Annotated in this window: 58 protein-coding genes and 1 pseudogene (1 of these 59 cut by a window edge); 32 read left to right on the top strand and 27 right to left on the bottom strand. The window is 70.8% G+C overall.

Annotated features, from left to right (window positions below):
* The 5 genes from ACWCXB_RS04425 to ACWCXB_RS04405 all read right to left on the bottom strand — a co-directional run.
* Positions 1–1,292, bottom strand: partial view of a HAMP domain-containing sensor histidine kinase gene (locus ACWCXB_RS04425; RefSeq protein WP_450718867.1) — the 5' portion only. It extends 142 nt beyond the left edge of the window; 1,292 of the gene's 1,434 nt are visible here — the first part of the coding sequence; the start codon lies at positions 1,290–1,292; its stop codon lies beyond the left edge, outside the window.
* Entirely contained in the window at positions 1,289–2,023 is a 735-nt protein-coding gene (locus ACWCXB_RS04420) for a response regulator transcription factor (RefSeq protein WP_450718865.1), read from the bottom strand. Before ACWCXB_RS04420 ends, ACWCXB_RS04425 begins: the two co-directional genes overlap by 4 nt.
* 20 nt (positions 2,024–2,043) lie before the next feature.
* The gene (locus ACWCXB_RS04415; RefSeq protein ID WP_450718863.1) at positions 2,044–3,075 is read right to left on the bottom strand and encodes a S1C family serine protease; all 1,032 of its coding nucleotides are present in this window, start codon (positions 3,073–3,075) and stop codon (positions 2,044–2,046) included.
* Positions 3,076–3,484: 409 nt separating this feature from the next.
* Positions 3,485–4,507 (bottom strand): LacI family DNA-binding transcriptional regulator, encoded by a 1,023-nt coding sequence (locus ACWCXB_RS04410; protein WP_450718861.1) that lies wholly within the window; start codon positions 4,505–4,507, stop codon positions 3,485–3,487.
* A 24-nt stretch (positions 4,508–4,531) separates the two neighbouring features.
* Positions 4,532–5,335 carry a response regulator transcription factor gene (locus ACWCXB_RS04405; RefSeq protein ID WP_450718859.1) on the bottom strand — a complete coding sequence of 268 codons (804 nt, stop codon included), beginning with the start codon at positions 5,333–5,335 and terminating at the stop codon, positions 4,532–4,534.
* A gap of 255 nt (positions 5,336–5,590) precedes the next feature.
* Here ACWCXB_RS04405 and ACWCXB_RS04400 point away from each other — a divergent pair, with 255 nt between their 5' ends.
* The 8 genes from ACWCXB_RS04400 (at position 5,591) to ACWCXB_RS04365 (ending at position 10,894) form a co-directional block, all read left to right on the top strand.
* The gene (locus ACWCXB_RS04400; RefSeq protein ID WP_450718857.1) at positions 5,591–6,457 is read left to right on the top strand and encodes an alpha/beta hydrolase; all 867 of its coding nucleotides are present in this window, start codon (positions 5,591–5,593) and stop codon (positions 6,455–6,457) included.
* Between the two features lie 55 nt (positions 6,458–6,512).
* Entirely contained in the window at positions 6,513–6,767 is a 255-nt protein-coding gene (locus tag ACWCXB_RS04395; RefSeq protein WP_450718855.1) for a MoaD/ThiS family protein, read from the top strand.
* Between the two features lie 10 nt (positions 6,768–6,777).
* A complete protein-coding gene (locus tag ACWCXB_RS04390; protein ID WP_450718853.1) occupies positions 6,778–7,941 on the top strand; it encodes a hypothetical protein in 1,164 nt (387 codons plus the stop codon).
* Between the two features lie 94 nt (positions 7,942–8,035).
* Complete coding sequence (locus tag ACWCXB_RS04385) at positions 8,036–8,782, top strand: LmeA family phospholipid-binding protein (RefSeq protein WP_450718851.1); 747 nt, start codon at positions 8,036–8,038, stop codon at positions 8,780–8,782.
* Positions 8,783–9,042: 260 nt separating this feature from the next.
* Entirely contained in the window at positions 9,043–9,123 is an 81-nt protein-coding gene (locus ACWCXB_RS04380) for a putative leader peptide (RefSeq protein WP_350310325.1), read from the top strand.
* 155 nt (positions 9,124–9,278) lie between these two features.
* Positions 9,279–10,124, top strand: a complete 846-nt coding sequence (locus ACWCXB_RS04375; RefSeq protein WP_450718849.1) for a sulfurtransferase — start codon at positions 9,279–9,281, stop codon at positions 10,122–10,124.
* A gap of 43 nt (positions 10,125–10,167) precedes the next feature.
* The gene (locus ACWCXB_RS04370) at positions 10,168–10,455 is read left to right on the top strand and encodes a DUF1416 domain-containing protein (protein WP_017945923.1); all 288 of its coding nucleotides are present in this window, start codon (positions 10,168–10,170) and stop codon (positions 10,453–10,455) included.
* 163 nt (positions 10,456–10,618) lie between these two features.
* Complete coding sequence (locus tag ACWCXB_RS04365) at positions 10,619–10,894, top strand: DUF3099 domain-containing protein (RefSeq protein WP_450718847.1); 276 nt, start codon at positions 10,619–10,621, stop codon at positions 10,892–10,894.
* Between the two features lie 49 nt (positions 10,895–10,943).
* On the opposite strand, the gene ACWCXB_RS04360 is transcribed toward ACWCXB_RS04365, so the two are convergent.
* The gene (locus tag ACWCXB_RS04360; protein ID WP_450718846.1) at positions 10,944–11,306 is read right to left on the bottom strand and encodes a DsrE family protein; all 363 of its coding nucleotides are present in this window, start codon (positions 11,304–11,306) and stop codon (positions 10,944–10,946) included.
* 104 nt (positions 11,307–11,410) lie between these two features.
* Between ACWCXB_RS04360 and ACWCXB_RS04355 the strand changes: the two genes are divergently transcribed.
* From ACWCXB_RS04355 to ygfZ, 6 genes are all read left to right on the top strand, one after another.
* Positions 11,411–12,313 (top strand): hypothetical protein, encoded by a 903-nt coding sequence (locus tag ACWCXB_RS04355; RefSeq protein ID WP_450718844.1) that lies wholly within the window; start codon positions 11,411–11,413, stop codon positions 12,311–12,313.
* Complete coding sequence (locus ACWCXB_RS04350; RefSeq protein WP_450718842.1) at positions 12,310–13,167, top strand: hypothetical protein; 858 nt, start codon at positions 12,310–12,312, stop codon at positions 13,165–13,167. Before ACWCXB_RS04355 ends, ACWCXB_RS04350 begins: the two co-directional genes overlap by 4 nt.
* Positions 13,164–14,039, top strand: a complete 876-nt coding sequence (locus ACWCXB_RS04345) for a hypothetical protein (RefSeq protein WP_450718840.1) — start codon at positions 13,164–13,166, stop codon at positions 14,037–14,039. The genes ACWCXB_RS04350 and ACWCXB_RS04345 overlap by 4 nt, the downstream gene beginning before the upstream one ends.
* A gap of 228 nt (positions 14,040–14,267) precedes the next feature.
* On the top strand, positions 14,268–14,840 hold the full coding sequence (locus tag ACWCXB_RS04340; protein WP_450718838.1) for an FABP family protein: 573 nt from the start codon (positions 14,268–14,270) through the stop codon (positions 14,838–14,840).
* 88 nt (positions 14,841–14,928) lie between these two features.
* Positions 14,929–15,366, top strand: a complete 438-nt coding sequence (locus ACWCXB_RS04335; RefSeq protein WP_385421460.1) for a Fur family transcriptional regulator — start codon at positions 14,929–14,931, stop codon at positions 15,364–15,366.
* Positions 15,367–15,376: 10 nt separating this feature from the next.
* Positions 15,377–16,357: a CAF17-like 4Fe-4S cluster assembly/insertion protein YgfZ gene (gene ygfZ / locus ACWCXB_RS04330; RefSeq protein ID WP_450718836.1), complete on the top strand. Its 981-nt coding sequence runs from the start codon at positions 15,377–15,379 to the stop codon at positions 16,355–16,357.
* A gap of 98 nt (positions 16,358–16,455) precedes the next feature.
* Here the strand turns inward: ygfZ and dtd are convergent, their stop codons facing one another.
* Complete coding sequence (dtd, locus tag ACWCXB_RS04325) at positions 16,456–16,881, bottom strand: D-aminoacyl-tRNA deacylase (protein WP_450718834.1); 426 nt, start codon at positions 16,879–16,881, stop codon at positions 16,456–16,458.
* A 181-nt stretch (positions 16,882–17,062) separates the two neighbouring features.
* On the opposite strand from dtd, the gene ACWCXB_RS04320 reads away from it, so the two are divergent.
* From ACWCXB_RS04320 to ACWCXB_RS04310, 3 genes are all read left to right on the top strand, one after another.
* The gene (locus ACWCXB_RS04320; protein ID WP_450718832.1) at positions 17,063–17,716 is read left to right on the top strand and encodes an RsiG family protein; all 654 of its coding nucleotides are present in this window, start codon (positions 17,063–17,065) and stop codon (positions 17,714–17,716) included.
* Between the two features lie 65 nt (positions 17,717–17,781).
* Positions 17,782–18,765 (top strand): asparaginase, encoded by a 984-nt coding sequence (locus ACWCXB_RS04315; RefSeq protein WP_450718830.1) that lies wholly within the window; start codon positions 17,782–17,784, stop codon positions 18,763–18,765.
* 77 nt (positions 18,766–18,842) lie between these two features.
* The gene (locus tag ACWCXB_RS04310) at positions 18,843–20,096 is read left to right on the top strand and encodes a GNAT family N-acetyltransferase (protein WP_450718828.1); all 1,254 of its coding nucleotides are present in this window, start codon (positions 18,843–18,845) and stop codon (positions 20,094–20,096) included.
* Between the two features lie 112 nt (positions 20,097–20,208).
* Here the strand turns inward: ACWCXB_RS04310 and ACWCXB_RS04305 are convergent, their stop codons facing one another.
* On the bottom strand, positions 20,209–20,385 hold the full coding sequence (locus ACWCXB_RS04305) for a hypothetical protein (RefSeq protein WP_450718826.1): 177 nt from the start codon (positions 20,383–20,385) through the stop codon (positions 20,209–20,211).
* 217 nt (positions 20,386–20,602) lie between these two features.
* Between ACWCXB_RS04305 and ACWCXB_RS04300 the strand changes: the two genes are divergently transcribed.
* From ACWCXB_RS04300 to ACWCXB_RS04285, 4 genes are all read left to right on the top strand, one after another.
* Entirely contained in the window at positions 20,603–21,484 is an 882-nt protein-coding gene (locus tag ACWCXB_RS04300) for a winged helix-turn-helix domain-containing protein (RefSeq protein ID WP_450718824.1), read from the top strand.
* Positions 21,484–22,233 (top strand): HAD family hydrolase, encoded by a 750-nt coding sequence (locus ACWCXB_RS04295; protein ID WP_450718822.1) that lies wholly within the window; start codon positions 21,484–21,486, stop codon positions 22,231–22,233. Before ACWCXB_RS04300 ends, ACWCXB_RS04295 begins: the two co-directional genes overlap by 1 nt.
* A gap of 113 nt (positions 22,234–22,346) precedes the next feature.
* A complete protein-coding gene (locus ACWCXB_RS04290) occupies positions 22,347–23,423 on the top strand; it encodes a phosphotransferase (RefSeq protein ID WP_450718820.1) in 1,077 nt (358 codons plus the stop codon).
* Positions 23,424–23,499: 76 nt separating this feature from the next.
* Entirely contained in the window at positions 23,500–24,369 is an 870-nt protein-coding gene (locus ACWCXB_RS04285) for a winged helix-turn-helix domain-containing protein (protein ID WP_450718818.1), read from the top strand.
* 27 nt (positions 24,370–24,396) lie between these two features.
* On the opposite strand, the gene ACWCXB_RS04280 is transcribed toward ACWCXB_RS04285, so the two are convergent.
* The 5 genes from ACWCXB_RS04280 to ACWCXB_RS04260 form a co-directional block, all read right to left on the bottom strand.
* A complete protein-coding gene (locus ACWCXB_RS04280) occupies positions 24,397–25,380 on the bottom strand; it encodes a zinc-binding dehydrogenase (protein WP_450718816.1) in 984 nt (327 codons plus the stop codon).
* A gap of 79 nt (positions 25,381–25,459) precedes the next feature.
* Positions 25,460–26,092, bottom strand: coding sequence for a dihydrofolate reductase family protein (locus ACWCXB_RS04275; protein WP_450718814.1), 633 nt, complete (start codon positions 26,090–26,092; stop codon positions 25,460–25,462).
* Between the two features lie 142 nt (positions 26,093–26,234).
* Entirely contained in the window at positions 26,235–27,485 is a 1,251-nt protein-coding gene (locus ACWCXB_RS04270) for an RNA polymerase sigma factor (RefSeq protein ID WP_450718812.1), read from the bottom strand.
* Positions 27,478–27,834 carry a YciI family protein gene (locus ACWCXB_RS04265; protein WP_450718810.1) on the bottom strand — a complete coding sequence of 119 codons (357 nt, stop codon included), beginning with the start codon at positions 27,832–27,834 and terminating at the stop codon, positions 27,478–27,480. The genes ACWCXB_RS04270 and ACWCXB_RS04265 overlap by 8 nt, the downstream gene beginning before the upstream one ends.
* 75 nt (positions 27,835–27,909) lie before the next feature.
* Positions 27,910–28,950, bottom strand: coding sequence for a helix-turn-helix transcriptional regulator (locus tag ACWCXB_RS04260; RefSeq protein WP_450718808.1), 1,041 nt, complete (start codon positions 28,948–28,950; stop codon positions 27,910–27,912).
* A gap of 98 nt (positions 28,951–29,048) precedes the next feature.
* Here ACWCXB_RS04260 and ACWCXB_RS04255 point away from each other — a divergent pair, with 98 nt between their 5' ends.
* Complete coding sequence (locus ACWCXB_RS04255; RefSeq protein ID WP_450718806.1) at positions 29,049–29,930, top strand: NAD(P)H-binding protein; 882 nt, start codon at positions 29,049–29,051, stop codon at positions 29,928–29,930.
* A 16-nt stretch (positions 29,931–29,946) separates the two neighbouring features.
* Positions 29,947–30,429 (top strand): GNAT family N-acetyltransferase, encoded by a 483-nt coding sequence (locus ACWCXB_RS04250; protein ID WP_450718804.1) that lies wholly within the window; start codon positions 29,947–29,949, stop codon positions 30,427–30,429.
* A gap of 96 nt (positions 30,430–30,525) precedes the next feature.
* On the opposite strand, the gene ACWCXB_RS04245 is transcribed toward ACWCXB_RS04250, so the two are convergent.
* The 6 genes from ACWCXB_RS04245 to ACWCXB_RS04220 form a co-directional block, all read right to left on the bottom strand.
* A complete protein-coding gene (locus ACWCXB_RS04245; RefSeq protein WP_450718802.1) occupies positions 30,526–31,437 on the bottom strand; it encodes a hypothetical protein in 912 nt (303 codons plus the stop codon).
* A gap of 198 nt (positions 31,438–31,635) precedes the next feature.
* Positions 31,636–34,023, bottom strand: a complete 2,388-nt coding sequence (locus ACWCXB_RS04240; RefSeq protein ID WP_450718800.1) for an ATP-binding cassette domain-containing protein — start codon at positions 34,021–34,023, stop codon at positions 31,636–31,638.
* Between the two features lie 249 nt (positions 34,024–34,272).
* Positions 34,273–34,635, bottom strand: a complete 363-nt coding sequence (locus ACWCXB_RS04235; protein ID WP_450718798.1) for a VOC family protein — start codon at positions 34,633–34,635, stop codon at positions 34,273–34,275.
* A gap of 471 nt (positions 34,636–35,106) precedes the next feature.
* Entirely contained in the window at positions 35,107–35,898 is a 792-nt protein-coding gene (locus ACWCXB_RS04230) for an ABC transporter permease (RefSeq protein WP_450718796.1), read from the bottom strand.
* Positions 35,895–36,851: an ATP-binding cassette domain-containing protein gene (locus tag ACWCXB_RS04225; protein ID WP_450718794.1), complete on the bottom strand. Its 957-nt coding sequence runs from the start codon at positions 36,849–36,851 to the stop codon at positions 35,895–35,897. Before ACWCXB_RS04225 ends, ACWCXB_RS04230 begins: the two co-directional genes overlap by 4 nt.
* A gap of 13 nt (positions 36,852–36,864) precedes the next feature.
* Entirely contained in the window at positions 36,865–37,530 is a 666-nt protein-coding gene (locus ACWCXB_RS04220; protein WP_450718793.1) for a DUF4097 family beta strand repeat-containing protein, read from the bottom strand.
* Positions 37,531–37,966: 436 nt separating this feature from the next.
* Between ACWCXB_RS04220 and ACWCXB_RS04215 the strand changes: the two genes are divergently transcribed.
* From ACWCXB_RS04215 to ACWCXB_RS04205, 3 genes are all read left to right on the top strand, one after another.
* Positions 37,967–38,401, top strand: a complete 435-nt coding sequence (locus ACWCXB_RS04215) for a helix-turn-helix domain-containing protein (RefSeq protein WP_450718791.1) — start codon at positions 37,967–37,969, stop codon at positions 38,399–38,401.
* 39 nt (positions 38,402–38,440) lie between these two features.
* The gene (locus ACWCXB_RS04210) at positions 38,441–39,079 is read left to right on the top strand and encodes a hypothetical protein (protein WP_450718789.1); all 639 of its coding nucleotides are present in this window, start codon (positions 38,441–38,443) and stop codon (positions 39,077–39,079) included.
* A gap of 139 nt (positions 39,080–39,218) precedes the next feature.
* On the top strand, positions 39,219–39,557 hold the full coding sequence (locus tag ACWCXB_RS04205) for a DUF2516 family protein (RefSeq protein ID WP_450718961.1): 339 nt from the start codon (positions 39,219–39,221) through the stop codon (positions 39,555–39,557).
* Between the two features lie 150 nt (positions 39,558–39,707).
* On the opposite strand, the gene ACWCXB_RS04200 is transcribed toward ACWCXB_RS04205, so the two are convergent.
* From ACWCXB_RS04200 to ACWCXB_RS04190, 3 genes are all read right to left on the bottom strand, one after another.
* On the bottom strand, positions 39,708–41,003 hold the full coding sequence (locus ACWCXB_RS04200; protein WP_450718787.1) for a PP2C family protein-serine/threonine phosphatase: 1,296 nt from the start codon (positions 41,001–41,003) through the stop codon (positions 39,708–39,710).
* 330 nt (positions 41,004–41,333) lie between these two features.
* Entirely contained in the window at positions 41,334–42,431 is a 1,098-nt protein-coding gene (locus ACWCXB_RS04195; RefSeq protein ID WP_450718785.1) for an NlpC/P60 family protein, read from the bottom strand.
* Between the two features lie 176 nt (positions 42,432–42,607).
* Positions 42,608–43,429, bottom strand: coding sequence for a class I SAM-dependent methyltransferase (locus ACWCXB_RS04190; protein ID WP_450718783.1), 822 nt, complete (start codon positions 43,427–43,429; stop codon positions 42,608–42,610).
* Positions 43,430–43,632: 203 nt separating this feature from the next.
* Between ACWCXB_RS04190 and mshA the strand changes: the two genes are divergently transcribed.
* The 3 genes from mshA to ACWCXB_RS04175 all read left to right on the top strand — a co-directional run bounded on the left by mshA (position 43,633) and on the right by ACWCXB_RS04175 (position 47,251).
* Entirely contained in the window at positions 43,633–44,976 is a 1,344-nt protein-coding gene (gene mshA / locus ACWCXB_RS04185) for a D-inositol-3-phosphate glycosyltransferase (protein WP_450718781.1), read from the top strand.
* On the top strand, positions 44,969–45,460 hold the full coding sequence (locus ACWCXB_RS04180) for a YbjN domain-containing protein (protein ID WP_450718779.1): 492 nt from the start codon (positions 44,969–44,971) through the stop codon (positions 45,458–45,460). The genes mshA and ACWCXB_RS04180 overlap by 8 nt, the downstream gene beginning before the upstream one ends.
* A 111-nt stretch (positions 45,461–45,571) precedes the next feature.
* The gene (locus ACWCXB_RS04175) at positions 45,572–47,251 is read left to right on the top strand and encodes a glycosyl hydrolase family 28-related protein (protein WP_450718777.1); all 1,680 of its coding nucleotides are present in this window, start codon (positions 45,572–45,574) and stop codon (positions 47,249–47,251) included.
* 63 nt (positions 47,252–47,314) lie between these two features.
* On the opposite strand, the gene ACWCXB_RS04170 is transcribed toward ACWCXB_RS04175, so the two are convergent.
* Positions 47,315–48,598, bottom strand: a complete 1,284-nt coding sequence (locus ACWCXB_RS04170) for an MDR family MFS transporter (protein WP_450718775.1) — start codon at positions 48,596–48,598, stop codon at positions 47,315–47,317.
* Positions 48,599–48,730: 132 nt separating this feature from the next.
* On the opposite strand from ACWCXB_RS04170, the gene ACWCXB_RS04165 reads away from it, so the two are divergent.
* Positions 48,731–49,492, top strand: coding sequence for a phosphoglyceromutase (locus ACWCXB_RS04165; RefSeq protein WP_450718773.1), 762 nt, complete (start codon positions 48,731–48,733; stop codon positions 49,490–49,492).
* Between the two features lie 124 nt (positions 49,493–49,616).
* Here ACWCXB_RS04165 and ACWCXB_RS04160 read toward each other — a convergent pair.
* The 4 genes and pseudogenes from ACWCXB_RS04160 to phoU all read right to left on the bottom strand — a co-directional run.
* Positions 49,617–49,826 (bottom strand): annotated as a pseudogene (locus ACWCXB_RS04160) (site-specific integrase); the annotation flags it as partial.
* 605 nt (positions 49,827–50,431) lie between these two features.
* Positions 50,432–50,734 carry a ribosomal protein L7/L12 gene (locus tag ACWCXB_RS04155; RefSeq protein WP_450718771.1) on the bottom strand — a complete coding sequence of 101 codons (303 nt, stop codon included), beginning with the start codon at positions 50,732–50,734 and terminating at the stop codon, positions 50,432–50,434.
* A gap of 160 nt (positions 50,735–50,894) precedes the next feature.
* Positions 50,895–51,056 (bottom strand): hypothetical protein, encoded by a 162-nt coding sequence (locus ACWCXB_RS04150; protein WP_450718769.1) that lies wholly within the window; start codon positions 51,054–51,056, stop codon positions 50,895–50,897.
* A gap of 224 nt (positions 51,057–51,280) precedes the next feature.
* Positions 51,281–51,958 (bottom strand): phosphate signaling complex protein PhoU, encoded by a 678-nt coding sequence (gene phoU / locus ACWCXB_RS04145; RefSeq protein ID WP_450718767.1) that lies wholly within the window; start codon positions 51,956–51,958, stop codon positions 51,281–51,283.
* 198 nt (positions 51,959–52,156) lie between these two features.
* Between phoU and ACWCXB_RS04140 the strand changes: the two genes are divergently transcribed.
* Together ACWCXB_RS04140 and ACWCXB_RS04135 are read left to right on the top strand one after the other, a co-directional pair.
* Positions 52,157–53,539, top strand: coding sequence for a sensor histidine kinase (locus ACWCXB_RS04140; protein WP_450718766.1), 1,383 nt, complete (start codon positions 52,157–52,159; stop codon positions 53,537–53,539).
* Positions 53,536–54,216 carry a response regulator transcription factor gene (locus ACWCXB_RS04135; RefSeq protein WP_018847140.1) on the top strand — a complete coding sequence of 227 codons (681 nt, stop codon included), beginning with the start codon at positions 53,536–53,538 and terminating at the stop codon, positions 54,214–54,216. The genes ACWCXB_RS04140 and ACWCXB_RS04135 overlap by 4 nt, the downstream gene beginning before the upstream one ends.
* Positions 54,217–54,326 lie beyond the last annotated feature (110 nt).

Here is a 54,326-nt window from a genome sequence, read left to right as displayed (position 1 = left end):
GCCACGATCGACAGACCCAGGCCCGAGCCGGGCAGCGCGCGGGCGGACGGGGAGCGCCAGAACCGCTCGAAGACATGCGGGAGTTCCTCGGGCGGCACGCCGGGGCCGTGATCGCGTACGGTCAGCACGCCCCGGTCCAGCACCACCTCGACCGTCCCACCCCGCGGCGAGAACTTCACCGCGTTGTCCAGCACGTTCACCAGTGCGCGCTCGAGCCCCGCCGGCTCGGCCCGTACGTACCAGGGCCGCAGCTCGGCGGTGATCGTGAGCTCGGGACCGCGCAGCCGGGCCCGCTCCAGGGCCGTCCGCGTGATGTCGTGCAGCGCGACGACCTGGACGGGACCGGGCGTCGCGCTGTCCGGCCTGGACAGCTCCTGCAGATCGCCGATCAGCGCGGCGAGCTCGGTCATCTGCGCCTTCACGGACGCCAGCAGCGCGGCCCGGTCGTCGGGCGGGATCGCCCGGCCCGTCTGCTCGCTGCGGGCGAGCAGTTCGATGTTCGTACGGAGCGACGTCAGCGGGGTCCGCAGCTCGTGACCGGCGTCGGCGATCAGCTGCGCCTGCCGGTCACGGGAGGACGCGAGCGCGGCGGTCATCTGGTTGAAGGAGCGCGACAGCCGGGCGATCTCGTCGTCGCCCGAGACGGGGATGCGTACGGTCAGATCCTCGGTGCGGGCCACGTGCTCGACCGCGTCGGTGAGCCGGTCGACGGGCTTGAGACCGGTACGGGCGACCCACAGGCCGGCGGCACCGGCGGCGACGACACCGACGCCCGCGAGGGCGGTCAGCAGCAGGGCGAGGCGGTTCAGAGCCGTGTCGATCTCATGCAGCGGGCGGGCCACCATCACGGTGACGATCTCCCCCGGCCTGCCCCGCAGATCCATTCGCACGGTGTGCACCCTGACGTCGGCGCCGGCGTCGGTGGTGCTGCTGTGGACCGAGGAGAACTCCGAGCCCCGCGCGACGGCGAGATCTTCGGACAGCACCTTGACCGGCTGGGAGTCCGGCGCGACACAACGGGTGCCGTCGAGGCCGACGACCTGGACGTAGGCGAAGGCCGTGCGGGACCGGGCCGCCTCGCTGTCCGGCGTCCGGCATGCGGTGACGGCCTCGAGCACGGTGCTGAGGGGGGCGCCCGTGTTCCGCAGCGACGTGTCCAGCTCATTGTGGAGCTGGGCACGGGCGAGCAGCCAGCAGGCGACGGCGACCGCCGCCACGGCGGCGGCCACCGCGGTCGCCGTGAGCAGCGCGAGCCTGGAGCGCAGCGGAAGCGCCTGGAATCTGCGGATCACTCGGGCGATCCCTCCCGCAGCGCGTAGCCCACCCCGCGCACCGTGTGCACGAGGCGCGGCTCGCCCGCCGCTTCCGTCTTGCGGCGCAGATACATGACGTACACGTCCAGGGAATTGGAGCTCGGCTCGAAGTCGAAGCCCCAGACGGCCTTCAGGATCTGCTCCCGGGTCAGCACCTGCCGCGGATGCGCCAGGAACAGTTCGAGCAGGGTGAACTCGGTACGGGTCAGCTCCACGCGTCGCGTGCCCCGGGTGACCTCGCGCGTCGCCAGGTCCATGCGCAGATCGGCGAAGGAGAGCACGTCGCCCCGCTCCTCCCGGCCCGCGCCGTTCGCCGTCGTCGCGTACGAGCTGCGGCGCAGCAGCGCCCGGATCCGGGCGAACAGCTCGTCCAGCTCGAACGGCTTCACCAGATAGTCGTCCGCTCCGGCGTCGAGGCCGGTGACACGGTCGCCGACGGTGTCGCGGGCGGTGAGCATCAGGATCGGCAGCGTCGAACCGGAGGAGCGGATGCGGCGGGCCGCGGTGAGCCCGTCCATGCGCGGCATCTGGATGTCGAGGACGACGAGGTCGGGCGCGTACGACTCCAGTTTGGCGAGGGCGTCCACGCCGTCGACCGCGACCTCGGTCGCGTAGCCCTCGAACGCGAGGCTCCGCTGGAGTGCCTCGCGGACGGCGGGTTCGTCGTCGACGATGAGGATGCGCTCGCCTTCACCAGGGGTTGTCGTCATGGGGCCAGCCTCGCACGCACTCAGTCGTCGCCGCCCGAGCGCAGGCTGTCCAGGTCCGCCTTGACCGTGTTGACCGGGATGGCGAAGCCGAGGCCGACGCTGCCGGCCGTGGAGCCGCTCGCGGAGCTCGGCGAGTACATGGCCGAGTTGATGCCGATGATCTCGCCGTTCATGTTGATCAGGGCGCCGCCGGAGTTGCCGGGGTTGAGCGATGCGTCGGTCTGGATGGCCTTGTACGTCGTCTTGGAGTCGCCGGTGTCCCCGTTGAACTGCTGCCCGCCGAACTCGAAGGGCCAGCCCTGGCGCGGGTCCTGCTGCGACTGGCGGTCCTGGCCCTCGTCCTTGGCGACCGTCACATCGCGGTCGAGCGCGGAGACGATTCCGCTGGTCACCGTGCCGGTGAGGCCTTCGGGGGAGCCGATCGCGACGACCTCGTCGCCGACCTTCAGGCTGTCCGAGTCGCCGAGGGCGGCGGCCTTCAGGCCCTTCGCGCCCCGCAGTTTGATCAGGGCGAGGTCCTTGTCGGGGTCGGTGCCGACGACGTCAGCGGTGTACGACGTGCCGTCGCTGAGCCTGACCTTGACCGTGTCCGCGCCCGCGATCACATGGTTGTTGGTGACGATCTCGCCGCCCGCGGTGATGATCACGCCGGAGCCGGTGGACTCGCCGGCGCCGGTGGACGCCTTGATCTCCACGATGCTGGGGGACACGGCCTGGGCGACACCGGCGACGGTGCCCTTGCTGCTCTGCGAGACCGTGGTCCCGCTGACACCGGTGACCGTGCCGGTGCCGTTCTCCCCGGCGAACCGCTCCACCAGCGTGGCGGCCCCGCCGCCGACGGCCGCGGCGACGATCGCGACGGCCGCGATCAGTCCGACGGACCGCTTGGCCCGGCGCCGCGTCGGCCGCGCGGCGGGAGCGTACGCGGGCGGCGGCGGGTAGACGCCGCTCCCGTCCCCGCCGGTGGTCCCTTCCCCGAACCCCGCGTACGGGTACTGCTGCTGCGGGTGCGTGCCGTCGTCGTCGCCGTTGCTGCGGTAGTAGTCCGTCATGGTCACCGACTCTCGGGCGCGTACATGAGAACGCCCTGAGGACGACCTGAGAAGCCCGACAGAACCGCGTATGCCCGATATAAGGACCGGGACCCGGGGGTCCCCGACTCACCCCTTCCCGAAACCCTGACGGGACCGGGGGCTGCGCCCCCGAACCCCCGCCGTGCGACGGCTTCGCGCCGCGAGACACCACCCTGCTGTTGTGGGCAGTCGTTCCGCAGGGCGAGTGAAGCGCATGGGGGTACCCCCATGTCCGAAGGGCCATGGGGGAGGGTGGGCACAACCCACGGTGCCGGGGGTGCTGTCGCGGTGGGCGTTCACCATGGGCCGGGGCCCCACGGTGCCGGGTGCCGTTGTTCTGGGCGGAGCCGGACGGCCCCCGGGGCACGCGGCCGGTGCCCGGGCTCCGTCAGCCGCAGCCGCAGGAGCGGCGGACGATCAGGGCCGAGGGGAACTGCTTCACGCGCTCGCGCCGCGACCCGACCACCCGCAGGCCGTCGTCCAGCACCAGGTCCACCGCCGCGCGCGCCATCGCCGGGCGGTCGGAGGCAATCGTTGTCAACGGAGGATCGGTCAGCGCCGCCTCCTTGACGTCGTCGAAGCCCGCCACCGCCAGCTCGCCCGGCACATCGATCCGCAGCTCGCGCGCCGCCCGCAGCACACCGATCGCCTGGTCGTCCGTCGCGCAGAAGATCGCCGGGGGCCGGTCGGGGCCGGAGAGGATCTTCAAGGCGACGAGATACGCGTCGTAGCGGTTGTACGGGGCCTGGAACAGCCGGCCCTCCGTCGACCGCCCCGACTCCAGCATCGCCCGCCGCCAGCCCTCGACGTGGTCGGCCACCGGGTCGCCGACCGCCGGGGTCGACTCCACCCCGCCCAGACAGGCGACGTACGGATGCCCGTGCTCCAGGAGGTGCCGCGTCGCGAGCTGGGCGCCGCCGATGTCGTCGGTCACGACCGCGACGTCGTCTATCGCCTCGGGCCGCTCGTGCAGCAGCACGACCCGCGCGTCCCACGCCTCGATCTCCGCCGCCGCCCGCTCGCTCGGGCCCTGGCTGACCAGGATCAGCCCGGCGACCCGCATGCCGAGGAAGGCCCGCAGATAGTGGACCTCGCGCTCGTCCCGGTAGTCCGAGTTGCCGACGAGGACCATCTTTCCGCGGTCGGCCGCGGCCCGTTCGACCGCGTGCGCCATCTCCGCGAAGAACGGCTGCCGGGCGTCCGGCACGATCATGCCTATGAGGTCCGTGCGCCGCGAGGCCATGGCCTGCGCGACGCGGTCCGGCCGGTAGCCCAGCTCCTTGATGGCGGCGAGGACACGCTCGCGCGTGGCCGGGGCGACCGGCCGGGGTCCGTTGTTGATGACGTAGCTCACGACGGCGGTGGAAGTACCCGCCAGTCGTGCCACGTCGTCCCGCGTCACCTTGGCCACGCGCGGAAGTCTACGCGTGGTGACCTACCTCTGGGCAGGGCGTACGGCCGCTTCGTGCTGCTCGATCCCTTCCCCCGTGAGGGCGGCGGCCGCATCCTCCGGACGGGCGACCGCGGCCTGCGCCTTCGCCTTGGCCTCCTCGGCGGCGCGCTCGACCTTCTCGGGCGTGACGAAGCGGTAGCCCACGTTCCGCACGGTGCCGATCAGCGACTCGTGCTCGGGTCCGAGCTTCGCGCGCAGCCGCCGCACGTGGACGTCGACGGTCCGCGTACCTCCGAAGTAGTCGTAGCCCCAGACCTCCTGCAGGAGCTGCGCCCGGGTGAAGACCCGGCCGGGGTGCTGCGCCAGGTACTTCAGCAGCTCGAACTCCTTGAAGGTCAGGTCCAGGACCCGGCCCTTCAGCTTTGCGCTGTACGTCGCCTCGTCGACCGACAGATCGCCGTTGCGGATCTCCATCGGGGAGTCGTCGGCGGTGATCTGCTGACGGCCCATGGCCAGCCGGAGGCGGGCCTCCACCTCCGCGGGTCCCGCGGTGTCCAGCAGGACGTCGTCGATGCCCCAGTCCGCGGTGACGGCCGCGAGACCGCCCTCCGTCACGACGAGGATCAGCGGGCAGCCGGGTCCGGTGGAGCGGAGCAGCTGGCAGAGGCTGCGCACCTGCGGAAGGTCGCGCCGGCCGTCGACCAGGATCACATCGGCACCGGGGGTGTCGACGAGGGCCGGGCCCTCGGCGGGGGCGACCCGTACGTTGTGGAGCAGCAGGCCGAGGGCGGGTAGCACCTCCGTCGACGGCTGGAGGGCGTTCGTGAGGAGCAGCAGAGAACTCATCGCGCCCCACCTGCCCGGTTCGCGGTCTCTGTGCGGGTCGTCGTCTCTCGGTCGTGCACGGTTCGCTCGCCCATAACGTCGGTTCCTCCTCGGTCCCTGCGAGGACGTTTGCGGCACTGCTTTCTTGCCCCGGCCGCGGCCCCGCGCCCGGGGGTTCCGCGATCGTTTCGTTCACCTGCCTGTAACAACGGACAGGAAACACAAAAGGACCCGGGGGCTGCGTTGCCCGGATCCTCTGCCAGCAGAATAGCCCACATGAGTGCGGTGTCGGAGGGTCGGTTTCACAGTGTGGATGTTTCCTCGATCACTGAGAGACCGAAACGGGTAACCCTGCGGACCTCCGACGGTGTCCGGATCGAGGCCCGCTACGAGCCGTGCACGGCCGGATCCGGCGATACGGCGATCGTCGTCGCGCACGGATTCACCGGGTCGGTTGACCGGCCGGCGGTGCGGCGCGCCGCCGGCGTCTTCGCGGAGCACGCCGCTGTCGTCACCTTCTCCTTCCGAGGCCACGGCGGTTCCGGAGGGCGCTCCACGGTCGGCGACCGCGAGGTGCTGGATCTGGCGGCGGCGGTCGCCTGGGCGCGGTCCCTGGGCCATCGCCGGGTGGTGACGGTGGGCTTCTCGATGGGCGGATCGGTCGTCCTGCGGCATGCGGCGCTGTACGGGACGGCGGACGGGGCGGCTCCGGGGGCGCACGAGGAGCTCACGGGAGCACGTGCCGCACACGACATGCGGGACGCACATACGGACGCGGTGGCGGCGGTGAGCGCTCCGGCCCGCTGGTACTACCGCGGCACGGCCCCGATGCGGCGGCTGCACTGGGTGGTCACCCGGCCCCTCGGCCGGCTCGTCGGGCGGTACGGCTTCAGGACCCGGATCCACCACGAGGACTGGGACCCCGTCCCGCTGTCCCCGGCGGAGGCGGTCCCGCTGATCGCCCCGACCCCGCTGCTGGTCGTCCACGGCGACCGCGATCCGTATTTTCCGCTGGATCATCCGCGCATGCTGGCCGGCGCCGGGCCGTGCGAGCTCTGGCTGGAACCGGGCATGGGCCACGCCGAGAACGCGGCGGACGACGAGCTGCTGAGGCGCCTCGCGGACTGGCTCGTCCACGCATAGCTCATGATGGACAGTCGACGAGCCGAAGAGACGAGCCGCAGAGAGGAGTGCCGCCATGGCAGCGGGGACCATCCGCTACTGGGCCGCGGCCAAGGCCGCCGCCGGGGTGGCCGAGGAGCCGTACGCCGCGGAGAACCTGGCCGAGGCGCTGGACGCCGCCCGTGAGAGGCACCCGGGCGAGCTCGTCCGGGTACTCCAGCGGTGTTCGTTCCTCGTCGACGGTGACCCCGTCGGGACACGCGGACATGAGACCGTACGGCTTGCCGAGGGCGGCACGGTCGAGGTGCTCCCGCCGTTCGCAGGAGGGTGAACCGCACAGCATGAGCAGCGATCAGCAGTATCCGTACGGCTCGCAGGGCTCGCACGGGTCGTACGACCACGAGCACCACGATCCGTACGGGCAGCAGGACTACCAGCAGGACCCCAACGTCACCCAGACGTGGGAGGGCCAGACCTGGGACACGCAGTACCAGCCGACGGTCCAGCCCGTGCAGTCGGCGCAGCCCGCGCAGCCCGCTCAGCCCGCTCAGTCCGTGCGGTCGGCGGAGCCTGCTCCGTATCAGCATCAGCAGAGCTCGCCGCTCGGCTCGCAGGCGTATCCGCTGCCTCCCGAGGTCCCGGTGGCGCCCGTCGCGTACGAGCCCCAGGCGGCGGGCGCGGAGACAGCGGCCCCGGTCGTCGACGAGCCCGCGTACGGGGCTCCGACCACCGTGGGCAACGCCCGGATCACCGACGCCCAGCGTGCCCGCGCCGAAGGGCGCTCGCCGATCATCGCGCCCGGCATCCAGCCCGCGGGGCTGACCGCGGTGCTCGCACTGCTGCTCGCGGCGGCCGGGAGCACGGGTTCGCCGTACGCCCTGCTCTTCCCGCTGGTCCTGCTGCAGGCCGTGACCGCCGCCGGCTGGTTCCGGCTGAACGGCATGTGGCCCGCCCGCCAGGGCATCGCCCTTGCCTTCGCGGGCGGCATTGCCGCGGACGTCGTGCTGCTCGCCGCGGGCCGGGAGCACGCGCCCGCCGCGATCATCGGCACCCTCGGCGTCTGGGTCCTGCTCACGCTGGTGCTGCAGCTGCGTAGCCATGCGGGCGCCGACGAGCGCATGTACGGCCTCATGGCCACCGTCGCCTCCGCGGCGCTGACGATCGTGGCGGCCGGATATCTCGCCCCCGAGTCGGATGCCCTGATCATCGGCGGTGTCGCGGTCGCCGCGGCCACCGTCGCCCGTGCGCTGCCCCTGCCGGGCGCCGCATCGGTGGTCGTGGCGCTGCTGGCCGCGGCGGGTGCCGGTGTCGCGGCCGGGGGAGTCGTCGGGGTGGGCCCGGCCGGGGCGCTGCTCGGCCTCGGGGCCGGGGTGTGCGCGCTCGTCGGGCTGCGGGTGGCGAGCTACGACTACCCGTCGCGCTTCGTCCACATGACCGCGGGTGTCGCCCTGCCGCTCACTGCCGCCGCGCCCATGGTGTACCTGCTGGGCCGCGCCCTGGTCTGAACCGCGCGGGAACCATTGCGTGCCGCCGGACGTCGATCATTCGGGCCGGTCCGACCGCGGGCGGCCAGGACAGGGGTGGGGGAAACACCGAGTCATGCGCGCACTGCGAATACTGCTGATCACCGCCGTGATCCTGGGCGGGCTCTTCGCCATCGCCGACCGGCTCGCGGTCAACTTCGCCGAGAGCGAGGTCGCGGCAAAGGTCAGGAGCAGCCAGGGCCTGACCAGCGAGCCCGAGGTGTCCATCAACGGCTTCCCCTTCCTGACGCAGGTCGCGAGCTCCGAACTGGACGACGTCGAGGTGCGCCTGGGCGGTGTGAAGGCCAGCGCGGGCGGCCACTCGGTCGAGGTGACCGAGGTCGCGGCCGAGCTGAGCGGTGTGCGTCTCGACGGGTTCTCCTCGGCCGTCGCGGACCGCGCCGCGGGCTCCGCCCGGATCTCGTACGAGGACCTCGGCAAGTCGGCACCCGAGGGCGCGACCGTCTCCTACGCCGGTCCGGAGCGGGCGGCCAAGGGCCAGGTCAAGGTCACGGGCCCGGCCGTCGAGCTGCTGGAGGGCGCGGGGTTCGCGATACCGGGCTTCGCCGAGGCCCTGCTCGAGGGCCGCACGCTCACGACGTACAGCACGGTCTCGATATCCGGCGGCGACACGGTCACGCTGCGCGCCGAGGAGCTCCCGAAGCTGCCGGTCCCGGGCATGGACCGGACGCTGCGCAAGGCCGTCGACTACGACCTGAAGATCGACGGGCTGCCGAGCACCATCAAGCTCGACAAGGTCACCGCGGACGAGGGCGGGCTGCGCTTCTCGGGCGTGGGCACGGACGTGTCGCTGGCGGGCTGAGCATCGGCCGCGCACCGGCTGAGCAGCACCGGCGGGCCGGGCATCGGCCCGAACACCGGCTCGAACACCGGCCACGGGGGTACGCCGATCGGATCGTGAGACGGTGATGTCCGATCCGTAGATGCCGGGCGGCCGCACGGGCCCGCCGGAAGGGGTCGGCGCGGCCCGGGATCCCTTCACGTATCGACATGCGGACGATCGCGTCTCACCATACGACACGCCGGTGACACGGCTGCCGACTCGTCCCTACGATCGGACGCATGAAGCGACAGGCGGACCTCACGAAGCGGCGGGCAGTAGACCTGTGCCGCGTCGCCGCCATGCTCTGTCGCACCTTCTGAGCGGAAGCTCGACTTCCGTATCCCGGGCCCTTTGCGCCACCTCCCGGCCAGGGCCCCCGCGTGTGCCGTCCGCCGACCCGGCGTACCCGCACCCACCCCTCGCGCACGAATCTCCGCGCACCACCCGCCGCACACTGCCCCGGAGGAGAAACAGCATGAGCCGCAGCGACGTCCTGGTAGACGCCGACTGGGTCGAGGCCCACCTGGACGACCCCAAGGTCGTCGTCGTCGAGGTCGACGAAGACACCTCGGCGTACGACAAGAACCACATCAAGAACGCCGTCCGGATCGACTGGAAGAAGGACCTCCAGGACCCGGTCCGCCGTGACTTCGTCGACCAGGCCGGCTTCGAGAAGCTGCTGTCGGAGAAGGGCATCGCCAACGACGACACGGTCGTGCTCTACGGCGGCAACAACAACTGGTTCGCCTCCTACGCCTACTGGTACTTCAAGCTCTACGGCCACCAGGACGTGAAGCTTCTCGACGGCGGCCGCAAGAAGTGGGAGCTCGACTCCCGCGACCTGGTCGACGGCGCCGACGTCCCGCAGCGCCCGGCCACCGACTACAAGGCCAAGGCCCAGGACGCGTCCATCCGCGCCTTCCGCGACGACGTGATCGCCGCCATCGGCAACCAGAACCTGGTCGACGTGCGCTCCCCCGACGAGTTCAGCGGCAAGCTGCTCGCCCCGGCGCACCTGCCGCAGGAGCAGTCGCAGCGCCCGGGCCACGTGCCGAGCGCCCGCAACATCCCGTGGTCCAAGAACGCCAACGACGACGGCACCTTCAAGTCGGACGACGAGCTCAAGGGGCTGTACGCCGACGAGCAGGTCGACCTGGCCAAGGACACGATCGCCTACTGCCGTATCGGCGAGCGCTCCGCGCTGACGTGGTTCGTCCTGCACGAGCTGCTCGGCGTCGAGAACGTCAAGAACTACGACGGCTCCTGGACCGAGTACGGCTCCCTCGTCGGCGTGCCGATCGAGCTCGGCGCGAACAAGTAAGCCCCAGGCACTCAGCCTCCCCCCGACCGTAAGGACAGAAAGAATGTGTGGAGCGAAGGCCGGCGGCCCCGACGCCTCGACGATCAAGCCCGGTGAGACCACCATCCAGGGCCAGGTGACCCGCGACGGCGAGCCCGTCACCGGTTACGTGCGTCTGCTGGACTCGACCGGCGAGTTCACCGCCGAGGTCCCGACCTCGGCGACCGGACAGTTCCGCTTCTACGCGGCCGAGGGCACCTGGACCGTCCGGGCCCTTGTCCCGGGCGCCACGGCGGACCGTACGGTCGTCGCGCAGACCGGTGGCCTCTCCGAGGTGGCCATCGCCGTCTGACGGCACTGAATACCGGCCGAGGGGCCGCACCTCTGGGGGTTGGACGCCTTCAGCCTGAGGTGCGGCCCTTCGCGCCGTTCGCCGTGGGCCGTGGGCCGTGGGCCGATGGGCCGGCGGACCGGCACCCAGGGCGGTGGGACGCCATGGGATCTACCCTTGAGGTGTGCTCGCCCGTAGGCGCAAGGTCTACTTCTGGATGATGGGCGGATGCCTCGTCCTCTTCGTGTCCGCCTGGGCTGTCGTGCGGCTTTGGTCGGTCCCGGCCGCAGTGGCGATGTGCCTCGTCGCCATGGTCATCCCGCCCGTCGCGGCGATGGTGGCCAACCGGCGCGGGCCGGACGACCGGTGGTGGGACGACCCGTCCGGGGACCCGCAGTCCGACGAGTGGTGGGACGAACTGGACGGCAAGAAGCGCCCCGACGAGCGGGACGAGCACTGAACCGGTGGACGAGCGCTGGGGGCCAGGTGCCGCTCCGGACAGGACCTGACTAGTACACGAGCGCCTGGACGCCGTCCGCCGTCGCCTCGCTCACGAAGACCTGCGCGCCCGCGATCCGTACGCCCTCGATGACGTCCTTCTCCGTGATCTCGCGGCGCGCCGCGCACTGGGTGCAGAGCGTGATCCTGCCTGCCGCCTGGATCGATTCGATCAGGTCCGGCAGCGGTGCGGCATGCGGCAGCTCGAACTCGGCGGCCCGGCCGGGCAGCGCGAACCACGAGGATTCACCGGTCAGCCAGAGGGAGACCTCCACACCGCTGGCCACGGCGACGGCCGCGACCGTGAAGGCCTGCGAGCAGCGTTCGGGGGCATCGGCCCCGGCGGTCACCTTGATCACGAGCTTCTTCGCCATATGCCGAACTGTAATGCGCCGCGCCACAACCCCACCCGTCCCCTGCGTGTCAGCTGTGTGCGCGGATAACGGAATCCGCGCCTCAGGTCTCGTGGGGGGACCCTTTGGAAACGCAGGACACACAGGCGCAGGAGCCCGTGCCGCAGTCGGCGCCGGACCCCGTGCCGCAGCCGGTTCCGGCGCCGACAGCGGCCCCGGCACAGGCGGCCCAGGCCCAGGCCCCGGTCCCGGCTCCGACCCCGGAGCTCGAGCCGGAAGCGCAGGCGCAGACGGAGACCGTGAACCGGCCCGTCCGCCGCCGCGGCCGCACCACGCTGATCGTCGTGGCCGCCGCCGTCATCGGCCTCGTCGGCGGTACGGCCGTCGGCTACGGAGTGCAGGCCGACCGCGAGCCGACACCGCTGCCCGCGCTGAGCCAGCCCAATCTGGTGTACCCGGCGAAGCCGCTCCCGGAGGACAAGCGCCCGGCGCCGCTGTCGGCGGCGGAGGACCACCAGGTCAAGACCGATGGTGATCTGCGCAAGCTGTTGCTGCCGAAGCCCTCGGGTGCCCGCAAGACCGATGTGCCGGGCGGCGGCTGGATGGACACTGCGTCCTACGCGCTCGAGTTCGAGAGCGAGGACTTCATGTTCGAGACGCTCGTGGAGTCGGACATCCGGCGGGTCGCCGCGACCTCCTGGGAGCAGGGCGAGTACAAGGAGACGCTCATTCGTCTCGTGCAGTTCCGCTCGGGCCAGGAAGCCGCGGAGCACGCAGGCGATCAGCGGAACTACATGCCGTACGACGACGAGGGCGCCGGTAACGAGGGCGACCCGCTGAAGGGCAGCGGTAAGGGCCGCTACTACCTCTACGAGGTGCACAAGGAAGCGGGCTATCTGCCCCTGTACCAGGCACGGGCCGTGTTCCATCGCGGCGACATCATGGTCGACATCAGCATCTTCGATACCAAGCGCATCAGCAAGAACGAGATCCGTACCCTGGCCGAGCGACAGCTGGAGCGCCTGTGACCGAGGACCAGACATCCCAGGAGCCGCTCGCGGAGCCCGTGGTCCAGTCTGTGGCCGAGCCCGTGACCGAGCCCGTGGCTGAGCCTGTACACAAGCCCGCTCGCGCCCGCCGGATCCTCGCCACTGTGCTTCCTTCCGTGCTCGTCCTCGCTGCCGTCGGCGGCGGACTCACCTACACCGGGCTCGCCATCGATCGCGCCGACCGCACAGCACCGACCACCGTGTGGGGCGAGTCCGTGGGCACCTCGGCCGAGGACCCGGCGGGCGACGTCGCGCGCGGCCGCGCCTCGACACCGCTCAGCAAGCTGCTGCTGCCGGTGCCGTCCGGCTACCGCCTCGGCCCGGACATCGACTCGTACGGAAACGACGTCGAGATCGGCGACAAGGAGGCAACCGCCCTCCTCAAGGACGAGGGCGCGAGCCTGTCCGGCAAGAAGCGCCGCGACTTCGAGAAGCGGATCGACAGACTGGGCGTCCAGGGCATCGCCATGCGTTCCTTTGCCTCGGACGCGAACGACCTCGTCGTCGAGGTGCAGATCGCCCGGATGAAGAACAAGAAGCAGATCCACGATCTGTACGAGCTCAAGACGGAGCTGGCCGAACTTCTGGAGTTCCCCAAGGGCCCGAAGATCAAGGACCACAAGAACTCCGCCTGCTTCCTGATGCCTCAGCTGAACGAGGACGCGGAGGGCAAGGACAAATCCGAGCTGGACGCGATGGCGTGCACGGCGTTCGACTCCGAGCTGCTGGTGAGCGTCACCGCGTACGGCACCAAGCCGTTCGACAAGTCCGCCGTCGCGGAGCTGGTGAAGAAGCAACTCGACCACATCGCGTCTCCCGGGGAGTACGTATGACCGAGCCGACCGCGGAGAGCGTGCCGAGCGGGCCCCCGATGCCGGAAGCACCGCCGATCGTTCCTGATGCCCCTGCCCCTGCCCCTGCCCCTGCCCCTGCCCCTGCCACGCCTCCCGTGCGCGACCGGCGGGTCCTGCGCGCCGTGGCCCGCTGGACCGTGGCCGTGCTCGTCTGTGGCGGTCTCGGCACCGGGACCGCCTTCGGTATCGCGTCCATGGAGCGCACGGACGTCCCTGGACTCGCCACCGAGAGCGACGGGCGATGGGACTATCCGAAGTTGTCGCTGCCCGCGCTCCCGAAGGACACCCCGCGCCCGTTCAACCAGGGGAATGTGCGGGAGATCCACTACGCGGACCTGCGGAAGCTGCTGCTGCCCGCGCCAGCGGGTGCGGCCGCGGACAAGAAGCTGACCGGAGGCTGGGTGACGGCGAAGCAGTTCGCGGCCGAATACACGGCAGAGGAGCGGGCCGAGCTTGAGCTTGAGCTCAAGGACTACGGCGTACGGCACATTGCCGCCCGCGGCTGGACCATGCCGGACGGCACGGCGTCTCGTGTCTACCTGCTTCAGTTCGGCTCTGCCGACTCGGCGGAGGGGTTCAAGGGCCAGATCGCCGCCGGTACAGCCCCCCATGTGCCGTTGGCCGGCACGGCCGAGGTCAAGCTGGACCCGGACTGGAGCTACTCGGGCAACGATCTGCCGACCGCGGCGTACGTCTACCGCGAGAACGCGCCTGTCGGCGCGGAGCAGACCCGACAGGCCTACGTCATCGCGGGCGACACCCTCGCCCTGATCGTCCAGTCCAGGAAGGGCGAGGCCGCCGCCGTGCCGTTCCACCAGACGGTCGTGCTGCAGGACCAGCTGCTGGGCTGAGACCGCGGAGAGGGCCTCGCGGAGAGGGCCGGACGCCAGCCCACTAAGCTGGGGTCCGGCCCTTCTGCCTTCACCGCTCGTTCGAGGGAGCACCCGTGATCGTTTTCTTCGAGGTTCTGCTGGTTCTCGTCTGCGTCGGCGTGCTCGCCTTCACCGGCCTGGCCGTGAAGAAGCTGTACCAGGGTCAGCGCTAATCCCCCCGTATCCCACAGATCGACAGAGCTGCTCATGATCGAGATCCCGTCCGACCTGAACCCTGACCTGGTTCCGCTCGCGTTCCTCCTCGGTACGTGGGAGGGCGCGGGCGTGTCCGACTTCCCCGGTGCCGACAAGTGCAACTTCGGCCAGTCGGTGACGTTCAGCCACGACGGCCGTGACTTCATCGAGTACGTCTCGCACACCTGGGTGCTGGACTCCGAGGGCAAGAAGGTCAGGCCCCTGGAGAGCGAGTCCGGCTATTGGCGGATCGACAAGGACCGCAAGGTCGAGGTCGTCATGGTCCGCGACCAGGGCGTCGTGGAGATCTGGTACGGCGACCTCGCCGACCAGAAGCCGCAGATCGACCTGGTGACCGACGCCGTCGCGCGTACCGTGAGCTCCGGCCCGTACAGCGGTGGCAAGCGGCTGTACGGGTACGTGAAGGGCGACCTGATGTGGGTCGGCGAGAAGGCCACCCCCGAGGTGCCGCTGCGGCCGTACATGTCGGCGCACCTGAAGAAGGTCGTCACGCCGCAGGACGTCGAGGCGTGGGCGAAGGACCTGGGCGACCTGCCGGACGACGGCATCGCCTTCTTCAAGTAGTCGAGTGGTCGAGTAGTCGGTGGTCGAGCAGGAACGTAGGCCCGCCGACGGCCCGGGCCCGGACTCACCACGCGCCTACACTGGTCGCGTGGTGAGCACCGACTGGAAGAGCGACCTGCGGCAGCGCGGCTACCGGCTGACCCCGCAGCGCCAGCTTGTCCTCGAAGCCGTCGACACCCTGGAGCACGCGACCCCGGACGACATCCTCGTCGAGGTGCGCAAGACCGCGTCCGGGATCAACATCTCCACGGTGTACCGGACCCTGGAGCTCCTGGAGGAGCTCGGTCTCGTCTCGCACGCCCATCTGGGCCATGGTGCGCCGACGTACCACCTCGCGGACCGCCACCACCATCTGCACCTCGTCTGCCGGGACTGCACGGACGTCATCGAGGCGGATGTCGCGGTCGCCGCCGACTTCACCGCCAAGCTCCGCGAGACGTTCGGGTTCGAGACCGACATGAAGCACTTCGCGATCTTCGGCCGGTGCCGCAAGTGCGCCACGAAGGCCGCTTCTGACCAGTCGTAGGCTTGGGCCCATGCAGCGACATTCAACGATCAGCCCTCTGCTGTCCCTGCCCGGCGCCGTCCCCGCCGAGGGGTGTGACGAAGGTGTCGCCGCGCACTACGGCGATCTCTTCCGCGAGCAGCGCGCTCTCGCGGACGGCACCGGTCTCGTCGACCTCTCGCACCGCGGTGTCGTCACCGTCTCCGGCCCCGACCGGCTCAGCTGGCTGCATCTGCTGCTGACCCAGCACGTCAGCGACCTCCCGGCCGGGCAGGCCACCGAGGCGCTGATCCTCTCCGCGCACGGCCACATCGAGCACGCGCTCTATCTCGTGGACGACGGCGAGACGGTGTGGGCACACGTCGAGCCCGGTACGCAGGAAGCGCTCATCGCGTACCTGGAGTCGATGAAGTTCTTCTACCGGGTGGAAGTCGCCGACCGGACCGACGAGTTCGCTGTCGTGTATCTGCCGGCCGGTTCGATCGCGGAGGTCCCGGACGGCGTTGCCGTACGGGAGACTCCGCAGGGCCGCGACCTGTTCCTGCCGCGCCGGGACCTGGAGTCGTACGCCGCGGCCAACGGCCCCGCCATCGGGGTGCTGGCCTACGAGGCCCTGCGCGTCGAGGCGCACCGCCCGCGCCTCGGCTTCGAGACCGACCACCGGACGATCCCGCACGAGATCGGGCTGATCGGCACCGCCGTGCATCTGCAGAAGGGCTGCTACCGCGGTCAGGAGACGGTGGCACGCGTCCACAACCTGGGGAAGCCGCCGCGCCGGCTGGTCTTCCTGCACCTGGACGGCAGCGAGGTGCATCTGCCGGGCCACGGGACGCCGGTGCGGCTGGCCGCCGACGGGGAGGAGGGCCGCCAGCTGGGCTTCATCACGACGTCGGCCCGCCACCACGAGCTGGGGCCGATCGCGCTGGCGCTGGTGAAGCGGAACGTGCCGGTGGACGCGGCGCTGCTGGCGGGGAGCACGGCGGCGGCCCAGGAGACGATCGTCGAGCCGTAGCCGTAGCCGTAGCCGTAGCCGTAGCCGTAGCCGTAGCCCGTGCCCGTGACCCTAGTCGTGGTCGTCGCCGTAGCCGGTACGTACGGCTACGGCGCCCCTCAGACCTCGATCAGCACCGTGAACGGGCCGTGATTCGTGAGCGACACCCTCATCTGCGCTCCGAACCGGCCCGTCTCCACATGCGCGCCCAGTGCCCGCAGCTGCGCCACCACCTCGTCGACGAGCGGCTCTGCGATCTCGCCGGGCGCCGCCGCGTTCCAGGTGGGGCGGCGGCCCTTGCGGGCGTCCCCGTAGAGAGTGAACTGCGAAATCACGAGCAAGGGCGCATTCACGTCCGAGCAGGACTTCTCGCCCTCCAGGATCCGCACCGACCAGAGCTTGCGCGCCAGCTGCGCCGCCTTCTCCACCGTGTCACCGTGGGTGACCCCCACCAGCACACACAGCCCTTCACCGACGATCTCGCCCACCGTCTCGCCGGCCACCACGACCTTCGCGCCGTCGACGCGCTGCACCACTGCTCGCATACGGACCAACCTATCCGGGACCTCTGCCCGGGACCGGCCCTGCCGCCATCCGGGGCTGAACGGGTGCAGAGCGCCTGCGTTCGAACCGTCCGTAATGGCACGATGCACGAAGGCGGTGCAGCCCCTCGGCCCTCCGGGCCCGGGGAGACCCCATGCACCGGTCGAGGGGACTGATTCACGCATGAGCACACCTGGAGCCGGGCAGTCGCCCGGTCCCGCACCGATGACCACTCGTAGCAGCTCGGGCGCCATGCGTCCGCCCCACCAGCGCACCTCGGACCCGGAACCCCTGTCCGAGCCGCGCACCCACGATCTCGCCGCCCTGCGGCTGCCCGAGCTGCGGGCGCTGCGCCGCGACTCGCAGCGTGACGAGGCGGACCTGAGCTATGTGCGGCGGCTGCTGCAGGGCCGTATCGACATTCTCCGGGCGGAGCTGGCCCGGCGTACGGATCCGCCGGTGCGCCCCGTACAGCCCGCGGTGCCGGGGGGCGCCGGCCGGCTGGGGCCCGACGCCGCGGTCGTCGACCGGCTCTCGGCGATCCTCGCGGACCCGCCGTCGCGGCGCGGCAGCTCGGCCCGCCATGTGACGTTGTCCACGCCACGGGGGGAGGAGTACCGGCGGCTGGCCGCGGAGATGCTGGCCGAGGTCGAGCTGTCCGACCTGGACGCGCGTACGGACGAGGAGCTGCACGCGGCGATGGGGCGGCTCGCGCGGTACGAGCAGCAGGTGTCGCGGCAGCGCGCGCAGCTGCAGCGGACCGCCGACGACTGCAGTGCAGAAATCGCCCGCAGGTACCGTGAAGGGGAAGCACAAGTAGACGACCTGCTCACCTGAGGCGATCCTTCCGTCTTCCGGGGCGGCCTTCCGGGCGGGTCCACCGTCCGGAAGGCCGCCGCCCGATGAGCTCCACCGTCTCCGCCTCCTCCGCCGCGCCCGCGTCCGCGATACGGCCGGTCCTCGCCGAAGTCGTACGTTCCGGCTTCGTCGAGGGCCATCACCGGGGTTCGCTGGTGGTCCTGGCGGCGGACGGCAGCGTGGAGCTGGCGCTGGGCGATCCCGCGGCACCGGTCTTCCCTCGCTCGTCGAACAAGCCGATGCAGGCCGCGGCCGTGCTGCGGGCCGGCCTCGACCTCGCGGGGGAGCGGCTGGCGCTGGCCGCCGCGAGCCACTCCGGCGAGTCCTTCCATCTCGATCTGGCCCGCAAGATGCTGGCCGAGCACGGGCTGACGCCCGACGATCTGCAGACCCCGCCCGATCTGCCGCTGGACCCGGCCGAGGCGGAGACGTATCTCGCGACCGGACAGGTCCGGGACAAGGTCACCATGAACTGCTCGGGCAAGCACACGGCGATGCTGGCGGCGTGCGCGCTGAACGGCTGGTCGCTCCAGACGTATCTCGACCCGTCCCACCCGCTGCAGCGGCTGGTGCACACCGTGGTGGAGGACGCGGCGGGCGAGGAGGTCGCCGCCGTCGGTACGGACGGCTGCGGGGCGCCGCTGATGGCGATCAGCCTGACGGGCCTTGCGCGGGCGTACCGCTCCTTCGTGCTGGCGCCCGAGGGCTCGGCGGAGCGGCGCGTCGCGGACGCGATGACGGCCCACCCCGAGTACGTGGCGGGCTCGCGCCGCCCCGACACCTGGTTGATGCGGGCGGTGCCGGGTGCGCTGTCGAAGATGGGCGCCGAGGCGGTCCAGGCGGTGGCGCTGCCGGACGGCCGCGCCCTCGCCTTCAAGATCGACGACGGTGCGGCACGGGCGCTGGGGCCGGTGCTGGCCCGCTGCCTGGAGCGCATGGGTGTGGCCGACCCGGTGCTGACGCGCCTCGCCGAGGCGCCGCTGCTGGGCGGCGGACGGCCGGTCGGGGAGATCCGCGCGGCGTTCTGAGGCGGGGCGCGCCTCCCGCAGTGACGAGGGGGCGGCGGGGACGGCGTTCCCCCGCGGAAGTGTCTAGCGTGGACGGTATGAGCCGTGAGGACCTTGAGGTGCGTACCGTCACCGAGGCCGAGGGGCCGGGCTGGCTGCGGGCCATGTTCACCGGCTTTTTGATGTCCCCGGTCGTCGGGGAGGCCGAGGCGGCCGAGCGCCTCGCGCACATGGACCTCTCGAGGACGCGGGGCGCCTTCGACGGTGGGCGGTGCGTGGGGACGTACCGCTCCTTCGACCAGCAGCTCACGGTGGTCGGCGGCGCCTTCGTCACGGCGAACGCCGTCACACAGGTCACCGTCGCGCCCACGCACCGCCGCCGGGGCGTCCTCAGCCGGATGATCACCGAGGACCTGGGCGAGGCGAAGGAGCGCGGTGACACGGTCTCGACGCTGATCGCGGCCGAGCACCGGATCTACGGGCGGTACGGCTTCGGCCCGGCCGCCTGGCTCACGGAGTGGGAGATCGACGTCCAGCGCAGCGGCCTCGACCCGCGGTGGTCGGCCCCGGCGGACGGGGGCCGGGTGGACCTGGCCGAGCCCGAGGACGTACGCAAGCTCGGGCCGGAGCTGCATGAGCGGTTCCGCGCCCGCCGGCACGGTGCGGTCGACCGGGACGCGTACTGGTGGAGCGTGAACACGGGGGCGGTGCGGCTGCCGTCGCAGCCGTGGACGGAGCCGTACTTCGCGGCGTACCGCTCGCCGGCGGGCGAGGTCGAGGGACTGCTCACGTACACGGCGGAATCCCGCTGGACCGACGGCAGCCAGCCGGCGAACACGGCGAAGGTCCAGGGCCTGATCGCGGTGTCCGCGGCCGCGGAGCGTGCGCTGTGGGAGTACGTCTGCTCGATCGACTGGATCACGACGGTCCGGTCCGGCGGGCGTGCCCCGGACGATCTGCTGCCCCTCTTCCTCCCGGACCCGCGCGCCGCGCGGATCGTGACGCAGGCGGACTTTCTGTGGGTGCGGCTGCTGGATGTCGTACGGGCGCTCCAGTCGCGTACGTACGCGGCTTCGGGCTCACTGGTGCTGGACGTGCACGACGATACGGGGCTGGCGGGCGGCCGCTTCCGGCTGGACGCCACACCGGAGGGCGCGTGGTGCGTGCCGACGACGGAGACGGCCGATCTGTCGCTGGGTGTCGCGGAGTTGGGGACGCTGTACCTCGGCGACGAGTCGGTGCTGCGGCTGGTGGACCTGGGCCGGGTCGACGAGGAAAGTCCGGGCGCGGCGGCACAGGCGGACGCGGTGTTCCGCGCGAGGCGCCGCCCTTGGTGCCCGGACATGTTCTGAACGGGGAGTGCTCTGACGGGGAGGGGCTCTGAGGGGCGTGCTCCGAGGCGGCTCTGACGAGGCGGCCCGACGGCGGGGTGCCGACGCCGGGGTGCCGACGCCGGGGTCCGCCTCAGACCGATGCGGAGTGGAGCAGCAGGGCCAGCATGATGCTGCCGGCGCCTGCTGCCGTGGCGTTCTTGGCGCGCAGGCCGAAGCTCAGCAGCCCGAGGCTGATGACGCCCACGACGCCGAAGCGCCACTGGATGAACTCTTCGATGGCGAAGGTGGCGAAGGTGAGGAGCGGCATGGCAGGTCCCTCCTTGGGGCGGGGGAGGAGCGTGCGAACCCGTTGGCTGATCGGCCAACTGGGGTTAGCATCGGCCTACTTCGGCCAAGTCTCGAAAGTTGGTGCCAACTCAATTGGAGTTGTCCCCACTTGGCGGCCACCAATAACCCTCTTCCGATAACTCCCCACAAATGGAAGAGAGTTGTAGCGTCGACCTGTGAACCAGGAGAACGGCACCATGAACGGACGAGATACCGAACAAAAGCTTGGCTACCAGGACATTGCCGACATCCTGCGGGGGCGTATCCGCAGCGGTGAGCTGAAGGCCGGCGATCCCATGCCTACGCAGTTGCATCTGGTCGCGGAGTTCGGCGCCGGCCGGGGCGCCGTCCGCGACGCCCTGAAGGTCCTGCAGGACGAGGGCCTGCTCACCCACGTCACGCGCGGCGCGCCCGCGCGTGTCGCCGGCCATGTGGCCCGGCCCGCGCACGACGCCGACAACCCGCAGCCGACGATGGTGGCGCTCGGCCCGCGCATGGCCGAGGCGTTCTCCGCCGCTCATGTCCGGATCGACGCACTCAGCCTCACCGCCGAGACCCTGATGCTGGCCCTGGGTGAGCCGCTGCGCCTCATCCACGAGGGCAGCATCAGGCCGGACACCATCGAGGCCCGCATCCTGCTCCCCGGTCGCGACATCAACCTCGCCTTCCCGACACCGGTCGAGACCGAGCAGGCCGTCACCGACGACAACCCCGTCCACCAGCGCTGGCTCACCCAGCGCAACGCCCAGGGGCAGGTCCTTCGTCACAACCTCCAGGAACTGCATCGCTCCCACGACATCGACGTCAAGGTCACCTTCCGTGCGCTGCCCCTCACCCCGCCCGTCAAGCTGTATGTCCTGAACGGCTCCGAGGCCCTCTTCGCGTACTACGAGGTCACCAAGCGCGAGGAGGAGATCGACGAGAGGCCCGTCGAGATGTACGACGCCTTCGGGATGCAGTCGCTGCTCTTCCCGTTCGACGCCGCGAACGGGCCGCGCGACGCCGCCTTCGTGGGGCAGTCACAGATGTGGTTCGACGCACTCTGGAACACCATCGCCTCGAACCTGACACTCTCCTAGTGAATACCGACGCTGCACCACAGACGGAACAGGCGGCACGCGGCGTGGCCGAGACCATCGAGGATCTGATCACCGGCGCGAACTACGTCCTTTTTGACTTCGATGGCCCTATTTGTCACCTATTCGCCGGCCACAGCGCCCACAGCATTGCGGAGAGTCTGGTCGACTGGCTGGAGGAGCGGGGCAGCCATGTGCTGCTGACGGACGACGAACGCGCCTCCGTCGATCCGCAAGCCGTACTGCGTGCGGTGAGCCGACTGCACCCGGGCAGCGAACTGGTCAAGGCGCTGGAGGCGGAGCTGACCGGCGAGGAGCTCCACGCCACCGCGACCGCCTTGCCCACCCCCTACGTGGACCCGCTGATACGCACGTGGAGCGCGGTCGGCGTGCGCCTGGCCATCGCCACCAACAACTCCCCGCGCGTGGCGGAGGAGTACCTCACCGGGCGCGGGCTGCGCGAGTGCTTCGCTCCCCACATCCACGGCCGCACCACCGACCTCCACCTCCTCAAGCCCGATCCGGACTGTGTCCATCGCGCCCTGGCCTCCCTCGGCGCGGACCCGGCAGCCTCACTCATGATCGGTGACACCCCCTCCGATCTGTACGCGGCCCGTGACGCGGGCGTCCGCTTCCTCGGCTACGCCCGCGACCCGAAGCGCGCCGAGCGGCTGCACCGGGCGGGAGCGACGGCGCTCGTGGACTCGCTGGAGCCGGTGCTGGAGGTCGTGCGGAGGGCGGGACGGCCGTGAGGCCCGTCGCGGCCCCGCACGTATGGACCCGGATACCCCCGGAAGTGTCGGATCTGCAACTGTCCGCGTCACCTGACCCGGCGCGGGTGCGGGAAGCCCTACCATCCACCTCCATGGCCGCCGAACCGGTCTCCGCGACTCGTCGCCGTGCCGCCGAGTTCTGCGGTGACGAAGCGCTGCTCGTGGGGCCTCTCCACGGCTACCACCACGAGACCTATGTCCTTCCGCTGCACTCCGATGCGGGCCGGACGCTCCGGGTCAAGTGCCGAGAGCCCAGGGCCGGGCTCCTCTGGTTCGACCGCAGATGCTTCGCCTCGGAGGACGAGCTGGTCCGGGCGCTGCAGGGACGGATCAGCAGTCTCCCCGGGATCCACCCGGCCGGGGACGTGTCGCTGCAGCGCTTCATCGAGGGCGAGACCCTCGGGGAGGTGTACGGGGAGCGGGGCGAGGTGCCCTCGGACATTGTCCGGCAACTGATGGAGCTCGTCCGCGAGTTGGCGGCAATCCGCATCAAGGACCTGGCTCTCGACCGCAGATGCGAGCCGGCCGATCGGCCTGAAGACGGTGATACGCGGGGGTTCCTGGAGCGGCTGATCCGCTTCGTCGAGGTACGCGTCCACGGGGCGCATCTCGCCGAGTACGGCGAGCTGTTCGCGGAGCTCGGTGTCACGGCCGACTCCCTGAACCGGCTGAGGGAGCGGGTCGCCGGGCCGACGTCGCGGCCGTTCTGTCTGCTCCACGGAGACCTGCACCGGGAGAACTTCATCCTGGACCACCGGGGCGGACTGTGGACGATCGACTGGGAACTGGCCATGTTCGGCGATCCGCTCTACGACCTGGCCACCCATCTGCATCTGATGGGTTACCCCGATGAGCAGGCCGCGGCGGTCGCCCGGGCGTGGGCGGAGGCCGTGGAGGAGGTCCTCCCGGGCGGCTCCGCGGGGTGGGAGGAGGACCTGGACCGGCTGCTCGCCTTCAAGCGGGCGCAGTCCGTCTTCACCGACGTCATTCGTGGGGCACTCACCCTGGCCGCCGGTGCGGAACTGGACTGGCCCCAGCTGGAGCGTACGGCGGAGCGGCTGAACGGTGTGCTGGCCCTGGCCGCCGAGCCGCTGGCCTTGGCGGACGTACCCAGCGCGGGGCGGATCCGCGACGCGCTGCTCGCCTGGTACAAGCAGTCGCGTCCGTAAGCCAAGCCCTGTGCAGGAGAGTTGTGGCGATGGCTGACTGTGGTGTGCCGTCCGCTCGGAACCGTATGGTCGTCATGTGGAAGGCCGGCACAGCGCCGACGACGGCGGCAGGGAGTTCCGGCGCGTGGCGGGCGCGCTGCGCACCGCCATGACCGACGGCACGTACGCAAAGGGCGTCCGGCTGCCGGCCCAGCGCGACCTCGCCACGCAGTTCGGTGTCTCCCGGGACACGATTCAGCGTGTACTGAAGGACCTGGCCGACGAAGGCTGGATCGAATCCCGTCAGGGCAGCGGCTCGGTGGTGAGGAAGACCCAGCAGGTCCACTCCCCGGTCGGCAACGGAGCTCACCTCGGACGGCGTATCACCCTGGGGCCGTTGGTCGCCGCGGCGTTCACCGCGCCCGAGGTCACGCTCGACGTCTTCACCCTCACTTCGGAGTCGCTCGACGCGCACATACGGCTCCAGGCGGAGCGGGTGATCAACGAGGAGATCAAGCCCCGCCGCATCGCCCTGCGTCTGCTGCTCCCCGCGGAGACCTCCCGCCTCGGGTACCCGAGGAGTCGGCAGCGGCACGAGGACCCCCGTCCCCGTGAGTGGCTCAACGAGACCAGCCGTCGTCGTACGGAGTCACTCAGGTCGGCCCTGGAGACGCTGAGCGACGGGTACGTGCCAGAGGTCTCGGTGGAGATCAGGCATGCCCCGCTGACTCCGAACACCAAGCTGTATCTCCTCAACGGGGTCGAGGCGCTGCACGGGTTCTACGAGTTGATCGAGCGCCGGGCGACGCTCGCCGGGGATCGGGAGGAGACCGTCCTCGACGTCGTGGGCCTGGGGGCGACGCTGTTCCACTTCGTGAAGGACGAGGACCCCGAGTCCCAGGGCTCACTCTTCGTCGATGCTGCTCAGGCCTGGTTCAACTCGCAGTGGGAGCTGCTCGCCGAGTGAGAGTCCGCGTGCCCGCGGGCGCGGACGTCAGACCGTGAGCACCACCTTGCCCACCAGCCGCCGCGACTCGATGGCCGCATGAGCCTCCGCCGCCCGGGCGAGGGGGAAGGTCGCGCCGATCACCGGGTGGAGGGTGCCCGAGGCCGCGGCGGTGAGGACGTGGGTGGCCAGTTCGGCGTGGACCGGGGCCGGGAGCTGGAGGTCCGCGATGCCCAGCAGGCGCACTCCGCGGTGCTCGGCCTCGCGCGGGTCCACGGCGGTGAAGCCGCCCGTCGGGGCGCCGTGGGCCGAGAAGCGGCCGCCGTCGGCGGTGAGGTCGAAGGCGGCGAGGCCCAGGTCGCCGCCCACCCCGTCGAGGACGACATCGGCGCCCGCGCCCGCAACCGCGCCGCCGAGGGCCTCACGGGCCCGCGCCGGCCAGTCCGGTGCGGTCGCGTCCACGACGGCGTCGGCGCCGAGTTCCCGTACGAGCGCGGTCTTCCGCCCGCCCCGGGCGACGCCGACGACGTACGCGCCCCTCGCCTTGGCCAGCTGGACCAGGAGCGTGCCCATGCCACCCGAGGCGCCGGTGATCAGTACGCGCTCGCCCGGCTTGAGCTCCGTCGTGTCGAGGAGCACGGTCGCGGTGACGCCGTCGTGGATCAGGGCTGCCGCGTCCGTGAAGGGCAGACCGTCCGGTACGGGCGCCAGGGACTCGGCGGCCGCAACGGCCCGTTCCGCGTAGCCGCCGGTGAAGCCGAGGGGCGCGACGACGCGGCGTCCCCGCCAGGACTCGTCCACGCCGGGCCCGACGGCCCGTACCGTGCCGGCGATGCCGCCCCCGGGTACGTACGGCGGCCGCACCGGGAAGTGGTCCTGCCCCCAGCCCGATCGGATCTGCGTCTCCACGAAGATCGTGTCGACCGCGGAGACGTCCACGACCACCTGGCCGGGGCCCGCCTCCGGTTCGGGTGCCTCCGCCGGGACCAGTACCTCGGGACCGCCGAAGTCGATCACCTGTGCCACGCGCATGCTGTCCACACTCCTCTGCCTCTGCAGAATCTGCCGGGCCGTCCTGTGTGGAAGTCTGGAACCTGAACCTAGGTTGAGGTCAAGTCTTCTTGATGATCCGGTACTTGAGGTGCGTGGCGTTCGGGGTGTGGACCACGCGGAGGGGTTCGAGCTCCTGGTGCAGCGCGCCCAGCCTGTCGAACAGCCGTAGACCTTCCCCGAACAGCACCGGAAGCACATGGAGCTGGATCTCGTCGATCAGCCCTGCCCTCAGGAACTGCTGGACCGTGTCCGCGCCGCCCGCGATGTCGACGTTCCGGCCGCCGGACACGGCCCTGGCCTGCTCCAGGGCGCTGTGGATGCCGTCGGTGACGAAGGTGTAACTGGTGCCGCCCTCCTTGACCTCGGGCTGCCGCAGGCGGTGGGTCAGGACGAACACGGGGACCCGGAAGGGCGGGTTGTCGCCCCATGGCTTCTCCCCGGTGTCGAACATCATCCGGCCCATCACCACCGCGCCCGTCGCGTCGAACCACTCGCCGACGATCTCCGAGTCGCGGTTGTGCTCGCCGCCGGTCAGGCCCTGGCGCTCCCGCCAACTGGCAAGGCCGGCCATCCACTCGTGCAGGCGCAGTCCGCCGTCGCCGCCGGGGTTGTCGATGCCGGTGTTGGGCCCGGCGATGCAGCCGTCGAGCGACATCATCAGATCTGCGGTCACTGTCACGTTCGTCGCCATGGTGCCTCCTTGAGGGGACCGTGTGTGCTGTGCTCTCACCCAAGGCGTCGATCGGGAGTATGCGTTCTCGACACGCGAAGGCGTCGGCGGGTTCCCGCGGGGTGCGACCCGCGCACTCTCCTCGGTCACCGCGATCGCGCACTCAGGTGAGCGCCTCGCGGCTGCGCCGCAGGAAGTCCTGCTCGGCCGCGTTCTTCGTGCGGGCGCCCGCCGCCTCGTACGCCTCGGCGGCTTCGTCCTTACGGCCCAGGCGGCGCAGCAGGTCCGCCCGTACGGCGTGGAACACGTGATAGCCGTCGAGTGCGGCGCCGAGGCCTTCCACGAGGGCGAGCGCAGCCTCCGGGCCCTCGACCTCGGCCACCGCGACCGCGCGGTTGAGCGCGACGACCGGGTTCGGAGCGATCGCGTACAGCTGGTCGTACAGCTGCAGGATCTGCGACCAGTCGGTCGCGGCCGCGGTCGGAGCGTCGCTGTGGACGGCGTTGATCGCCGCCTGGATCTGGTACGGGCCGGGCCGGTCGCGGCGCAGGCACCGTCGCACGAGGGCCTGGCCCTCGTCGATCAGGCCGCGGTCCCAGCGGCCGCGGTCCTGGTCCGCCAGCAGCACGAGGCCGCCGTCCGGGGTCGTGCGTGTCGCCCGGCGCGACTCGACGAGCAGCATGAGGGCCAGCAGGCCCATGACCTCGGGCTCGTCGGGCATGAGCTCCGCCAGGAGCCGGCCGAGGCGGATGGCCTCCGCACACAGGTCCTCCCGGACGAGCCGCTCGCCCGAACTCGCGGCGTAGCCCTCGCTGAAGATGAGGTAGACGACGGCCAGCACGGCCCGGACGCGGTCCGGGAGGTCCGCATCGGCAGGGACGCGGTAGGGGATCCGTGCGTCGCGGATCTTGCCCTTGGCGCGGACCAGCCGCTGGGCCATCGTCGGCTCGCTCACGAGGAAGGCGTGGGCGATCTCCGCCGTGCTGAGCCCGCCGAGCAGGCGGAGGGTCAGGGCGACCTGGGCGGCGGGGGCGAGTGCGGGGTGGCAGCAGGTGAAGATCAGGCGCAGCCGGTCGTCGCGCACGGGTCCCTCCTCGGCCGATTCGTCGGGGGCGCCGAGGCCGTCGCGCTCATGGCCGGCGTACAGCAGGGCGGCCTCGGCGTGCCGGTCCTCGCGGGACGCCTCGCGGCGGAGGCGGTCGATCGCCCGGTTGCGGGCGGTGGTGATGATCCAGCCGGCCGGGCTCGGCGGCGGCCCGGCCTTCGGCCATCGCTCGACCGCCGTGGTGAACGCGTCCTGGACCGCCTCTTCGGCGATGTCGATGTCGCCGAAGACGCGGACCAGGACGGCGACCGCGCGCCCGTACTCCTTCCGGAACACGCGCTCGATCGCCGACGGCGTCACGTCAGGCAAGGGTCCCGTGCTCCAGGGGCCTGAGCTCGATCGACAGGGGGGCGAGCACGCGGGCGTACCTGCGGCCCCATTCGAGCGCGGCGTCGAGATCGGGGGCCTGGATGACCGTGAACCCGCCGATGTGCTCCTTGCCCTCGACGAACGGGCCGTCGGTCATCAGCACCTCGTCGTCCTTCAGCCGCAGCACGGTGGCGGTGCTCGGCGGGTGCAGACCCCCGGCGAACACCCAGGCGCCGGCCGCCCTGATCTCGGTGTTCAGGGCCTCGAGTTCCCGCATGATCGGCTCCAGGAACTCGGGCGGCGGGGTGGGTCCGTCGGGCTGGTAGATGCTGAGCATGTACTGCTTCATGGTGTTCCTCCTTGAGGCCGGTCACCCTCTGTACGAACGGCCCCGGCCCGGATCGACACATCGGCGCGACCGTCTTCAGGATTTCCCGTCGGGGTTGATCGCGGCGGGTTTCTTCCTGGCGCGTCTTCCGGCGGGCTCGGGCTCGTCCGCGGGGCGCGCCGGAGCCCCGTACGTGGCGGCGAGCTCGGCCGCCAGTCGGGCCAGCCGTGCCCGGGCCGCCGGCGGGTCCAGGACCTCGACGCGTGCACCGAGACCGGCCAGCTGTGCCGCCACGATCTCCGGCGAAGGCCCGTCGATCTCCACCTCGAGCCGGCCGTCTCCGTCCGCCGGCGTCGCCGCGTCGACGATCCGCAGCCGGCCGCCGAACAGCCCCTCCAGCACGGCCTGGGTGTCACGTTCCGCCCGGACCCGCACGGTCGTCGCGAGCATGCGGTCCTCCATGCGCGCGGCGAGCGAGCGCCAGGCGGTGGCGAGGTCGAAGCCGTCCGGGCGTACGACGGGATCGCCGGTCGCCTCGACGGACGTGATGCGGCTGAGCCGGAACGTCCGCAGCCCGCGGTCGGTGTCCGCGACGAGATACGGCACACCGGCCTTGGAGGCGAGGCCGAGCGGGTGCACCGTCCGCTCGTACGCGGGCCTGCCGGGACCGGCGTACCCGAGCCGGATCTGCGTGCCGTCCACCACCGCACGCCGGAGCGCGTCGAGCTGGGGCGTCGCGGCCGTGACGGGGGAGCGCGACCAGTCGGTGTCGTCGGTGACGCCGGCCCCCGCCGCGGCCTCGGCGCCGGGGCGGAGCGTGGCCGGCAGGGCCCGCACCAGCTTGCGTAGCGCGGTACGCGACTCGGGCGTCGTCGACAAAGGCCCTGCCACCAGGAACAGCGCGCGGATCTCGGCGGCGGTCAGCCCGGTGAGGTCCGTCCGGGCACCACCGACCAGCGACCAGCCGCCGCCTCGTCCGCGCTGCGAGTAGACGGGGACACCAGCGGTTGCCAGGGCCTCGAGGTCGCGGCGCGCGGTGCGCACGGACACTTCGAGTTCCGCGGCGACCTCCGCCACGGTCACCCGTCCGCGCGACTGCAGGAACAGCAGCGTCGCCACCAGACGATCGGCTCTCATACTGATGCATTCTGCTCCGGAAAGTGGCCAGAAGATGGCCACTTCAGCTTCCAGGATGGTGTCGGCAACCACCGAGAACCCTTGAACGGAGCTGAATCATGATCGTGGTGACCGGAGCCAACGGGAACGTCGGACGCCCGCTCGTCCAGGCACTCGCCGCGGCCGGCGAGCAGGTGACGGCGGTGTCGAGACGGCGCGCGGAGGCGCGGGACGCGGAGACGCAGGACGCGGAGACGCAGGACGGCGTACGACCCGGGGCCCGAACCCGGCACCGGCAGGCCGACCTGGCCGTACCCGAGAGCCTCGCGCCCGTGCTCGACGGGGCCGACGCGCTCCACCTCCTCGTCGCCGGCGGCGGCGAGGGCCTGAACCCCCACGCCCTCCTCGACGTCGCCAAGTCCGCCGGCGTCCGACGGGTCGTCCTGCAGTCCTCGCAGATCACCGGGACGCGGCCGGACGCCCCTTCCCACGCCCACCTCCGTGCCTTCGAGGACGCCGTCCGGCAGTCGGGCCTGGACTGGACCGTCCTGCGACCGAGCGGCTTCGCCTCCAACGCGTACATGTGGGCGGAATCGGTCCGCTCACGGCGTGCGGTCGCCGCGCCCTTCGGCGACATCGCCCTGCCCGTCATCGACCCGGCGGACATCGCCGAGGTCGCGGCCGCGGCCCTGCGCGACGGGCGTCATGCGGGCCGTACGTACGAACTCACCGGCCCGGCACCGGTCTCCCCACGCGAACAGGCCCGGGCCATCGGCGACGCACTGGGCGCACCGGTCCGCTTCACCGAACTCACCCGCGCCGAGGCCCGCTCGGCCATGCTCCGGTTCATGCCCGAACCGGTGGTGGACGGCACCCTCTCCATCCTGGGCGAACCGACGCCCGCCGAAGCGCGGGTGAGCCCCGATGTGGAGCGGGTCCTGGGCCGGCGGGCCCGTACGTTCGCCGAGTGGGCGGTGCGCAACGTCGCGGCCTTCCGCTGATGCGTACCGTTCTCCCATGCCCGAACTCCAGCGCCTCCGCCTCGACCACGCCCCGGCCCTGCTCGCGTTCGAGCAGGAGAACCGGGCCTACTTCGCCGCGTCCATCCCGGACCGTGGCGACGACTACTTCACCGAATTCGACGCCCGCCACAGCGACCTGCTCGACGAACAGGCCGCCGGACTGCACTACTTCCATGTGCTGGTGGGCAGCGGCGGCGACGTCCTGGGGCGGGTCAACCTGGTCGACGTGGCGGAGGGTTCCGCCGAACTCGGCTACCGGATCGCCGAAAAGGCCGCGGGCCAGGGCCTGGCCACGAGCGCGGTCCGCCAGGTGTGCCTCCTCGCCGCTGCGGAGTACGGTCTGACCGCGCTCCGGGCGGTGACGACGCTCGACAACGCGGCGTCGCGAGCCGTGCTGGCCCGTACGGGATTCGTACCGACCGACGAGATCGTGCTGTGCGGCCGTCGGGGGATGAGCTACGTACGGGACTTGCGCTGACGACGGTGACCGGGGCGTCCCGCCAATAGGCTGCGGGCGGCAACGTCTCTTGCGTCGTCTCTGCCGCCCGGCCGCGAGCTCACGGCATGGACGAGTTCACGGCGTGGTCGACCCGGCAATCAGGCGTACCGTGCTGAGGATCCGGCGCACCGTCGCATCCGGCACCTCGTCCTCCACGCCCTTCGCGCCGAGGAAGGTCCACGATACGAAGTCGCCCTTGGGGTCCTTGAAGGCGAAGGTCGTGGCCTTGCCGTCGGTGTCGCACTTGCCCTTCTTCTTCACCCCCGAGGACTCGGCCGACGCCAGACTGCCGGTGATGCCGGACGTGGTGGTGTACGGCTCCACCGCGCCCGCCCGCACCGTCGCTCTGTCCGGCTGGGTGTAGGCGCCGTAGACCCACAGAGACGCGCTGTTGCGGGCCGCCTCGTCGAGGGTCCTGGCGCCCCGCTCATGCCTGGAGCCGACGCTGGCCAGGGGCGTGTCCTCCGGACTGCCGTCCTTGTTGTCGTCGGACGTGCACCACTTCTCCTTGAGCATCGCCGGGGCCGAGAAGCCGATCAAGGGCTTCTCCTCCGGGTCCTTCTCGTCCGAGACATAGCTGGCCCAGGTGGGCGACTTGAGTCCCCATTGCGGTGGCACGTCGAAGGCGACGCCGCTCTTGGGGTTCACCACGACCTTCCAGCCGGGCACGAGCGGCTTCGGACTGTCGACGCCGCGCGGGTTGTCGCTGGTCGGGTCGGTCGACGGGGCGTCGGAGGTGGACTTTGCCGGGCCAGGGTCCGCCGTGTCGTCCTTGTCGCCGCCCAGGACCAGGAAGCCGGTGACACCCGCGGCGATGACGACCGCAGTGGCAGCGGCGACTGCGACGAGGGCCGTTCTCCTGCGGCCGCCGGGTGGAGTTGGCGGCGTACCCATCGGGGCGGTCGGGACACCCCAAGGCGCCTGCCCCTGCTGCTGGTACGGATTGACATGCTGTCCGCCCCCCGGCGGCTGCTCTCCTGGCCACATGGGAGGCAACCCTAGAGGAGGCGCTGAAAAGGCCCCCCGGGAAGGTCCGCTCGCGCAACCACACCACGCTGAGCGGGCCCCCCGTGCTCCACTCCCTCCGGGCCCGTGACCTCCACCCAGAAGCCTTCCGCCCCATCCGCCATGCTCAGTCCTCGGGCCCTTGCTTCCATCAGCCACGAAGACCGTAAGGGGCCTCGGTCAGATGCCGACGTAGGCCGCGAGGTGCTCGCCGGTGAGGGTGGAGCGGGCGGCGACGAGGTCGGCGGGTGTGCCCTCGAAGACGATCTTTCCGCCGTCGTGGCCGGCGCCCGGGCCGAGGTCGATGATCCAGTCGGCGTGCGCCATGACCGCCGGGTGGTGCTCGACGACGACGACCGACTTGCCGGAGTCGACGAGCCGGTCGAGCAGGCCGAGCAGCTGCTCGACGTCGGCGAGGTGGAGGCCGGTGGTCGGCTCGTCGAGGACGTAGACGCCGCCCTTGTCGGCCATGTGGGTGGCCAGCTTGAGCCGCTGCCGCTCGCCGCCGGACAGCGTGGTGAGCGGCTGGCCGAGGCTGAGGTAGCCGAGCCCGACATCGGCGAGCCGGTCGAGGATGCGGTGCGCGGCCGGCGTGTGCGCCTCGCCGCCGCCGAAGAACTCCTCGGCCTCGGCCACCGACATCGCGAGCACCTCGCTGATGTCCTTGCCGCCGAAGGTGTACTCGAGCACCTCGGCCTGGAACCGCTTGCCCTCGCACTCCTCGCAGGGGGCGGCGACGCCGGCCATCATCGCCAGGTCGGTGTAGATGACGCCGGCGCCGTTGCAGGTGGGGCAGGCGCCCTCGGAGTTGGCGCTGAACAGCGCCGGTTTCACACCGTTGGCCTTCGCGAACGCCTTGCGGATCGGGTCGAGCAGTCCGGTGTACGTCGCCGGGTTGCTCCGCCGCGAGCCCTTGATGGCTCCCTGGTCGACCGACACCACGCCCGCGCCGGCCGGGATCGAGCCGTGGACGAGGGAGCTCTTGCCGGAGCCCGCCACGCCGGTGACCACGCAGAGCACCCCGAGCGGTATGTCGACGTCGACGTCCTGCAGGTTGTGCGCCGCCGCGCCGCGGATCTCCAGCGTGCCGGTGGGCTTCCGCACCGTCTCCTTGAGGGCGGCCCGGTCGCCGAGATGGCGGCCGGTGACGGTGCCGCCGCCCCGCAGTCCCTCGACGGTGCCCTCGAAGCAGACGGTGCCGCCCGCCGTACCGGCGCCGGGGCCGAGGTCGACGACGTGGTCGGCGATCGCGATCGTCTGCGGCTTGTGCTCCACGACGAGCACCGTGTTGCCCTTGTCCCGCAGCCGCAGCAGCAGGTCGTTCATCCGCTGGATGTCGTGGGGGTGCAGGCCGATGGTGGGCTCGTCGAAGACGTAGGTGACGTCGGTGAGCGAGGAGCCGAGGTGGCGGATCATCTTGACGCGCTGCGCCTCGCCGCCCGACAGCGTGCCCGACGGCCGGTCGAGCGCGAGGTAGCCGAGGCCGATCTCCCCGAACGAGTCGAGGGTCTGCTGCAGCGCGGTGAGCAGCGGCGCCACCGACGGCTCGTCGAGGCCGCGGACCCATTCGGCCAGGTCGCTGATCTGCATCGCGCAGGCGTCGGCGATGTTGACCCCCTTGATCTTCGACGACCGGGCCGCCTCGCCGAGCCGGGTGCCATCGCACTCGGGGCAGACGGTGAACGTCATCGCCCGCTCCACGAACGCGCGGATGTGCGGCTGCAGCGCGTCGATGTCCTTGGACAGCATCGACTTCTGGATCTTCGGGATCAGGCCCTCGTACGTCAGGTTGATGCCGTCGACCTTGATCTTGGTCGGCTCCTTGTGGAGGAGGTCGTTCAGCTCCCTCTTGGTGTACTTGCGGATCGGCTTGTCCGGGTCGAAGAAGCCGCAGCCGGTGAAGATGCGGCCGTACCAGCCGTCCATGCTGTAGCCGGGGATCGTGAGCGCACCCTCGCTGAGCGACTTGCTGTCGTCGTAGAGCTGGGTGAGGTCGATGTCGGAGACCGTGCCCCGGCCTTCGCAGCGCGGACACATGCCGCCGGTGCGGGTGAAGGTCGCCTTCACCGTCTTCTTCGCGCCGCGCTCGACGGTGATCGCACCGCTCGCCCGGACCGAGGGGACGTTGAAGGCGTACGCGCTGGGCGGGCCGATGTGCGGCGTGCCGAGCCGGCTGAAGAGGATGCGCAGCATGGCGTTGGCGTCGGTGGCGGTGCCGACCGTGGAGCGGGGGTCGGCACCCAACCGCTGCTGGTCGACGATGATCGCGGTCGTCAGCCCTTCGAGTACGTCGACCTCGGGCCGCGCCAGCGTCGGCATGAAGCCCTGCACGAAGGCGCTGTAGGTCTCGTTGATCAGCCGCTGCGACTCCGCGGCGATCGTGTCGAACACCAGCGAGCTCTTGCCCGAGCCGGAGACACCGGTGAACACCGTCAGCCGGCGCTTCGGGATCTCGATGCTGACGTCCTTGAGGTTGTTCACGCGCGCGCCGTGCACGCGGATCACATCGTGGCTGTCGGCACCGTGCAGCGCAGGCGACTGCGTGTCCGTCCTCGTGGCCATGCTCATCGTGTCTCCATCTGTTGGGCGGGGCCGCGTTCGCGGTCTCCGTCGGCGTCGCCTGGCTCGATCTGACCGGCTTCGAGCGTACGTCTGGTTCTCCTTCGCTTCGGCCCGTGGAGCCTGTGGCCCCGGCCACGCGGCGTGCCTGCCGAGGGGGTCAGACCAACCAGCGGCCGTCGCGCATCAGCTCGCGGTCGGGCAGCTCGTTCACCTCGCGGCAGGCCTGGATGCGGCGCGGGGAGATGGGTTCGGCACTCATCGGTCCTGAAGCAGGCCGAGGACGTTGCCGTCGGGGTCGGTGACGGTGGCCACCAGGCGGCCGCCACCGACGTCGTGCGCGGGCTCCTTCACGGTGGCACCCGCGGCGGTCACCTCGGCCAGCTTCGCCTCGAGGTCCGGCACGTGCCAGTAGGCCACCGGTGAGGTCATGCCCTGCGGTCCACCGCCCGGCACCAGCCCGATGTGCTGGCCCGCGACCTCGAAGCCGACGTAGTAGGACTCGTCGGTCTGCGGGGGTACGCCGAGCAGGGCTGCATACACCGCCTTGGCCGTCGCCAGGTCGGAAACGGGATGCAGCACGGTCTTGATCCCCTGGTTGGAAGAGCCGGTCGCGGTCATGGTCACTCCTGAAGTCGTGGTCCGGTCGGGATTGTCTGGCTGGAGACGAACGGGAAGTCCGGAAATCGATGTCCCGACGGTCACGCTAGGTGCGGCGCGGGGGTCCGCGCTTCTCGATTCCTGATCGGTCTGGTCGGTCTGGTCTGGTCGGTCTGGTCACCTGTTTCGCGACGCACGACGGGATCCCCGCCGTCGCGCGCGTCGCGTGGCGCCGCGTCAAGCCTCAGCGGCTGAGACCGAGCACGACAGGTATCGTCCCCCTGCTGCACCGGCCTGGTTTTTCTGAGGCGCTGAGCCCGCCGGCCGAACGGCTCGGCGTGCTACGGGAGTTCCAGCCGACCATGTCCGCCCGCCGGGCCCGCGAGGCCGCCCTGCATACGAACGCGGCGGCGTACACCGACGCGGTGTCGGAGTACGCCGCCCTCGGGGGGACTGACGAGTTGCGGGAGGCAGCCCGCGCTGTCATGGCGGCTACTTCGGGTCGCGGTTGAACAACGCCATCGACCAGCGGTGGCCGAGCGCGGACAGGCCGACGCACCAGGCGATCGCGATCCACCAGTTGTTGCCGATCTCGCTGCCGAGCAGCAGGCCGCGCAGGGTCTCGATGGCGGGCGTGAACGGCTGGTACTCGGCGATCGGCTGGAACCAGCCCGGCATCGTGTCGGCCGGGATGAAGGCGCTGGAGATGAGCGGGAGGAGGATCAGCGGCATGGCCATGTTGCTGGCCGCCTCGGCGTTCGGGCTGGCCATGCCCATCCCGACCGCGATCCAGGTGAGCGCCAGGGCGAACAGCGCGAGCAGCCCGAACGCCGCCAGCCACTCCAGGGCCGTGGCGTCCGTGGACCTGAAGCCGATGGCCACGGCGACGGCACCGACGAGGACCAGGCTGGCGAGCACCTGCAGCACGCTGCCGATGACGTGCCCGAAGAGCACGGAGCCGCGGTAGATCGCCATCGTACGGAAGCGGGCGATGAGGCCCTCGGCCATATCGGTGGAGACGGACACCGCGGCCCCGATCACGGTGCTGCCGATGGTCATCATGAGGATGCCCGGGACGATATAGGCGATGTAGTCGGAGCGGTCGGCGCCGCCGCCACCGATGCCCGCGCTCATCACGTCGCCGAAGATGTAGACGAAGAGCAGCAGCAGCATGATCGGCGTGAGCAGCAGGTTCAGGGTGAGGGACGGGTAGCGCCGCGCGTGCAGCAGGTTGCGGCGCAGCATCGTGTTCGAGTCGCGGACGGCGAGGGAGAGGGCGCTCATCGGACAGCCTCCTTGGACTGGTTGGGGACGTTGGTTCCGCCGGTCAGGGCGAAGAACACGTCGTCGAGGTCGGGCGTGTGCACGGTCAGCTCGTCCGCCTCGACGCCGGCGGAGTCCAGCCGGTCGAGGATGGAGCGCAGCTCGCGCTGGGTGCCGTCGCTGGGGATCTGCAGCGCCAGCGCCTCGTCGTCCCGCGTGACCTCGCGCAGCGCGATGGCGGCGCTCTGATAGGCGGACGGGTCGGAGAAGCGGAGCCGGACGTGCCCGCCGGGGATGAGCCGCTTGAGCTCCTCGGCGGTGCCCTCGGCGGCGATCTTGCCGTCGTTCAGCACCGCGATGCGGTCGGCGAGCTCGTCGGCCTCCTCCAGGTACTGGGTGGTGAGGAAGACGGTGACGCCGTCGGAGACCAGCTCGCGGATGATCTGCCACATGTTGTGGCGGCTGCGCGGGTCGAGGCCGGTGGTCGGTTCGTCGAGGAAGATGATCCGCGGGTCGCCGACCAGGGTCATGGCGATGTCGAGGCGGCGCTTCATGCCGCCGGAGTAGGTGGAGACGGGCTTCTTCGCGGCCTCCACCAGGTCGAAGCGCTCGAGGAGTTCGGCGGCGGTGCGGTGGCCCTCGCGGCGGGAGAGGTGGTGCAGGTCCGCCATGAGGAGCATGTTCTCCTCGCCGGTGATCAGGCCGTCGACGGCGGAGAACTGCCCGGTGACGCCGATCGCGGCGCGCACCGTCTGCGGGTCGGCGGCCAGGTTGTGGCCGCCGACGTGCAGGTCTCCGGCGTCGGCGGTGATGAGGGTGGAGAGGATCTTGACGGCGGTGGTCTTGCCGGCGCCGTTCGGGCCGAGCAGGGAGAAGATCGTTCCTTCGGGGACGGCCAGGTCGACGCCGTCGAGCACGACCTTGTCGCCGTAGGACTTGCGCAGCCCGTTCGCCGTGATGGCCAAGTTGGTCATGAGGGGTGCTCCTTCAGAGGCTGCGGGCGGTGATGTCGCCGTGGGAGGTGGTGGCGCGGATGTCGAGTTCGGCGGTGCCGTCGTTCTTGAGGGCGTTGCTGACGCGGCCGTAGTCGGTGCCGGCGTCCAGGGCGGCCGAGACGCCGGCGGCGGCGGCGACCGAAATGTCGCCGGACTGGGTGCGGAGCACGACCGTGCCGCGCACGGCCTCGGTGATCCGGATGTCGCCCCTTGCGGTGCTGATCTCCGCGGGGCCGCCCAGCCGGCCGACCTCGACGTCGCCGTCGATCGCAGTGAGGCGGACGCTCGCGGCCTCGTCGATCTTGATCTGGCGGTACGCGCCTTCGAAGGCGACGTCGCCGAGGCGTCCGACGCCGCGGAGCTCGGCGCTGGCCGTCTTCGCCTCGATGCGGGAGCCGGCGGGCAGTTGGACGGTGACCTCGATGGATCCGGAGGGGCCGAAGAGCTGGTTGCTGGGGGCCTGGGCCGTGATCCGCAGGACGCCGTCGGCGTAGGCGACGGTGGTCTGCTCCGCCGCCTTCACGTCACGGCTCTTGGAGGGGTTGGCAGGCAGGACCTCGACGGTGGTGTCGGCGCGGTCGGCGGCGATGAACTGCACGCGTCCCGCGGGGATGTCGAGGACGGCGGAGATCGGGGCGGGGGTGTCGAACTTCTGCATCGTGCTCTCCTGTGACTCGTTGTTTCGGATGTTGGAAAAGCTACGTTGCATTCCCATACTCCGCAACTAGCTCGTTGCGTCGGATAGTCATCGATGCAGGTGAAAGCTAGGAGATCGTTGCAACAAGCTCAGATTCAATGCAACGACAGTCACCTGTTCGTTGCAATGAATTGGGAGTGAACGCTATAGCGGAGGCACCCAAGCAGCATGAAGGGCGGAGCGGGCCCGCGAGATCCTCCACGCGAAAGCCGAAACGACCTCAGGCGGCACTGCCGCGCCAAGTTCAGATCGCGGATAGACAGCCGTCTTGAGCAGGTGGCGTGAGACGGGGACATGTGGCGCCGCGTCAAGCCTCAGCGGCGCGCCACGCGTGACAGGGCACACTTTTGCAAGCAGCTGCTTGCAAAAGTTAGCGGGGATGTCGCAGTATCGAGGTATGGCATCACTCAACGTCGGCAATCTCGGTGACTACCTCCGCGAGCAGCGGCGCAACGCGCAGCTCTCGTTGCGGCAGCTCGCCGACGCCGCCGGGGTGTCGAATCCGTACCTCAGCCAGATCGAGCGCGGGCTGCGCAAGCCCAGCGCCGAGGTGTTGCAGCAGGTTGCGAAGGCGCTGCGGATCTCGGCCGAGACGCTGTACGTACGGGCCGGGATTCTGGACGAGCGCGAGCGGGACGAGCTGGAGACGCGGGCCGTCATCCTCGCCGACCCGTCGATCAACGAGCGGCAGAAGCAGGTTCTGCTGCAGATCTACGACTCGTTCCGCAAGGAGAACGGCTTCGACGCCGATACGGATAAGGACACCGCCGATGACGGCCCCCGCACGGCCGACGGAAGTGGTGCCGATGGACCCGCAGCAACCCGTACGTGAACCCGAACTCTGACTCTGCGATCCGGGAGGACCACAGTCATGGCCATCGCTGATGACCTGCGCAAGACGTTCACCGACCCGACCCCCCTCTACTTCGCGGCCGGCACGGCCGACCTCGCCGTGCAGCAGGCCAAGAAGGTGCCCGCGCTGATCGAGCAGCTGCGGGCGGAGGCCCCCGCGCGGTTCGAGGCGGTGCGGGACACCGACCCGAAGGCCGTGCAGGCGAAGGTGACCGCCCAGGCCAAGGAGGCCCAGGCCACCGTCCAGGCCAAGGTCACCGAGGTGCTCGAGAACCTCGACACCGACCTGAAGAAGCTGGGCGAGACCGCCCAGGACCTGGCGCTGCGGGGCGTGGGTGTGGCCGCCGAGTACGCGGTTCGCGCCCGTGAGACGTACGAGAAGGTCGCCGAGCACGGTGAGCAGACCGTGAAGGCCTGGCGCGGTGAGGCCGCCGACGAGATCGCCGAGATCGCGGTCGCCGTCGAGCCGAATACGGACGGGCCCAACGGCGGTGAGTCCAAGAGCTCCGAGGCCAAGGCGAACGGCACCTCGGTGAAGAGCACCCCCGAGGCGAAGGCCACGGTGCAGGGCGAGCCCAAGGCCGCCGCGCCGGCTCCCCGCAAGGCCCCGGCCCGTAAGCCGGTGGCCAAGAAGAGCAGCCCCTCTTCCGGGAAGTAAGACCCGGAAAGCAGGATCCAAGGCCGACAGACACAGTCACGGGCCGGGCACGTCATCCGTGCCCGGCCCGTTGTCGGGGTACGTACGGGGGTACGTTGGCCGCGAGGCGCTTCACATCACTCTCTAGGCGGTGCTCAGCATGTTGATGGCCGGATTCGACAGTCTCCTGTGGCTGGTGCTCAACCTGGTCATGCTTGTCCTGGCTGTGGTCGCGATGGTCATGGCCGCCATGGCGCGCGAGGACGCGTACCGCGCCGCCGACAAGCAGACCAAGATGTTCTGGCTGATCCTGCTGGGTGTCACGGTCGCGGTGAATCTCTTCCTGCAGATGCTGTTCCTGCAGATCGCCGGCTTGATCGCGACGATCGTCTTCCTGGTCGACGTGCGCCCCGCGCTCCGGCAGGTCTCGGGCGGCCGCGGCCGCCGCGGCGGCTCCAGCAGCGACGGTCCTTACGGTCCGTACAACGGCGGGCGATAGGCGGAGGTAGGCGGGCGCCAGGACCGCGGTAGGCGGCGGTAGGCGGGCGCCAGGACCGCGGTAGGCGGCGGTAGGCGGGCGCCAGGACCGCGGTAGGCGGGGAGCCAGGACCGGGCCCGATGAGTCCGGCCCCTGGCCCCGTACCCTCCGTCAGCGCACGCGGTCCAGCAGCAGCACCGCCACGTCGTCCGTCAGGTCGCCGCCGTTCAGCTCCCGCACCTCTGCCACCGCGGCCTCCAGCAGTGCCTCGCCGCGGAGCCCGTCCGCCAGCCGGCGGTTGATCATCTCGACCATGCCGTCCTGGCCCAGGCGCTCCCCGTCCGGGGAGGTCCGGCCCTCGATGAGCCCGTCCGTGTACATCATCAGGCTCCAGGCCGCGCCCAGCTCGACCTGGCGGCGCGGCCAGCGGGCGTTCGGCAGCAGGCCGAGCGCCGGGCCCCCGTTCTCGTACGGGAGCAGCTGTGCGGCCTGACCCTTGCGGGCGATCAGCGGGGACGGGTGGCCGGCCAGGCACAGGCCCGCGCGGCGCCCGTCGGGCGCGATGTCGACCGTGCAGAGCGTCGCGAAGATCTCCTCGCTCTCCCGCTCGTGCTCCAGCACCTGCTGCAGCGTGGAGAGCAGCTCGTCGCCGCACAGACCCGCGAACGTCAGCGCCCGCCACGCGATCCGCAGCTCCACGCCGAGCGCCGCCTCGTCCGGCCCGTGGCCGCAGACGTCGCCGATCATGGCGTGGACCGTGCCGTCCGGGGTGCGGACGGTGTCGTAGAAGTCGCCGCCGAGCAGGGCGCGGGAGCGACCCGGCCGGTAGCGGGCCGCGAACCGCAGATCAGAGCCCTGGAGGAGGGGAGTGGGCAGCAGGCCACGCTCCAGGCGCGCGTTCTCCTGCGCCCGCAGCCGCGACTCGGCCAGCTTCACCTGTGCGGTGTCCGCGCGCTTGCGTTCGACGGCGTACCGGATGGCGCGGCTCAGGGTCCGGCCGTCCAGCTCGTTGCGGAGCAGGAAGTCCTGTGCTCCGACGCGCACCGCCTCGGCCGCCCGCTCGGCGTCCGCCTCGGCGGTCAGCGCCAGCACGGCGTGACGCGGCGCGAGGCGCATGACGTGCCGCAGCACGGCGAGCTCGTCGGCGTCCTCGCCGGACCGGCCGCGTACCCGCCCGGGCAGGGCGAGGTCGACGAGGATGCAGTGGATGTCGTCCGTGAGCAGCCGCTCGGCCTCGGTGAGGTTGCGGGCGGTACGGATGCGGACACGGGTGCCTGCCGCATCGAGCATTTCGGGGACGGTGAAGGTGCCCGCCGGGTCGTCCTCGATGACGAGGAGGGTGAGGTCGCTGCCGTTGGTCGTCTCGGTGACGGTGTCGCGCATGGGCGGTACGGAGACAGGGGGTACGGCGGCGGCCGGTACTGCGACGGGTGAACCGGTCCGCTGCCGCGGAACGGGTACGGGCATCTGTCTGGTTTCCTTCCCTCCCCCCGAGGGCGCGGCAGGTCGACGATCGACGTCCCGCCAGACGGGGACCATAGCGGTAGCGGGCGGTGGAGCGGAATGGTGTGACGAGAAGATCGGATGGCATATGCCGCGCATCGGGAGGTAGTTGCCCCGCCGGTGATGACGAACGTCACGCGTCGCAGGTGACCGGGGTCACGCGACCACCGCGTGACCCCCGTCACCGCGAGGGCAGTTAGGTGGTCCCGCTCACGTTTGCCCCACCCGTACGGGTGTAAGTCACTGCATACGGTGCGTACAAGACATACGACGCCTCTCAACGCCCCACGAAGACTACTTGTCCGGGCGCACGACCCCGAGGATCGCCATCGAACCGGCGCCTGCGAGCGTCACGTTCCGCCCCGGGCGCGGTGCGTGCACGATCGCCCCGTCGCCCACGTACATCCCCACATGGCTGGCGTCGGCGTGGTAGATGATCAGGTCGCCGGGCCGCATGTCCTTGATGTCGATGCGCGGCAGCAGTCGCCACTGCTCCTGCGAGGTCCTCGGGATGCCCCGCCCCGCGGCCGCCCACGCCTGCGAGGTCAGCCCGGAGCAGTCGTACGAACCCGGCCCCTCGGCGCCCCACACGTACGGCTTGCCGATCTGCGCGGTCGCGAAGGCGATGGCCTTCCTGCCCTGCTCGCTCGCGCTGCCGGCGGCGATGTTCTTGAGGACACCGGAGCTCAGCCAGGCCGTCTGCGCCCGGTACGCCGCGTCCTCCTCCAGCTTCAGCAGCCGCTCCCGCTCCGCCTTCTCCAGCTGCGACTCGATCTTCTTCGCGGCGGCGATCTGCTTGTTGATCTCCTTCTTGGCCTTCTCCTGCCTGACCCGGTTGGCCTCCAACTTGGTCCACTGGGCGCCGGCCTCCTTGGTGTACGCCGCCAAGTCGGCCTGGGTCTGCTCGAGTTCGCCGATGAGATCCTTCGTCGCCTTCTGGCCCTGCTGGAAGCGGCCCGCGCTGTCGAGGAAGAGTTGCGGGTCGTCCGTGAGCATCAGCTGGGCCTCGGGCGGCAGCCCGCCGCCCCGGTACTGGGCGCGGGCCGCGGCGCCCGCGCGGTCCTTGAGGTCGGCGATCCTGTCCTGGCCCTTCACTATCTCCTGGGCCAGCTTCACGATCTCGGCCGACTGCTTCTTCGCCTGCTCCTCGGCGAGGTTGTACGCGTCGGTGGCGGTCGCGGCCTTGGCGTAGAGGCTGTCGAGCTCCAACCGGATCTCTTCGAGGCTCTTCTTCGGGGGCGCGGGCGGGCCCGGCTCGGGCGCGGCGGGCGCAGCGGCCGCGGCGGGGGCCAGGGGCGTCGAAGGTGCCGCGAACGCCTGGCCCGGGGCCGCCAGCAACGTCACGGCGCAGACCACGGTGATCGCGGCGGCAGCACAGCGGCGTCGGTTCACAAGCTCCCCCTTTTAAATGTGATTTACCGTCAGTAACTTACGCACGACGTCGTGATGGTGCCACGCCCTCCGCAAAAGCGACAGGGCCACGCGCCGGATCGAGCCCGATCACACCCATCCGTCAGAGACGAACAAACCCGCCGCCGCGTTCCCCGCGCACCCGTCTTGCCGTCCGTTCAGCCGGAATTGGGTGCCAGGGCGGGCCAGTTCACGGTGACTTCGCCCTGTCGCCACCGGCGCAGCCCGTCCGAACCCGCCCCCGTCAGCGGCCAGTCGGCGGACAGGTCCCGAACGGCCCTCACCCACCGCTGGCGCGCGCCCAAAGAGGCGTACGGTGCCGACGCCGCCCACGCCCGGTCGAAGTCCCGCAGGAACGCGTGCACGGGCTCGCCCGGAACGTTCCGGTGGATGAGCGCCTTGGGCAGCCGCTCCGCCAGGTCCGACGGCCGCTCCAGCGAGCCCAGCCGGGTGGCGAACGTCACCGTCCGCGGCCCCTCGGGCCCCAGTGCCACCCATACGTGCCGCCGGCCGATCTCGTCGCACGTCCCCTCGACCAGCAGACCGCCCGGCGCGAGGCGGGCGCACAGCCGCTCCCAGACCTCGGCGACCTGGTCCTCGTCGTACTGGCGCAGCACGTTCGCCGCCCGTATGAGCAGCGGCCGCTGCGGCAGCGGGACCTCGAAGCCGCCGTGCACGAAGCGCAGCCCCTCCCGCTCGTACGGGCGCGCCGCCGCGACCCGGGCCGGTTCGATCTCTATGCCGACGACCTCGGTGCGCGGCTCGGCGGCGCGCAGCCGCTGCAGCAGCTCGACGGCGGTCCAGGGGGCGGCCCCGTACCCGAGATCCACCGCGACCGGCGCGGCGGCCGAGCGGCGCAGCGCCGGGCCGTGCACGGCGGCGATCCAGCGGTCCATGCGGCGCAGCCGGTTCGGATTGGTGGTGCCACGGGTCACCGCGCCCACAGGGCGGCTCGGGGGCGGGGTGGTGCGCGGGGACATGTGAACGAGGGTAAGGGCGGGCTCAGGGCATATACGACACGCCGGGTGCAGGGGATGCGCTGAGCAATGATTCGGCAAAGAGGAAATGAAAGAGACGGTTCCGCTGTTGTGGCCCCTGAAGGGCTGCGAGCGCCCTTCCTCGGCATGCCCGTCCTCAGGCACGCCCGAGCAGCGAGCGCACCCGAGCGGAGAGGACCGTCCACGTGAGCCAGTACGTGTCCCGGCTCGCCGGAACCCTGGCGTCGCCGCCACGGTTGCGGCTTCCCGGGCAGCACCGCAGGCCGCGCCGCATCGCCATGCTCAGCGTGCACACCTCCCCCCTGCACCAGCCGGGGACGGGCGACGCGGGCGGCATGAACGTCTACATCGTGGAGCTCGCCAAGCGGCTCGCCGCCATCGGCATCGAGGTGGAGATCTTCACCCGGGCGACCACGGGCGGCATGGCCCCGGTCGTCGAGCTCGCGCCCGGCGTGCTCGTCCGGCACGTGGACGCGGGGCCCTACGAGGGCCTGGCCAAGGAGGACCTCCCGGCCCAGCTGTGCGCCTTCACCCACGGCGTGATGCAGGCCTGGGCGGGCCACCGGCCCGGCCACTACGACCTGGTCCACTCCCACTACTGGCTCTCCGGCCATGTCGGCTGGCTCGCCGCCGAGCGCTGGGGCGTCCCCCTCGTCCACGCCATGCACACCATGGCCAAGGTCAAGAACGCCGCGCTCGCCGAGGGCGACACCCCCGAGCCCGCGGCCCGCGTGATCGGCGAGACCCAGATTGTCGACGCCGCCGACCGGCTGATCGCCAACACGGCGGAAGAGGCCGGCGAGCTGATCCGCCACTACGACGCGGACCCCGCCAAGGTCGCCGTCGTCCACCCCGGCGTGAACCTGGAGCGCTTCCGCGTCGCCGACGGCCGGGCCGCCGCCCGCGCCCGTCTCGGCCTCCCGCAGGACGCCGTGATCCCGCTGTTCGCCGGCCGTATCCAGCCGCTGAAGGCCCCTGACGTACTGCTGAGCGCGGTCGCGCTGCTGCTGGAGCAGGACCCCTCCCTGCGTCACCGCATCGTCGTCCCCGTCGTCGGCGGGCCGAGCGGCAGTGGTCTCGCCAGGCCGGAGGGCCTGCAGAAGCTGGCGGCCCGGCTCGGGATCGCCGACGTCGTACGGTTCAGGCCGCCGGTCGCCCAGAGCCGCCTCGCGGACTGGTTCCGCGCCGCGTCCGTGCTGGTCATGCCCTCGTACAGCGAGTCCTTCGGTCTGGTCGCCATAGAGGCACAGGCGACGGGCACACCGGTCGTCGCGGCCTCCGTCGGCGGCCTCCCGGTCGCGGTACGGGACGGGGAGACCGGCTTCCTGGTGCCCGGACACGACCCGGCGGACTACGCCCGCGCGCTGCGCCGCTTCGTGGACGACCCGCAGCTGACGGGCCGCATGGGCGCCGCGGCGGCACGCCACGCGCGTGGCTTCGGCTGGGACACGGCGGCATCGGCCACCGCGGACGTGTACACCGCGGCGATGCACGAGCACCGCCGTCGCGTACGCTCCCACCATGGCTGACGTGCTGAAGGTCCTCGAGCAGACGCTCACGGACGCCGAGCTCGAATGGGAGAGCCCCCAGCCGGGCTCGTACGTCGTGAAGCTGCCGGGCACCCGAAAGCTGTCGACGACCTGCTCGCTGATCGTGGGTCAGCACTCGCTGTCCCTCAACGCCTTCGTCATCCGCCACCCGGACGAGAACGAGGCGGGCGTCCACCGCTGGCTGCTGGAGCGCAATCTCAAGCTGTACGGCGTGAGTTACGCGATCGACCCGCTCGGCGACATCTACCTGGTCGGCAAGCTGCCGCTCTCGGTCATCACGCCCGAGGAGCTGGACCGGCTGCTCGGCACGGTGCTGGAAGCGGCGGACGGCGGTTTCAACAGCCTGCTGGAGCTGGGTTTCGCGACCGCCATCCGCAAGGAGTACGCGTGGCGGGTGGCGCGCGGCGAGTCCACGCGCAATCTCGACGCGTTCACTCATCTGACCCAGCGCCCGGCGAAGTAATCGCCGCCGATCCACCTTCTGTTCAACCCCTTCCCTGCCCTGCCTGGGCCGTGCCATGCTCGCCGCCGACGTAGACATGAACGGCGTTCACATGCATGGAAGGCGTGGCGCATGGATCAGCTGACCAGACGGGGCCTGCTCGGCGGTGCGATAGCCGTGGCGGCGGTCGCCGTGTCCGGCGGTACGGCGACGGCCGCCGCTCCCCGGACCGCAGCAGCACCCCTGACGCAGGAGACCGCAACACTCTGGCGGGAGTTCGCCATGTCTCCGTACACCCATCCCCAGATCCCGTTCGTGGGCAGGGCGGGACAGCGCGGCGGATCCGCGGACCTCCCCCGGCGGCCCGTCGTGGCGAACGTCCTGCACTTCGGGGCGAAGCCCGACGGCTCGGCGGACGCCGCCCCCGCGATCAACCGTGCCGTCGCCGCTGCCGGCGAACGCGGCGGCGGCACGGTCATCGTCCCGCCCGGCACGTACCGCATCGACGACGTCATCCGCATCGGTCACAGCAACGTCGTCCTGCGCGGCGCCGGCAGCGGCCGCACCAAGCTCGTCGCGACGAAGAACCTCACCGAGCTCATCGGCCAGTACGGCAGCCGCTACGGCGGCGACAAGTCCAGCTGGTCCTGGGCGGGCGGTCTCATCTGGCTCTGCCCGCAGGCGCGTTACGAGAGCCTCACCGCCGCCATCAAGGCCAAGGCCTGGCCCTTCGAGGGCTGGACCGGCAACAGGCGCGACGAGTGGAGCAGCCTCACCACCGTCCGGCCCGCCCGCCGCGGCGACCGCTCCGTCACCGTCGACGACCCGTCGGCGCTGCGGCGCGGACAGCTCGTCCTGCTGCGCCTCGCCGACGACGCCGGACACACGCTGCTGGAACACATGGCGGGCGACGGCCCCGGCCCCGAGGCGTACTACTGGGACGACAAGACCAAGCTCACCTCGTACGTCCCCTACGAATGGCCGGTCCGCATCGCCCGCGTCGACGGCACCCGCGTCACGCTGGAGCGTCCGCTGCCCCTCGACGTACGCCCCGAATGGGACCCGCGCCTGACCACGCACGTCGAGGCGCTGACCGGCTCCGGCGTCGAGGGACTGACGCTGGAGGCGATCGAGACCCCGCAGTCGCCCCATCTGCTCGACAAGGGCTACAACGGCGTCACCTTCCAGTGCGCGTACGACTGCTGGGCCGACGACATCACCGTCCGCCACGTCGACAACGGCTTCGGACTCGTCGCCGCCTCCGCCTGCACGCTGCGCCGCACCCGGGTCGCGGGCCGCGGCTCGCACCACCCGTACTTCTGCCGCGAGGGCGCGCACGACAACCTCGTCGAGGACTTCGTCATCGAGCAGCGCACCGTGCCCGCCCCGGCCGGCACGCAGCTGCACGGCATCAACGTCGAGGGCCTGTCCAGCTACAACGTCTGGTCCCGCGGCGTGATGGAGATGGGCACCTTCGACACGCACCGCGGGATGCCCTTCGCGAACGTACGGACCGAGATCACCGTCAGCAACAACGGGCGCCACGGCGGCGACGCGTCCGCAGGACCCCTTTACGGCGCCCGCTTCACCCACTGGAACGTCACGGTGACCAACGAACGGGCGGGTCTCGTACGGATCGACGGGATCGCCCCCTACAGCGCGACCGTCGGCATCTCCGCGGTGCGGGAGTTCGACCAGATCGATGTCCCGGATTTCACCGGGGCGCTCAACTCGCGGATCGAGGCGTACGGTTCGCCCGGCGCCGTACGGCCGCGGAATCTGTACGAGGCGCAGCGCACGCTCGGGCGGTAGCCCTTCCCTTCCGCCGGCGTGCGGGCGGCGTCGACGGACAACGCCCTGGCGCCTTGGGGGACCTCAGGCATCCGCCTTCTCCGGAGCCTCGGCCGTGACCGGAACGGTCGAGGCTCCCGGGGATCCGGTCGCGTCCGCAGGCCCGGCCTCCGGCAGACCCCGCATCAGCAGCCAGTACCCCAGCGCCGCCACCGTGCCGATCGCCGCGCACGACCCCCACAGCCACTCGGAGCCGAAGCGGTCGATGACGTACCCCGCCATGAGCGGTGCGACGAGCGCCGCGACCGACCAGGACATCGTGTAGACGCCCTGGTAGCGGCCGCGCCCGTGGACGGGGGAGAGCCGGACCACCAGGCCCATCTGGGTGGGGGAGTTGACGATCTCGGCCAGCGTCCAGACGCACACGGTCAGCGCGTACACGCCGATCGACCCGGCGAAGGCCGTCAGCCCGAAGCCGTACCCGGCGAGCAGTGCGGAGATCACCAGGAGCCGCTGCGGGTCGCGGTGCTCGATGAAGCGGGTGACCGGGATCTGCAGGGCGACGATCAGCACACCGTTGACCGCGATGACGAGCCCGTAGTCGGAAGGGGACCAGCCGTCCAGGCCCATGGCCACCGGCAGCCCGACCGACCCCTGCATGAAGATCAGCGAGATGAGGAAGGAGAGTCCGACGACTCCCATGAACCGCCCGTCCCGCAGGACGGTGCCGAGCCCGGTCTCCGCGTCGCTCTTCTCGGCGGCGGCGCTGCGCTCGGGCCGGGACTCCGGCAGCTTGACGAAGACCAGCACCGCGCAGAGGAGCGTGAGTGCGGCCTCGCCGAGGAAGCCCGCGAGATAGCTGTACTCGGCGATGAGGCCGGCGCACGCGGAGGAGATGGCGAAGCCCAGGTTGATCGCCCAGTAGTTGAGCGCGAAGGCCCGCACCCGGTCCTCGGGGCGCACGATGTCCGCCATCATCGCCTGCACCGCGGGGCGGGACGCGTTGCTGGTCATGCCGACGAGGCAGGCGACGGCCGCGATCGCCACCGGGTGCTCCATGAAGCCGAGCAGCGCGACGGACAGAGCGGTCGAGGTCTGCGCGATCAGCATCGTGGGCCGCCGCCCCAGCCGGTCGGCCATCACCCCGGCGCCGAGCGACGAGACGACGCCGCCGAGTCCGTGCAGGGCGGCGACGAGTCCGGCGTACGAGGCCGAATAGCCCCGATCCAGGGTGAGATAGAGAGCCATGAACGTGGCGACGAAGCCGCCGAGGCGGTTGACCAGGGTGCTGGCCCACAGCCACCAGAACTCCCGGGGAAGGCCCGAGACGCTCTCCTTCGCGGCCCGTCTGAGCGCTGCTACGGACATGCGGGCTTCCCCCCGGTCGGTAAGTGGTGCTGCAGTGATTGGCAACTTACAAGCCGGGTGCTCCGCCGCGCTACTCAATTGACGGCGGACGTCAATCGTCGGCCGCGTCGGGCGTCGATTAGGCTCGGGCCCATGGCCGACGCGACGTACAAGTTGATCCTGCTCCGCCACGGCGAGAGCGAGTGGAACGCGAAGAACCTGTTCACCGGCTGGGTGGACGTCAACCTCACCGAGAAGGGCGAGAAGGAGGCTGTCCGCGGCGGTGAGCTGCTCAAGGACGCCGGCCTGCTCCCCGACGTACTCCACACCTCGCTCCAGAAGCGCGCCATCCGCACCGCCCAGCTCGCGCTGGAGGCCGCGGACCGCCACTGGATCCCCGTGCACCGCTCCTGGCGTCTGAACGAGCGCCACTACGGCGCGCTGCAGGGCAAGGACAAGGCCCAGACCCTCGCCGAGTTCGGCGAGGAGCAGTTCATGCTGTGGCGCCGCTCGTACGACACCCCGCCGCCGGTCCTCGCGGACGGCACGGAGTTCTCGCAGAGCGACGACCCGCGCTACGCGACGATCCCGACCGAGCTGCGCCCGCGCACCGAGTGCCTCAAGGACGTCGTCGAGCGCATGCTGCCGTACTGGTACGACGGCATCGTCCCGGACCTGCTGGCCGGCCGCACGGTCCTGGTCGCCGCCCACGGAAACTCCCTCCGCGGACTGGTCAAGCACCTCGACGGCATCTCGGACGCCGACATCACGGGCCTCAACATCCCGACCGGCATCCCGCTCGTCTACGAGCTCGACGCCGACTTCAAGCCCGTCAAGCCCGGCGGCACCTACCTCGACCCGGAGGCCGCGGCGGCGGCCATCGAGGCGGTCAAGAACCAGGGCAAGAAGAAGTAGGTTTCGTGATCATGCCTCCCACCTGCGCGTATGGCGCGGATGGGAGGCATTTTCACGCCGTGGTCCCTCTCTGGGCCCTCAGTTCCCCGAGTCCTGCGGTCGGAGAGCCCGTCCGAGAGCCTTCCGGGCCCGTTAGGTGGGCGTACTCGGCAAGGGCCTTGATGCTCTCCCCGGCGTCCAGCAGAACGGACGCGTAGAAGTGCCTGAGGGCGTGCATGCCGTGCTCGCGGGCAGCGGCGTGCTCGCGGCTCTTGGCCTTCGGGATGACATCGACCTTGGCGAGGGCGGGCTTCCACTGTTCTTCGTTCAGCGACGTACGCCAGACGTCCCCGCCTAATGACCGTGAGGTCGGCGGAGGCGATGGTGCTCCAGGGCATGCCCCGAATACCTGCAGTGCACAGCCTGCTGCCTCTGCACCTGGCGGGCGCCTTGCCGCACGGTGATCACCGCTGCGACACCGCTGAGAAAGCCTCCGGTACCTGTCAACCCGGCGATCACGAGAGTCAACACGCCAGCGAGATTAGTAGGGGCTGGTCCGCCCTCATCATTGGTTCCACCGCCACCGTCAGTGAGAACGGGGCTAGAACTGGAGGCAGGCTGAAGGAAGGTGAGGGTATCGGTGATGAACCACTCCACCGCGAGCGTGCAGAAGCAGATCGCGAAGGCGACGAGCGCGATGATCTGCCATCGCAGCGCGGCACGGATGCCCTTCGGTTGACACCGGGCGGCGGATACAGCGACGCCTGTCGAAGGCCGCTCAGGACGATTCAGCATCTGGCTCACTCCCCATCTCAGCGGGCGCCACACCTCCGTGTAAACCCATGCCTTAATTGCGCCCTAGCTGCCGATTCGCGTCATGGCACTTCATTTCGGGACTTGACAAGGGAGCCAGCGAGTTACCTCAGAAACGTCCGCTGTGCCGGGGCCGTGCCTGGGCCGTCAGGTGCTTGATCGGGCCGTCGGGCGTCTCGGCCTGAGAAAGTCCGGTTCCGGCTGCTGCGCCACCTCTGCCTGCGCTCCCGCATCGCGGAGAGCCGCGATCGCCGCCTCGGCGTCTTCTTGGGGCACGCCGTCGAGGATCACGGCGGGGGCTTGGCTCGCCAGCACCTTGCTGCGCCAGAGGCTCAGTCCCGTCAGTCGGCGTACGACCTGGGCGACATCCAGTACGCGGGCGCCAGGGTCCGTGAGCACCACGTCATGAGGTATGTCGTCGCACACCGACGTGACGTACTCGTCTGCCATCCCGGCTCCCTCCCGCCCTGCTCGGGAGCGTAATCGGCTTTAGGGACCGACCGGATCGACCGGATCGACCGGATCGACCGGACCGATCGGAGCGGACATACGGAAGGGCCCCGTCCGGTTTTCGGACGGGGCCCTTCCGTCGTCGTGGCCGTCGGTTCGGCTAGCCGCAGCAGCCGCCGCACTGGCACGGACCGCCCGACTGGCAGCCGCACCCGCAGCCCGAGCCGCAGCCGCAGGCGGCGAGGAGCGGCAGGTGGCGGGGCGTGGGTGCCACTTCGACGGATACGTCCTGCTGGGGGTCGTTCGTGGGGGAATCGGCCATGGGGTCCTCCTCGAAGGCGTGCGTGTGTCGCCTCTCCCCATTGCATGCCCACTCGCCCCGGCGCATCAACGGCGCACAGATGTGCCCCCGTCGCCGACGGGCCCGGCGCATACGCGCCCTCGCACTGCTTCGCAGGCTTCGGGCCGCTGCGCCGGACTCCGTCCGTCGGGCAGTGGTGCCGGTGGTGCCGGCTGCAGCGGCCTTTCGGGTGCGGGCGTTCGGCGTTACGCGCCCTCGACCGTCGTCTCCGCCTGCAGTTCGTCCGCGTGCTCGCCCGTCACCAGGTAGACGACGCGCTTGGCGACCGCGACCGCGTGGTCGGCGTAGCGCTCGTAGTAGCGGCCCAGCAGCGTGACGTCGACCGCCGTCTCGATGCCGTGCTTCCAGCGCTCGTCGATGAGGTGCGTGAAGAGCGCGCGGTGCAGCTGGTCCATCTCGTCGTCGTCCGTCTCCAGCTGGAGGGCCAGATCGACGTCCTTCGTGATGATGACCTCCGCCGCCTTCGCCATCAGGCGCTGCGCCAGCTGGCCCATCTCGAGGATGGTGGCGTGCAGGTCCTGCGGAACCGCGGTTTGCGGGAAGCGCAGCCGGGCCAGCTTGGCCACGTGCTGGGCCAGGTCGCCGGAGCGCTCCAGGTCCGCGCTCATCCGCAGGGAGGTCACCACGATGCGCAGGTCCGTCGCGACCGGCTGCTGGCGGGCCAGCAGGGCTATGGCCCGGGCCTCCAGGTCGTGCGCCAGATCGTCGATCTTCTGGTCGCCCGCGATGACGCTCTCGGCGAGCTTCAGATCCGCGTCGAGCATGGCCGTCGTGGCGCGCCCGATCGCCGACCCGACGAGCCGGGCCATCTCGACAAGGCCTTCGCCGATCGAATCGAGTTCCTCGTGGTACGCGTCCCGCATGGGATGTCCCTCTCTTGGTGTGAACGGGGGTCCGGTGGGGCTGAGACCCCCACGCTCCCACGTTCGGTTCGTAACGCGTCCGGATCCTCCCTCTCAAATGAACCGGCACTTTATCCCCGGTGAACTCTGGGCGACGACTGTTCGAGCTGCCACTCGGATGGCTGGGAGACAGCCGATGCGCCCGCATAACCTGGATGCATGGACGTGAACGCGGCGGTCGCCGCATTGGCTGCGATCGCCGGGGTGTGCACCGGCGTGATCGCCATGCTGGCGTTCCGCTGGAGCGAGCGCGACCAGGCGAGACCCACCCGCACATCCCTGCACACGGACGCCGTGCTTCCGCCCGGCGTCGACACCGTGCTGTCCGTGCTCCGCTCCTCCGCGGTCGTCCTCGACGAGAGCGACTCCGTGGTCAAGGCCAGCTCGGCCGCGTACGCGCTGGGCCTGGTCAGGGGCGGAAAGCTGGCCATCGAGCCCATGCTGCACATGGCTCGTGACACCCGGCGCGACGGCGAGATACGCCAGGTCGAGCTCGACCTGCCCCGCCGCGGCACCGGCCGCGGCGAGGCCCTGGCCGTCTCCGCCCGGGTCGCGCCGCTCGGGTCCCGCCTCGTGCTGCTCCTGGTCGAGGACCTCACCGAAGCCCGCCGTATCGAAGCGGTACGGCGCGACTTCGTCGCCAATGTCAGCCATGAGCTCAAGACTCCCGTCGGCGCGCTCTCGCTGCTCTCCGAGGCGGTCATGGACGCCTCGGACGACCCCGAGGCGGTCACCCGCTTCGCGGGCCGCATGCAGATCGAGGCGACCCGGCTCACGAATCTCGTGCAGGAGCTCATCGACCTCTCCCGGGTGCAGAACGACGACCCGCTGGAGGACGCCGAGCCTGTACGGGTGGACGAACTGGTCGCCGAGGCCATCGACCGCTCCCGGCACACCGCGTCCACCAAACAGATCACCATGGCCGCCGGCGGCACCGCCGACCTGCATGTCTGGGGCAACCGCGGCCAGCTGGCCGCCGCCCTCGGCAATCTCGTCGAGAACGCCGTCAACTACTCCCCTGCCCGCACCCGCGTCGGTATAGCCGCACGCCGCGTCGCCGCGCCCGGCGGGGATCAGATCGAGATCGCCGTCACCGACCAGGGCATCGGCATCTCCGAGAAGGACCGCGAGCGCATCTTCGAGCGCTTCTACCGCGTCGACCCCGCCCGCTCCCGGGCGACCGGCGGTACGGGCCTGGGCCTCGCCATCGTCAAGCACGTGGCCGCCTCGCACGGCGGGGAGGTCACGGTGTGGAGCACCGAGGGTCAGGGCTCCACCTTCACCCTGCGGTTGCCGGAGGCGGGCTCCGTCCGGGACCGTACGCACAGCCACGTCGCCGACGACGCCGACGAGGGACTGTACGACGCGGACCCGGATCCCGATCATGATTCCGAGCACGACTCGGATCCCGCTCTTTCCACCGCTCACGATCGCGATCACCGTCGTGATCCCGAATCCGATTCCCACCCCGAATCCCACCCCGGTCCTGATCCCCGGACCACCTCACGCGAACCATTGCCTGCCCCGGAGGTCCTTCCGTGACCCGAGTGCTTGTCGTCGAGGACGAGGAATCCTTCAGCGACGCTCTTTCCTACATGCTCCGCAAGGAGGGCTTCGAGGTCGCTGTCGCGACAACAGGTCCCGAGGGGCTCGACGAGTTCGAGCGCAACGGCGCCGACCTCGTGCTCCTCGACCTGATGCTGCCGGGCCTGCCCGGCACCGAGGTCTGCCGCCAGCTGCGCGGCCGTTCCAATGTCCCCGTCATCATGGTGACCGCGAAGGACAGCGAGATCGACAAGGTCGTCGGCCTGGAGATAGGAGCCGACGACTACGTGACGAAGCCCTTCTCCTCGCGGGAGCTGGTCGCCCGCATCCGCGCGGTCCTGCGCCGCCGCGGCGAGCCGGAGGAGGTCACGCCCGCCGCCCTGGAGGCCGGCCCGGTCCGTATGGACGTGGACCGTCACGTCGTCACGGTCTCCGGCGGCAAGGTCGACCTGCCGCTCAAGGAGTTCGACCTCCTGGAGATGCTCCTGCGCAACGCGGGCCGCGTGCTGACCCGTATGCAGCTGATCGACCGCGTGTGGGGTGCGGACTACGTGGGTGACACCAAGACCCTCGACGTCCACGTCAAGCGCCTGCGCGCCAAGATCGAGCCCGACCCGGGCGCTCCGCGCTACCTGGTCACGGTCCGCGGACTCGGCTACAAGTTCGAGCCGTAAACCGGCCCGGCCGGCCGCGGCCGGCACCCGGCATCGGCCGGTACCAGTACGGCGGGCGGGCCCCCCGATCCGACACGGGGGGGGCCGGCGGGAGGGGGGGGGGGGTGGAG

It is taken from the genome of Streptomyces sp. NPDC001514 (assembly GCF_053597075.1).
This window is presented reverse-complemented; position numbering and strand designations above follow the sequence as displayed.

Excerpts from the sequence above, each read along its gene's own strand:
- ACWCXB_RS04190 (WP_450718783.1), bottom strand. The coding sequence starts at position 43,429 with ATGTCCCCGCGCACCACCCCGCCCCCGAGCCGCCCTGTGGGCGCGGTG.
- ACWCXB_RS04205 (WP_450718961.1), top strand. The coding sequence starts at position 39,219 with ATGTTGATGGCCGGATTCGACAGTCTCCTGTGGCTGGTGCTCAACCTG.
- ACWCXB_RS04280 (WP_450718816.1), bottom strand. The coding sequence starts at position 25,380 with ATGCGCGTGGCACAGGTGATCGACTTCGGCGGTCCCGAGGTACTGGTC.
- ACWCXB_RS04140 (WP_450718766.1), top strand. The coding sequence starts at position 52,157 with ATGGACGTGAACGCGGCGGTCGCCGCATTGGCTGCGATCGCCGGGGTG.
- ACWCXB_RS04200 (WP_450718787.1), bottom strand. The coding sequence starts at position 41,003 with ATGCCCGTACCCGTTCCGCGGCAGCGGACCGGTTCACCCGTCGCAGTA.
- ACWCXB_RS04265 (WP_450718810.1), bottom strand. The coding sequence starts at position 27,834 with ATGAAGCAGTACATGCTCAGCATCTACCAGCCCGACGGACCCACCCCG.
- ACWCXB_RS04385 (WP_450718851.1), top strand. The coding sequence starts at position 8,036 with ATGCGCGCACTGCGAATACTGCTGATCACCGCCGTGATCCTGGGCGGG.
- ACWCXB_RS04360 (WP_450718846.1), bottom strand. The coding sequence starts at position 11,306 with ATGGCGAAGAAGCTCGTGATCAAGGTGACCGCCGGGGCCGATGCCCCC.
- ACWCXB_RS04315 (WP_450718830.1), top strand. The coding sequence starts at position 17,782 with ATGAGCTCCACCGTCTCCGCCTCCTCCGCCGCGCCCGCGTCCGCGATA.
- ACWCXB_RS04225 (WP_450718794.1), bottom strand. The coding sequence starts at position 36,851 with ATGACCAACTTGGCCATCACGGCGAACGGGCTGCGCAAGTCCTACGGC.
- ACWCXB_RS04150 (WP_450718769.1), bottom strand. The coding sequence starts at position 51,056 with ATGGCCGATTCCCCCACGAACGACCCCCAGCAGGACGTATCCGTCGAA.
- ACWCXB_RS04400 (WP_450718857.1), top strand. The coding sequence starts at position 5,591 with ATGAGTGCGGTGTCGGAGGGTCGGTTTCACAGTGTGGATGTTTCCTCG.
- ACWCXB_RS04310 (WP_450718828.1), top strand. The coding sequence starts at position 18,843 with ATGAGCCGTGAGGACCTTGAGGTGCGTACCGTCACCGAGGCCGAGGGG.
- ACWCXB_RS04320 (WP_450718832.1), top strand. The coding sequence starts at position 17,063 with ATGAGCACACCTGGAGCCGGGCAGTCGCCCGGTCCCGCACCGATGACC.
- ACWCXB_RS04375 (WP_450718849.1), top strand. The coding sequence starts at position 9,279 with ATGAGCCGCAGCGACGTCCTGGTAGACGCCGACTGGGTCGAGGCCCAC.
- ACWCXB_RS04235 (WP_450718798.1), bottom strand. The coding sequence starts at position 34,635 with ATGACCGCGACCGGCTCTTCCAACCAGGGGATCAAGACCGTGCTGCAT.
- ACWCXB_RS04345 (WP_450718840.1), top strand. The coding sequence starts at position 13,164 with ATGACCGAGCCGACCGCGGAGAGCGTGCCGAGCGGGCCCCCGATGCCG.
- ACWCXB_RS04380 (WP_350310325.1), top strand. The coding sequence starts at position 9,043 with ATGAAGCGACAGGCGGACCTCACGAAGCGGCGGGCAGTAGACCTGTGC.
- ACWCXB_RS04170 (WP_450718775.1), bottom strand. The coding sequence starts at position 48,598 with ATGTCCGTAGCAGCGCTCAGACGGGCCGCGAAGGAGAGCGTCTCGGGC.
- ACWCXB_RS04290 (WP_450718820.1), top strand. The coding sequence starts at position 22,347 with ATGGCCGCCGAACCGGTCTCCGCGACTCGTCGCCGTGCCGCCGAGTTC.
- ACWCXB_RS04230 (WP_450718796.1), bottom strand. The coding sequence starts at position 35,898 with ATGAGCGCCCTCTCCCTCGCCGTCCGCGACTCGAACACGATGCTGCGC.
- ACWCXB_RS04395 (WP_450718855.1), top strand. The coding sequence starts at position 6,513 with ATGGCAGCGGGGACCATCCGCTACTGGGCCGCGGCCAAGGCCGCCGCC.
- ACWCXB_RS04240 (WP_450718800.1), bottom strand. The coding sequence starts at position 34,023 with ATGAGCATGGCCACGAGGACGGACACGCAGTCGCCTGCGCTGCACGGT.
- ACWCXB_RS04275 (WP_450718814.1), bottom strand. The coding sequence starts at position 26,092 with ATGGCGACGAACGTGACAGTGACCGCAGATCTGATGATGTCGCTCGAC.
- ACWCXB_RS04405 (WP_450718859.1), bottom strand. The coding sequence starts at position 5,335 with ATGAGTTCTCTGCTGCTCCTCACGAACGCCCTCCAGCCGTCGACGGAG.
- ACWCXB_RS04220 (WP_450718793.1), bottom strand. The coding sequence starts at position 37,530 with ATGCAGAAGTTCGACACCCCCGCCCCGATCTCCGCCGTCCTCGACATC.
- ACWCXB_RS04155 (WP_450718771.1), bottom strand. The coding sequence starts at position 50,734 with ATGGCAGACGAGTACGTCACGTCGGTGTGCGACGACATACCTCATGAC.
- ACWCXB_RS04340 (WP_450718838.1), top strand. The coding sequence starts at position 14,268 with ATGATCGAGATCCCGTCCGACCTGAACCCTGACCTGGTTCCGCTCGCG.
- ACWCXB_RS04370 (WP_017945923.1), top strand. The coding sequence starts at position 10,168 with ATGTGTGGAGCGAAGGCCGGCGGCCCCGACGCCTCGACGATCAAGCCC.
- ACWCXB_RS04175 (WP_450718777.1), top strand. The coding sequence starts at position 45,572 with ATGGATCAGCTGACCAGACGGGGCCTGCTCGGCGGTGCGATAGCCGTG.
- ACWCXB_RS04210 (WP_450718789.1), top strand. The coding sequence starts at position 38,441 with ATGGCCATCGCTGATGACCTGCGCAAGACGTTCACCGACCCGACCCCC.
- ACWCXB_RS04250 (WP_450718804.1), top strand. The coding sequence starts at position 29,947 with ATGCCCGAACTCCAGCGCCTCCGCCTCGACCACGCCCCGGCCCTGCTC.
- ACWCXB_RS04165 (WP_450718773.1), top strand. The coding sequence starts at position 48,731 with ATGGCCGACGCGACGTACAAGTTGATCCTGCTCCGCCACGGCGAGAGC.
- ACWCXB_RS04260 (WP_450718808.1), bottom strand. The coding sequence starts at position 28,950 with ATGAGAGCCGATCGTCTGGTGGCGACGCTGCTGTTCCTGCAGTCGCGC.
- ACWCXB_RS04415 (WP_450718863.1), bottom strand. The coding sequence starts at position 3,075 with ATGACGGACTACTACCGCAGCAACGGCGACGACGACGGCACGCACCCG.
- phoU (WP_450718767.1), bottom strand. The coding sequence starts at position 51,958 with ATGCGGGACGCGTACCACGAGGAACTCGATTCGATCGGCGAAGGCCTT.
- ACWCXB_RS04180 (WP_450718779.1), top strand. The coding sequence starts at position 44,969 with ATGGCTGACGTGCTGAAGGTCCTCGAGCAGACGCTCACGGACGCCGAG.
- ACWCXB_RS04305 (WP_450718826.1), bottom strand. The coding sequence starts at position 20,385 with ATGCCGCTCCTCACCTTCGCCACCTTCGCCATCGAAGAGTTCATCCAG.
- ACWCXB_RS04245 (WP_450718802.1), bottom strand. The coding sequence starts at position 31,437 with ATGTGGCCAGGAGAGCAGCCGCCGGGGGGCGGACAGCATGTCAATCCG.
- ACWCXB_RS04300 (WP_450718824.1), top strand. The coding sequence starts at position 20,603 with ATGAACGGACGAGATACCGAACAAAAGCTTGGCTACCAGGACATTGCC.
- ACWCXB_RS04390 (WP_450718853.1), top strand. The coding sequence starts at position 6,778 with ATGAGCAGCGATCAGCAGTATCCGTACGGCTCGCAGGGCTCGCACGGG.
- ACWCXB_RS04255 (WP_450718806.1), top strand. The coding sequence starts at position 29,049 with ATGATCGTGGTGACCGGAGCCAACGGGAACGTCGGACGCCCGCTCGTC.
- dtd (WP_450718834.1), bottom strand. The coding sequence starts at position 16,881 with ATGCGAGCAGTGGTGCAGCGCGTCGACGGCGCGAAGGTCGTGGTGGCC.
- ygfZ (WP_450718836.1), top strand. The coding sequence starts at position 15,377 with ATGCAGCGACATTCAACGATCAGCCCTCTGCTGTCCCTGCCCGGCGCC.
- ACWCXB_RS04215 (WP_450718791.1), top strand. The coding sequence starts at position 37,967 with ATGGCATCACTCAACGTCGGCAATCTCGGTGACTACCTCCGCGAGCAG.
- ACWCXB_RS04420 (WP_450718865.1), bottom strand. The coding sequence starts at position 2,023 with ATGACGACAACCCCTGGTGAAGGCGAGCGCATCCTCATCGTCGACGAC.